Source organism: Sphingomonas sp. UV9 (assembly GCF_004101245.1).
In the GTDB taxonomy this organism is placed as follows: domain Bacteria; phylum Pseudomonadota; class Alphaproteobacteria; order Sphingomonadales; family Sphingomonadaceae; genus Sphingomonas.
The window spans coordinates 1-57,671 of sequence record NZ_SCIN01000001.1; the positions used below are offsets into that span (position 1 = coordinate 1).

At 63.5% G+C, this 57,671-nt stretch carries 27 protein-coding genes, 4 pseudogenes and 1 other annotated feature (1 of these 32 running past the window's edge); of the genes and pseudogenes, 21 read left to right on the forward strand and 10 right to left on the reverse strand.

Features of this window, described 5'->3' with window-relative positions; genetic code table 11:
• The 3 genes and pseudogenes from EQZ23_RS20120 to EQZ23_RS00015 form a co-directional block, all read left to right on the forward strand.
• Positions 1 to 287, forward strand: a pseudogene (locus EQZ23_RS20120) (integrase core domain-containing protein); the annotation flags it as partial.
• 239 nt (positions 288 to 526) lie between these two features.
• Positions 527 to 673, forward strand: a complete 147-nt coding sequence (locus EQZ23_RS19670) for a hypothetical protein (RefSeq protein ID WP_164913333.1) — start codon at positions 527 to 529, stop codon at positions 671 to 673.
• On the forward strand, positions 670 to 1,140 hold the full coding sequence (locus tag EQZ23_RS00015; protein ID WP_128452475.1) for a hypothetical protein: 471 nt from the start codon (positions 670 to 672) through the stop codon (positions 1,138 to 1,140). The genes EQZ23_RS19670 and EQZ23_RS00015 overlap by 4 nt, the downstream gene beginning before the upstream one ends.
• Before the next feature lie 677 nt (positions 1,141 to 1,817).
• Here EQZ23_RS00015 and EQZ23_RS00020 read toward each other — a convergent pair.
• On the reverse strand, positions 1,818 to 2,426 hold the full coding sequence (locus EQZ23_RS00020) for a hypothetical protein (RefSeq protein ID WP_128452476.1): 609 nt from the start codon (positions 2,424 to 2,426) through the stop codon (positions 1,818 to 1,820).
• Positions 2,427 to 2,688: 262 nt separating this feature from the next.
• Here EQZ23_RS00020 and EQZ23_RS00025 point away from each other — a divergent pair, with 262 nt between their 5' ends.
• Entirely contained in the window at positions 2,689 to 3,777 is a 1,089-nt protein-coding gene (locus EQZ23_RS00025) for a DUF5694 domain-containing protein (RefSeq protein ID WP_164913334.1), read from the forward strand.
• 1,207 nt (positions 3,778 to 4,984) lie between these two features.
• Positions 4,985 to 5,446, forward strand: a complete 462-nt coding sequence (locus EQZ23_RS00030) for a VOC family protein (RefSeq protein ID WP_128452477.1) — start codon at positions 4,985 to 4,987, stop codon at positions 5,444 to 5,446.
• 47 nt (positions 5,447 to 5,493) lie between these two features.
• Here EQZ23_RS00030 and EQZ23_RS00035 read toward each other — a convergent pair whose 3' ends face one another.
• Positions 5,494 to 6,861, reverse strand: coding sequence for a S41 family peptidase (locus tag EQZ23_RS00035; protein WP_240663314.1), 1,368 nt, complete (start codon positions 6,859 to 6,861; stop codon positions 5,494 to 5,496).
• A 156-nt stretch (positions 6,862 to 7,017) separates the two neighbouring features.
• A complete protein-coding gene (locus EQZ23_RS00040; protein WP_128452479.1) occupies positions 7,018 to 8,097 on the reverse strand; it encodes a helix-turn-helix domain-containing protein in 1,080 nt (359 codons plus the stop codon).
• Between the two features lie 726 nt (positions 8,098 to 8,823).
• On the opposite strand from EQZ23_RS00040, the gene EQZ23_RS00045 reads away from it, so the two are divergent.
• From EQZ23_RS00045 to EQZ23_RS00060, 4 genes are all read left to right on the forward strand, one after another.
• Positions 8,824 to 10,434 (forward strand): ShlB/FhaC/HecB family hemolysin secretion/activation protein, encoded by a 1,611-nt coding sequence (locus EQZ23_RS00045; RefSeq protein WP_164913337.1) that lies wholly within the window; start codon positions 8,824 to 8,826, stop codon positions 10,432 to 10,434.
• A gap of 2 nt (positions 10,435 to 10,436) precedes the next feature.
• Positions 10,437 to 20,036, forward strand: a complete 9,600-nt coding sequence (locus EQZ23_RS00050) for a hemagglutinin repeat-containing protein (protein WP_128452481.1) — start codon at positions 10,437 to 10,439, stop codon at positions 20,034 to 20,036.
• A gap of 147 nt (positions 20,037 to 20,183) precedes the next feature.
• Positions 20,184 to 20,900, forward strand: a complete 717-nt coding sequence (locus EQZ23_RS00055; RefSeq protein ID WP_128452482.1) for a hypothetical protein — start codon at positions 20,184 to 20,186, stop codon at positions 20,898 to 20,900.
• Between the two features lie 66 nt (positions 20,901 to 20,966).
• On the forward strand, positions 20,967 to 21,263 hold the full coding sequence (locus EQZ23_RS00060; protein WP_164913339.1) for a hypothetical protein: 297 nt from the start codon (positions 20,967 to 20,969) through the stop codon (positions 21,261 to 21,263).
• Positions 21,264 to 22,169: 906 nt separating this feature from the next.
• Here EQZ23_RS00060 and EQZ23_RS00065 read toward each other — a convergent pair.
• Positions 22,170 to 23,243 carry a substrate-binding domain-containing protein gene (locus EQZ23_RS00065; protein ID WP_128452484.1) on the reverse strand — a complete coding sequence of 358 codons (1,074 nt, stop codon included), beginning with the start codon at positions 23,241 to 23,243 and terminating at the stop codon, positions 22,170 to 22,172.
• Between the two features lie 122 nt (positions 23,244 to 23,365).
• Here EQZ23_RS00065 and EQZ23_RS00070 point away from each other — a divergent pair, with 122 nt between their 5' ends.
• From EQZ23_RS00070 to EQZ23_RS00090, 5 genes are all read left to right on the forward strand, one after another.
• On the forward strand, positions 23,366 to 25,408 hold the full coding sequence (locus EQZ23_RS00070) for a TIM-barrel domain-containing protein (RefSeq protein ID WP_128452485.1): 2,043 nt from the start codon (positions 23,366 to 23,368) through the stop codon (positions 25,406 to 25,408).
• Positions 25,409 to 25,534: 126 nt separating this feature from the next.
• Positions 25,535 to 26,857: an MFS transporter gene (locus EQZ23_RS00075; protein WP_240663067.1), complete on the forward strand. Its 1,323-nt coding sequence runs from the start codon at positions 25,535 to 25,537 to the stop codon at positions 26,855 to 26,857.
• A 32-nt stretch (positions 26,858 to 26,889) separates the two neighbouring features.
• Positions 26,890 to 29,643, forward strand: coding sequence for a cellulosome protein (locus EQZ23_RS00080; protein WP_128452487.1), 2,754 nt, complete (start codon positions 26,890 to 26,892; stop codon positions 29,641 to 29,643).
• Positions 29,644 to 29,686: 43 nt separating this feature from the next.
• Positions 29,687 to 32,434, forward strand: a complete 2,748-nt coding sequence (locus EQZ23_RS00085; protein WP_164913340.1) for a TonB-dependent receptor — start codon at positions 29,687 to 29,689, stop codon at positions 32,432 to 32,434.
• 295 nt (positions 32,435 to 32,729) lie between these two features.
• Positions 32,730 to 36,428 carry a family 43 glycosylhydrolase gene (locus EQZ23_RS00090; RefSeq protein WP_128453485.1) on the forward strand — a complete coding sequence of 1,233 codons (3,699 nt, stop codon included), beginning with the start codon at positions 32,730 to 32,732 and terminating at the stop codon, positions 36,426 to 36,428.
• Between the two features lie 238 nt (positions 36,429 to 36,666).
• Here EQZ23_RS00090 and EQZ23_RS00095 read toward each other — a convergent pair whose 3' ends face one another.
• The 3 genes from EQZ23_RS00095 to EQZ23_RS00105 form a co-directional block, all read right to left on the reverse strand.
• Positions 36,667 to 38,313, reverse strand: a complete 1,647-nt coding sequence (locus EQZ23_RS00095) for a glycoside hydrolase (protein WP_240663068.1) — start codon at positions 38,311 to 38,313, stop codon at positions 36,667 to 36,669.
• A gap of 88 nt (positions 38,314 to 38,401) precedes the next feature.
• Positions 38,402 to 40,654 carry a glycoside hydrolase family 127 protein gene (locus EQZ23_RS00100; protein ID WP_164913342.1) on the reverse strand — a complete coding sequence of 751 codons (2,253 nt, stop codon included), beginning with the start codon at positions 40,652 to 40,654 and terminating at the stop codon, positions 38,402 to 38,404.
• Positions 40,655 to 40,774: 120 nt separating this feature from the next.
• Positions 40,775 to 42,091 (reverse strand): sugar MFS transporter, encoded by a 1,317-nt coding sequence (locus EQZ23_RS00105; RefSeq protein WP_206364164.1) that lies wholly within the window; start codon positions 42,089 to 42,091, stop codon positions 40,775 to 40,777.
• A 144-nt stretch (positions 42,092 to 42,235) separates the two neighbouring features.
• On the opposite strand from EQZ23_RS00105, the pseudogene EQZ23_RS00110 reads away from it, so the two are divergent.
• Positions 42,236 to 43,375, forward strand: a pseudogene (locus tag EQZ23_RS00110) (aldose epimerase family protein).
• A 34-nt stretch (positions 43,376 to 43,409) separates the two neighbouring features.
• Positions 43,410 to 45,200 (forward strand): annotated as a pseudogene (locus tag EQZ23_RS00115) (IlvD/Edd family dehydratase); the annotation flags it as partial.
• 33 nt (positions 45,201 to 45,233) lie between these two features.
• On the opposite strand, the gene EQZ23_RS00120 reads toward EQZ23_RS00115, so the two are convergent.
• Complete coding sequence (locus EQZ23_RS00120) at positions 45,234 to 45,962, reverse strand: FadR/GntR family transcriptional regulator (RefSeq protein WP_128452491.1); 729 nt, start codon at positions 45,960 to 45,962, stop codon at positions 45,234 to 45,236.
• Between the two features lie 569 nt (positions 45,963 to 46,531).
• On the opposite strand from EQZ23_RS00120, the gene EQZ23_RS00125 reads away from it, so the two are divergent.
• From EQZ23_RS00125 to EQZ23_RS00135, 3 genes are all read left to right on the forward strand, one after another.
• A complete protein-coding gene (locus EQZ23_RS00125) occupies positions 46,532 to 48,088 on the forward strand; it encodes an alpha-L-arabinofuranosidase C-terminal domain-containing protein (protein ID WP_128452492.1) in 1,557 nt (518 codons plus the stop codon).
• A gap of 80 nt (positions 48,089 to 48,168) precedes the next feature.
• Complete coding sequence (locus EQZ23_RS00130; RefSeq protein ID WP_240663069.1) at positions 48,169 to 49,266, forward strand: glycoside hydrolase family 43 protein; 1,098 nt, start codon at positions 48,169 to 48,171, stop codon at positions 49,264 to 49,266.
• A gap of 44 nt (positions 49,267 to 49,310) precedes the next feature.
• Positions 49,311 to 50,315: an arabinan endo-1,5-alpha-L-arabinosidase gene (locus EQZ23_RS00135; protein WP_128452493.1), complete on the forward strand. Its 1,005-nt coding sequence runs from the start codon at positions 49,311 to 49,313 to the stop codon at positions 50,313 to 50,315.
• A gap of 389 nt (positions 50,316 to 50,704) precedes the next feature.
• Here EQZ23_RS00135 and EQZ23_RS00145 read toward each other — a convergent pair whose 3' ends face one another.
• Positions 50,705 to 51,232 (reverse strand): hypothetical protein, encoded by a 528-nt coding sequence (locus tag EQZ23_RS00145; protein ID WP_128452494.1) that lies wholly within the window; start codon positions 51,230 to 51,232, stop codon positions 50,705 to 50,707.
• A gap of 226 nt (positions 51,233 to 51,458) precedes the next feature.
• Between EQZ23_RS00145 and EQZ23_RS00150 the strand changes: the two genes are divergently transcribed.
• Both EQZ23_RS00150 and EQZ23_RS00155 read left to right on the forward strand, forming a co-directional pair.
• Positions 51,459 to 54,455, forward strand: a complete 2,997-nt coding sequence (locus EQZ23_RS00150) for a TonB-dependent receptor (RefSeq protein ID WP_240663070.1) — start codon at positions 51,459 to 51,461, stop codon at positions 54,453 to 54,455.
• A gap of 74 nt (positions 54,456 to 54,529) precedes the next feature.
• On the forward strand, positions 54,530 to 55,657 hold the full coding sequence (locus EQZ23_RS00155) for a cellulase family glycosylhydrolase (RefSeq protein WP_128452496.1): 1,128 nt from the start codon (positions 54,530 to 54,532) through the stop codon (positions 55,655 to 55,657).
• 1,047 nt (positions 55,658 to 56,704) lie between these two features.
• On the opposite strand, the pseudogene EQZ23_RS00170 reads toward EQZ23_RS00155, so the two are convergent.
• Positions 56,705 to 57,671, reverse strand: a pseudogene (locus tag EQZ23_RS00170) (IS3 family transposase) (it continues 111 nt past the right edge of the window).
• Positions 57,359 to 57,475: a sequence feature (AL1L pseudoknot), on the reverse strand. It overlaps the preceding pseudogene by 117 nt.

Sequence of the window (57,671 nt, forward strand, 5' to 3'; positions counted from 1 at the left end):
GCTGCTACACCGCTCGCAACACACGGGCGTTCGCCCGGGGCATTGGACTGATCCCGCGCACGACCCCAGTCAGCAGTCCTCAATCGAATGGCATGGCTGAGGCGTTCGTTCGCACCCTCAAGCGCGATTATGTCCGCGTGAACCCCTAGCCAGATGCGCAGAGTGTCATCGACCAACTGCCCGGCTGGTTCGCCCATTATAACGAGGTGCATCCGCACCGCGCTTTGCGCTATCGATCACCCCGCGAGTTCATCGCGCAAACCTGCGAGGCCCTGTCAGGCCTTTAGGGGGCAACAACACCTTGTGGGTCTGCCGGAAGCTGTGGGCAGGTGCCTTCGCCCACGATCCCATTGTGAGTCTTAACGCCTCCGATCGGTGCGGCAGTAAGTGGCGGCAAATGTTGGCATGACTGGTATCACCCGGTAAGCAACCGTTGATCCTTACGCTGGCGTCGCTTCCACTGCACGGCATAGCGCTAACATATCTGTTTGCGTACGGCGCGCTCAGTTCCGCCGAGGAGAGGACGATGCGTAACCTATGGGCGATAGCGATGACCGCCAAGCTGACCGGGTTCGACCGCAAGTTCCAATGTTTGATCGACAAGGCTTATGAATACGAACCGATCTCCAGTAAGATTGCGAAGGTCGGCAAGACGGCGGCGGGCGGCAAGTGATCGAGCCGGCTGGGTCGGCGATCGATCGCCTTGTTCCGGAGTTGCAGGCTGGCGGGTTCAAACGCGTGAAATCGTCGAACTATCAGGAGGAATTCAAGCGAGGCGATTTGACGATCGCCTATTCCTGCGGGCGGTACGGAGAGGAGTTCATGTGCTTTGTCACCGACGCCGATCAGTTCCGGTTTCAGATGAGCTCTTACTTGGAGATCGTCGATCCTCCCGCTGCGGCACAATCCCAAGCCCTCGGACGTGAGAGCGATGTCGATCAGCTGGACTTCCACCATACCAATTATGCCGCGATCTCGCATGGTTATTATCTGACGATGCAGGCGCTGCTTTCTCGTTTCCTGAAAAACTGGCCCAGGGGAAAAAGCACCGTCGACGGTGAGGCGAAAGAGCGGATGACGCAACGCGACCAGGAGGTACTCGCGTCCTTCGGTCTGTCGAGAGAACAAACCTACCTCTAGCCGCGGGGCTCACCCGGCAGTCAGCGCTGTCATGCGGCAATGGCAAATCAGCCCTCTACAACGGTTATCGCGGGCATTAATGCATGCCCGAATTTGGTAAACGGGGAAGGACGCGAATGTCCGGCTATGGATCTGGCTGGAAGCCGGAGGGCAGGGCGTGTCCGCCCAATCGCGGACGTTTAGAGGGAATTATGCTGCTCCCTATTGCGGACGGTCATTCATCCGGTATCGTCGCGAAGATGACCGGCAAAGCAGACATTTCGGCTCGGCTAGCGGCGACCTGCTACACGCTCGTCATCATAGCAATGCTATGGTTTACGTTTGCGTTCTTTGGTTTTGAACTTGGGGAAGACGTGGGCGGGTCAATCGTGTTCGCATTGATCGCGCTATCTCCGATCCCCGTCTGCATTCTTTGCTTCCGAAGAGTTTAGCTGCCCTTCCGCTTCCGCCCAATTGTCGCCGTTCACGTCGTCAATTCGCGAGCCCGAAAGCGGCCATTCGTTAAGGGGGGACCATCCCCGTTTTCCCATCTCCGAAGCGCTGTTTCGGGAAAGAGCAATCGGGAACAGATTTTGGGAAAGCGGATGCCTTGAACGGCTTTTGGAGCGATCGTCGGGCCGGCGGTCCCGCTATGGGTTCCCAATCGGGAAAGCCGACCCAAAATACGGCAGCGTGGATTATTTTGACTGTGCCAGGCCTGCGATCATCGCATCGAAGGCTGCAAGGTCATGGCGTTGCCCGGCCGCCCTCCCGACAGGCAGATTAGCCGGCAGACTGAACTGGACGCGGCCGGGCAACACCACGTCGAGCACCGTGTACCATTCGAGTAGTGCGGGACGCAGCCGCGCATGAAGATCAAAATTGCGCCTGCGCCGCCTAGCGTCTGTCATCGCCTGTCGCCGTGCCGTCTCCACATCGGTATCTGCGACGAGATAGCGGTCAGCGAAGCCGATCCGGCCATCGGCGATCGTTTGGCGGGTTGCGGCGAGCTCGAGCGACCAGTCGCGTTCGGACGCCTCACCGATCCGCCATAGGCACCAGACATAATGCAGCTTGAGAGGGTCGGTGTCGCACAGGGCATGGCCTGTCGCACGCTCCACGGCCAAGGCCGCCTGCCATCGATCGATGTTGCGCTCCGCCCAAAATGCAGCCGCGCCTGTTGGATCGGCGACACGATCGGGCGCTCCGGCAATTTTGCCGTTCTCTGGAACGACATGCGAGCCGCCATGCCGGGCGCACCAGGTGCTTTTACCGCTCGCGCTGATACCTTCGACGACAACGATCATGACAGCATCCTATCACCGGATGCGGCGACCGCTGCCAAGCAGTGATGCCCGATTGAGCATCCTCTCGGGAAAGCCCTCGCCGTCTCGCTGGCGGTGCCTTGCGAAAAAGGCGGCCACGGTTCTTCCGCGATCCAGCTAGACACCTGCGTATCGGTGTATTACGACGGCATATCACCATCTGGCATAAGTATGATGGATTTGAGAGAATGGCTCGGTCGTAGGTGCTCAATACACCGGCCGACATACCGGTTTCGGAGGTCGTATGCGTATTGTTTTGGCCGTTGGCATTGCGTTTCTGACCGCTATCTCACCCGCGCAACGGCAGAGCTACCAACCCGTATTTCGGCCCGAAACATTGAAAGTGCCGCCTGCGGGTCATCCTAACGACGTGCTAGTCTTAGGCTCGACCCATCTGTCTGGCGCGTCGCAGGACTTCAAGCCCCCTATGCTTGTTCCGTTGCTCGATCGACTGGCGGCATGGCACCCGACCGCTATTGCGACGGAGGATATGTCCGGCCTCCAATGTGATGCCCTTCGTCGCTACCCCTCCCGTTATGCGGAAACCGTGCAGACTTATTGTGCCGATCCGACAGCAGCAGGCCAGGCGACGGGATTGGATGTACCTGCCGCCAACGCAGAAGCGGAACGGCTTCTTGCCGCTTGGCCGGCCGCGCCGAAGGCGACCGATCGTCGGCATCTCGCCGCCATCTTCATGGCAGCTGGAGAGCGCAACTCTGCGCTGGTCCAGTGGTTGCGGCTGACACAGGCAGAGCGTCACGCTGGCGATGGTCTGAACGATGATCTGGTCGCCGCGCTGACGAAGTTCGGCAACGGGCGGAACGAGTCCACCTTGATCGGCGCCGCACTAGCTGCGCGCTTGGGGCTGGAACGCGTTTGGAGTGTAGACGATCATTCGGCCGATACTGCAGATGGTCCCGATCCGGCTGAGCGGAAGGCGTACGGTGACGCGATTGCCAAAGCGTGGAACAACCCCTCTGCCCACGAACGGCAAATCGATGATGCCCGGCTTGATGCGGGGCTGGCCAAGCCAGACGGCGTATTGACGATGTACCGTGCGCTAAACGCTCCGACCTTGCCAATGCTCGCCTTCCACGCAGATTTTGGTGCCGCGCTCGTTGAGCCATCACCGCAGCAATTCGGCCGAAACTATGTCGGTTATTGGGAAACGCGGAATCTTCGCATGGTTGCAAACATTCGTGACGTGCTGGGGCGTTACCCAGGCACGCGGATGCTCGCCATCGTCGGCGCGTCGCACAAGGGCTACTATGAAGCATACCTAAATCAGATGCACGATGTTCGCTTGGCGGATGCTGAAAACGTTTTGAGATGAATAGACGCGGTTGATTCTATCGGAGGCGATTTATGAATCGTGTAATAATTGTGGCGGCATGTTCCTTAGGCCTGACCGGATGTTTGGCCGGCAATATGGCCCGTAACTTATCTTTGAAGGGAAAACCGCTAGCAAGCCTAGAGCAGCGCTACGGCCAACCCGATTATAAAGAGCCCTTTACAGAAGGAAACAGATACACGTGGAAAGCTACCGATGACCAACATCCCTGCACATTGTTGGTGACGACCGACCGGGCCGAGCGGGTGACGGACGTTAAAATGGTGGGCGATAATAGAGACTGTTATCGCTTCGGAAACATGGCTGTTGGCCCTCACTAAAATTCGGGCGGTCCTGTCTACCGAGGCGAACGAAATTTGACGCCCGCGTTCCCGAAATGCGATCGAGAAACGGGAATTGCGATCAGATAAGCCGAACTCCTCGGTACGATCAGCTAGTCGTAGCGCAGCGACCTCCGCCTTTTTTCATCCGAACGAGGCCGACAATCGCCAAGCCGATTGAAACGCCCATTGCCCCGCCAATCAGATTGTCCGGCACATGCTGGCTCACCAATACCGGCATAAGCACCGCCGGCATGATCGCGGGGACTATGACGAGCGGCAGGTAGCGGGTTCTAGCGTGCTTCATATCTAGCCTCTGGATTTCAGAACTGGCAGCGTCTCACACGGTCGGTTCATCGGCAAGATGCTTCGGTCAGACGATCCTTTTCGGGAACGGGCGGCTGCGTCAGAGACGTCCGCTAACGCCATCTGCCTTCCCGATAGCGGACGGTCCGCAATCCTTCCCATTCACGACATCCATGACGGACGATCATGCACAAAGCGCAGTCAGCGCGGGGATGAACAAATGTCTGAAGTTGGGGAGCGGGGAAGGGGGCACGAATGTCCGCTTGTGGGTCGTGAGGCCCTCCCAACACCCCGCTGTCTGGGAATGCTGAAACATTCCCATAACTCCATCTTCTTTCTGCAATTTCAGGAAAGAGCAATCGGGAACGGATTTTGAGAAAACGGGCCGCAGGGCTTCCATCGATGTGATTGTCGCGGACGCATTCGCAATACGGGTTCCTTCTCGAGACGAAGCTCAAGCGTTAAAGCGTCACCATGAAGATCATGTCCGCCATGCTGTTGGTGTCAGTTGAAGCCGGCGCAGGCCCTAACATCGCAAGCACGGCCAAGTAAGAGTGACGTAAATGACAGACCCCGCAAACGTTATTGCCGTGGACCATACAGGCTTCGCCGTCTCGTCTTTAGATGAAGCCGTTCGCTTCTGGACGGAAGCGCTCGGTTTCACACTTGAGCGGCAATCGGAGATGGGGGGCGATTTCCTGCATCAGGTGACCGGTGTCGATAACCCTAATGTCAAAACGGCGATCGTCAGGGCACCGGACGGCTATGTGGTCGAACTGTTGCAATATTCAAAAGGGCACCAGAACGGTGCGGTGCCCAACAGCGCGGGGGCGATCGGTGCGGCCCACCTGGCTCTGGCCGTAAACGATATCCATGCCGCTATTGCCCGCGTCGAGGCAGCAGGATGGAAGGCGAAAGGTAGTCCGTTGCCGATCGCGGGTGGGCCAAGGAAGGGAACGTTGGTGGCCTACGTTTCAGGCCCCGATCATATCACGATAGAGCTTATGCAGCCGCCAGCCCGTTAATGGGCCGGCGGACGTTTTCCCGCTTCACCATCGGGAAGGCTGATCGTTCAACTTACCACGACGACCGCCCGCATTAACGCGGTATCCCGTTCGGCTTGAATATCGGCAGTCCAGGCCGACACGGTGATGTCGGGCATGATTCCAGCATCCGGTTGCGGCGTCTCAGGCCAATATGCGATCAGAGGCAGATCGACCTCGACGCCTGATGCCGGCAACCTGACGAAGAAAAAGGCTCCGCCGTTAATGCCACGGCGGTTGCCGCCGGTCTGCTCGCCAACCAGCGTTCCCAGCCGCTGGCGCTGTATGAGGCCTGCGAAGCCGAAGGTAGCCGAAGCGTTCTTCGGGCCGACGAGAACGGCGACCTTGCCGGCGAACCGGCGACCCTTGGGCTGAATAGTGTCGATGTCGGCCGCGTCGCCGGGACGGGTCAGAGTGTAAAAGCCGGCCGCGTCAGGACCGATTGCCGACGCTCCCCAGTCCTTGAAGCTGCGATCCCAAGTTTTGAGGTAGGGGGCAAGCCGGTCGGGTATCTTGCGATAGCGTACATGGCGGGAATAGATGTCGGCGGGCAGCGGCGCTTCGATCAGGCGAGCGATGATTGCCGCTCCGCAATCGAGTCCTCCCCCATTGTCACGCACGTCGATGACGATGCCCGAGAGTTGGCGATCGACCGCGGTGTCCAGACTGGCGTCGATGAAGCCCTGCCAATCCCATTTTTCATGGAAGACCGCCCAGGTCGGCATGGTCAGGATGCCGACTTCGCCGCGCAGCTCGAACGTCCAGCCATAGGGGGAACCCTTCAAGGGATGGCGCAACGCCGCGTCGCGCGCTGCGGCCGTCATTAAGGGGCAAGCGATCGTCTCGGCTCTGCCGGCGACCCTCACCACGACACGGGCCGAGGGGCCGGGCGATGGGAACAGCAGCGCCCGCAGCACGTCGAATGTCGGCTCATCGGCATCGCCGGGTATGCCGAGGTCGGCCACCTTGCGCGCATCGTTGCTGCCGTCGGTGCGGGCATAAAAGAGCATCTTCGCCAGCATGTCGCGTGCGCTGATACCGTCGATCGCGACGACCTCGCTTCCGATCGGCAGATGATGCCCGCTGCCGAGATCGGCAGTGACGATCATGCGCCGGTCCAGCCATCTGAAGGCGAACGGTAAGCGATCGGGCTTGCCGAACAGCGCCGACGCGACGGCCGGATTCTGGTTGGCGGGATTAGGAAAGCTGTGACCGCACCGGACGCTTGCGGTAAACGACGACAGCGCAAGGTAGAAGTCTCCCAGCGTATGGGGCGTCGCGGCGAAGCGATCGAGGCGCTGGCGCTGGCGCTGGAAGTTCGCCGGGGTCAGATAGCGATAGAGGCCGGGATGCAAGCTGGCATAGGCGTCGCACAGGATGGCGATATCTGATCGCATCGCCACGGGTGACAGCAGCGTATCGTTCGCCTTGGCGGGAGCGGGCAGAAAGGCGGTTGCGACGAAGCCCGACGCTCGCGTCAGAAGGTGCCGACGATCGAGATGTATCATGGTCTTGCTCCGAGCGGATGTGCCCCGAGCCTATGCCGATGCCGGTCAGGTGTTGCGCTGCAAATCCGGGCGTTCCGCGTCATTTTTGACGGTTGAGACGCGACGATAGGTCGAAGGCGTGACGCCGAACCGCTCCTTGAAGACGCGGTTGAAGGTCGCCTTCGATCCGAAGCCGGCATCGATCGCGAGCGTCAGGATATCGCCATCGGTGCCGTCCCGCAGGCGGGCGGCGACATGCTCGACGCGCAGCCCGTTGATCGCTTCGGCGAACCCCAGCCCCAGCCCCTCGTTGAGGCCGCGGGACAGATAGGCGGTGTTGGTCCCCAGCCTGCGGGACAGCTCGGCAAGATCGAGGTCCGGATCGCGCCACCATCCATGCGCTTCGATCCGGTCCATCCACGCGGCCGCGATCGGCCGCCAGTCGCGCTCGATCGGTTCCACGATCGGGTGCGGTCGGGCGTCCGCCTGCCGCCAGCCCTCGATCGCCATGTAATTGCCGACGACTGCCAGCACGACGTAGAAACCGAACATATCGAAGTAAGAGAGCGGCGCGATTAACGCATCAGCGATCAGGTATCCCGTCCGCACCGTCACAATCGCGGCATAGGCGATCAGCACGGCCCGCACGCGCCTTGCCGCGGCGAGGTTGGATCGGCGCGCCACGAGCCAGCATCGATGCCGGCGCAGCGCACGCAGGGCTGCGACGGCATATCCGACCATTGACGCGAGCAGCAGCGCCGCCAGGATTGGATCAAGCCAGGGGCGTTGCACCTGCCGGTCGAACGCGCCGCGCAGATCGAGCGGCATGCAGAAAGCGACAGCCTGATAAGCGAACTGGGCCACCGGTAACGCGGCGTGCCAACGGGGTATCGGGCGATCGAAGATCAGGCCGTTCAGGTGGACGTAGAGCAATGGCCCGATCGCCAGAGGAACGGCGAACGGCGCGAACGAAAGCCACGGCCATCGATCGTAGAACCCTGCATAGCCGATAGTGAACGGCGTCAGCACGCCGCACAGGACGATCAGCAACGCTCCGAGAGAGCGTCGCGTCATCCCGCCCCGCCCGATGATGGCAGCCGCCAGCACCAGCATCTGTGCCTCGAACAGGCCGAGGATGAGGGACATGGGACCGATGCTCACGTGACCATCAGCCCTGCCCCACCGACAACGTCAATGGGTGATCGAGGTGGACAGGCGCAGGCGTTATGGTTCTCGAAATACGAAGCTGGACGGGTTGCGAGAACGCTGGCCTTTTCTCTTTTTCCAATCCTTTTCGACAACGACGCAATGCCGCGCAATCTCAGCTATCGACGTTTGCATCGCTCAAAGCGGACCGTCTGCAATCCTGCCTCATCACGACATTCGCGAGCGGATAGCTGGGCTTCAAAATCGGTCGTTCCCAAGGATGAACCAGCGTCCGAAGTTGGGAGGCGGGGCAGGGCGCCTGAACGTCCACTTGTGGGTCCTTTCGGAGTTTGCGACCGTACCCTGATGGCGAGCGACGGAGGCATAGGTGAGCTTTCCGACGTAAGCGTTCCGCCAGCCCCGGAGGATAATTTACCGCGCTCCTGCGGAGCGATGGGATATTCCGGCGTGGCAAATGAACGACAGAATAGTTCATTTTGACTGCAGTTTTAGCGCTCGCTGCCCTTGGATAGAATTTTGTTAACTATCTGCGACCAAAAGATTCTGCTTCAGGTCAACAATGATCTTGTAAATTTACGACAATCGAATGTAACGATCGTTGAAATAGTAGGCGGGGCGTAAATGAATACAGGATCGGCCAGGCGGACGACGGGCGGATCTTGTGCTTGGCCCGCCAAATTGGGCGCTGCATTCACCGGCATCGTTTTGCTATCCACCGCCGCGACGGCACAGGTTTCATCGCCCGCCGATCAGGAACAGGCCCGTATCCGCGCGCAGCAGCAGGCGGCTGAACGGGCGGCGCGGGAGGCAGCGCCGGTCGCGACGATCGAGCGGGCTGCGCCAGCGCCGCTGGGGCCTTTCCCGGTGGAGGCCAGCTGCTTCACGGTGCGCGATATCGTCGTCGAGAATGCCGGACGCGCAAAGCTGCGCTGGGTGCCAGGGTTCGCCGCGCAGTATCGCGGGCGGTGCGTCGGGACGGCTGGTCTCGATTACATCATCCGCAGCCTGCAGGGCGCGTTCATCGAGCGTGGTCTGGTGACGACGCGCGCGGGCCTGCCCGAACAGGATCTGGCCAGCGGCACGCTGCGCATCGTCGTGGTGCCAGGCGTCGTCGAGGATATCCGGGTCAACAAGACAGGCAGAACCAAGGCATGGGGCCGTGCGACGCCGGTCGGACGCGGCGACCTGCTCGATCTGCGTGCGCTCGAACAGGGGCTGGAGCAGATGCGCAGCGTTCCCGGTCGAGCCGTCGCGGTCGACATCGTGCCGGGGGATGCGCCGGGCCAGTCGGTTCTCGACGTCGCGGTAGACCAGACGCGGCCGATCGCGGGGTCGCTGTCGATCAACAACTTCGCCGGCGAGCGGGTCGGTCGCTATCAGGGCTCGGCGCAGATTGCCGAACTCGGGCAGCTGGGCTTTTCGGAGGTCATCAGCGCCTATTACAACCGGCGGACGGATTCGCCGGGCGTGCCCGCCGACAGCCGCGGCGTCGGCGGCTCGATCTCGGTGCCGGCCGGGTGGTGGACGTTCAACGCGAGCGGCTCCGCCAATCGCTACAGCCAGACCGTCAACGGTGAAGTCAGCAGCTTCGGGACACGTGGCACGCTCGACCGGGTCGCGATCGGTGCCGAGCGGGTCTTCTACCGCGACCAGACGACCAAGGACGCGATCAGCGTCGGGTTGGCCCGGCGATGGGGGCGCAACTTTATCAACGACGTCGAGATCGGCATCCAGCGGCAGGATCTCACCGATCTCGAAGTGCGGCTGATCGACCGGCGCACGTTCGGCGCTGCGCGCTTCGACGGGTCGGTGGGCGTCCGGTTCGGTCTCGGGATCCTCGGGGCGCAGAAGCAGCCGGACGATCGGCCCGATGCGCTGCCGAGCGCACGCTACCGGATCGTCAGCGCCGACTTCGGACTGTTCGTGCCCTTGGGGCAGGGCTTCATCGCCGGGTACCGTGCGGAGTTTCACGGGCAGGTCAGCGACCGGAATCTGTTCGGCTCGGACCTCATCCAGATCGGCGGCCCCTACACGATCCGCGGCTTGGATACCGACACGGCGGAACTGGGGCGTGACGGCTTCTACCTCCGCCAGGAGCTGGGTGGCAGGATCACCGATGGGTTCCGTCCGTATGTCCTGTTCGACATAGGTGAGGTCCGCAAGGGGACCGGCGCGCGCGGCGGCGCCGGCCTCGGGCTGAGGGCGCGGCGTGGGCCGTTCTTCGTCGACGTCTTCGGGGCGCGTCCGGTGTTCGGGCGCCAGATCCCCAATCGCAACCGCGTTCGGTTCGGCCTTTCCGCCGGTGTAGGATTTTGAGCATGACCAAGCTGACCTTCGCCGTGCTGCGTCGCCGGATGCGTTCGGCCAGCGCGCTGTCTCCGCTAGGCGGCGGCGCCGGGCTCGCCGCACTGTTGCTGGTCGCAACGGTGCCGGCGCGCGGCCAGGACGGCGGTGCGCCTAATCCTGTCGTCCCGGTCCCCGGTGGCCCGACGCATCTCGATTACGGCGCGAACGGCGTGCCGGTGGTCAAAATCGCGACGCCGGACGCCAGAGGGACGAGCTACAACCGCTACCAGGCGTTCAACGTCGATGCGCGCGGCGTGGTGCTCAACAACAGCGACAAGATCGTCCAGAGCCGGCTCGCCGGCTATATCGACGGCAACGCGCAGCTGAAGGCATCGGGCGGGGCGTCGCTGATCGTCAACGAGGTGGTGGCGGCCAATCCGTCTAGCCTGCGCGGCTATATCGAGGTCGCCGGCAAGACCGCCGACCTGGTGCTCGCCAATCCCTACGGCATCGCGTGCAACGGTTGCGGCTTCGTCAACGCGCCGCGCGTGACGCTGGCGGCCGCACAACCCCTGGTCGACGGAGCCGGCGCGCTCAGCGGATTCCGGACGGCGACCGGCACGATCGAGGTGTCCGGCAGCGGGCTCGACGCGACGAACGCGCGGCTCGACCTCTTCGCGCGCGCCGTCTCGATCAACGCCGGCCTGTATGCGGATACCGTGACCGCCAGCGTCGGCGCGGGCGACATCACGCGCGACGGCGACATCGTCGTCGTCGGGCAGCGGACCGCCGCACAGCCGAACCAGCCCGCCTTCGCGCTCGACGTGGCGGCGCTCGGCGGGATGTATGCGCGCTCGATCAAGCTGATCGGCACCGAGCGCGGGCTCGGCGTCAACGTCGCCGGCGATCTCGCCGGGCTCGAACAGGGCGTGACGCTGTCGTTCGACGGCAGGATATCGGTGCCCGGCGCGATCACGGCGAAGACGGCGGTCGCGATCGAGACCGCCGGTGCGCTCGACGTCGCCGGCCAGATCTACGGCGAAGGCACGACGACGTTGAAAGGCGCGAGCCTGGCGGGCAACGGCCTGATCGGCAGTGGTGGCGACCTCACGGTCACGACCGGCGCGCTTAGCAGCGGTGGCACGCTCGCCGCCGGCCTGACCCGTGACGGACGTGTCACGCAGACTGGCACGTTGCGCCTCGATGTCGGCGGCACGGCGGCGCTGACGGGGCGAGTGCTGGCGCGCGACGTTGTGTCGTTGACGGCGGGCACCATCGTCAACCACGGGCTCGCGAGCGGCGGGACGCTGACGCTGCGTACCGCGACGCTCGACAATAGCGGCGGCACGATCGATGCGCGGACGGCGCTCGACGCGCAGGCGGGCGCGGTCGGCAATATCGGCGGCGTGATCCAGTCCGGCGGAGCGCTGGCACTCACCGGCAGCAGCCTGGCGAACGATCGTGGCGCGGTTCTGGCGCTCGGCAGCGATACACTGACGCTGGGCTTCACCGGCGTGATCAGTGGCAGCGGTGGGCAGATCGGCGGCAATGGCGATGTGTCTGTCAGGGCTGGCGCGCTCGGCATCGACGGTGTGGCGGGCAGCATCACGGCGAGCAAGGCGCTCGATCTCAATGTCGACGGCGATTTTACGATCACCGGCAAGGGCCTGGTCGCGGGCGGCGGTGCGATGACGGCCAATGTCCGCGCGCTCGGCGTTGTCGAAGGCGGCTTGCAGGGCGGCAGTGCACTGACCGTGCGCGCAGGCTCGGTCACGATCGGCAGCGGTGGCCAGGTCAGCGGTGGGAGCGTAATCGCCGACACGGTCGGTACGATGACGAACGCCGGCCTGATCGCGAGCGCGGGTCGCGTCGACCTGACCGCGGCCAATCTGGCAAACATCGGCACGATTTCGGGCAAGGGCGGCACGAGCGTTAAGGCTGCGGGCCTTTTCGCGCAGGACGGTCTGGTCGCGTCCGACGGCGCTATCGACATAAATGCAGGAGCATTTACCTCGCGTGGCGGCACGGTCGAAGCAGGGGGCGCGCTCGGCGTCTCGGCCGGATCGGTCGCGCTTGATCGCGCCAGCCTGACCGCGCTCGGGGCGGGCGCACTGACGCTGGCGAGCTGGGGCGCTTTGACGGATTCCGGGTCACGCCTCGGCAGCAACGGCGATGTCGCGATCGGTGCCACGACGCTGGTGTTCACCGATAGCCGGATCACTGCGCTTGGTGCGCTCGCGCTCGACGCGACGGCGGGTGACCTTGCATTCGGCAGCGGCGCGACGATCGAGAATGGCGGCGACCTGACGCTGACCGCGACGGGCACGCTGAGCCACACCGCCGATATCGTCGGCCGCGGACAGAATCTGACGGTGCGCGCGGCGATGATCGACAACCGCGGCTCTGCTATCCTTCATCTCGGCACCGGCACGCTCGCACTGACCGGAACCGGCCCGATCGATAATAGCAACGGTCGGATCGCGACCAATGGTGCGCTGTCGCTGATCGCCGGCACGTTCGCCAACACCAGTGGAACGCTCACCTCCGCGGGCGGGGCCGGGCTGACGATCGACAGCGATCTGGCAAACGAGAATGGCTTGATCGCGGCGGGCAGCGGCCTGACGCTTCGGGCCGGTGCGACCCGCAACGCCGGAGGATCAATCGAAGCCGCCGGCCCGCTGGACGCGCGTCTTACCGCGCTCGACGGCGGCACGCTGGTCGCGACCGGTTCGACGGGAACGCTGACGCTCGACGTCCGCGATGCGATCAGCGGTTCGGTCCTGGTCGGCGCCACCACCGATGGCACCGTCACCGCGAGTTCGCTCAACCTTGCCAGCGGGTCGCGACTGACGGCGGGCGGGATGCTGACGGTCGGCGCGCGCGACGGGGACATCGCGCTGGCGGGAGGCACGCTCGATGCGGCGAAACTCAAGCTGACCGCCGCGCGCGCGATCCTTACGGGCAGTGGCGGGCTGATCCAGTCGACCGGCGCGACGACGATCGCGGCGGACTCGCTGACCACGACCGGCGCCCGCGTCGTGGCGGGCGGCACGCTCGACGTGACCGCGAGCACGCTGGATAATCGCAACGGCTTGCTGGCGTCCGGCGTCAATGGCGCGACCTTTACCGTCAACACGCTGGCCAACGATCGCGGCACGCTCGGCGGCGACGGATCGGTCGTCGTGACGGCGACGAGCGTCGACAATGGCGCGGGTACGCTTGCGGCAGGCGGCGATTTGACGCTGTCGATAGCAAGCCTGGCAAACGCGACCGGAGGACAGATCTGGGCGGACCGCGATGCGCGGGTGACTGCAGCGGGGACGCTCGCCAACCGCGGCAGCATCGCCGCCGCACGCGACCTGACCGTCAAGGCTGGCGCACTCGACGGCGGTAGCGGGGCTGGCGCTGGCACGCTCGCCGGCGGCCGACTGCTCGACATCAACTCGGGCGGCGGCACGTTCGGTCGGCTCGTCGCACCGACCGCGCTGGCGCTTGGAATAGCAGGCGATCTGACCAACGCTGCCGGCGAGACGATCGCGACGCCGGGCGCGCTGACGCTGAACATCGGGGGCAGCTTCACCAACGCGGGAACGGTGCAGGGCGGTACTGCGATTGGCATCGCGACGGGGGGATCGATCGCCAACCAGGCCAGCGGCACGATCGTCGCGCCGACGCTGACGCTGACTGCGGGCACGACGTTCGAGAACCAGGGGCTCCTAAACGGCGGGGCTGTGTCGGCGACCGCCGCACAGATCGCCAATGGCGGCGCGATCTTCGGCGACAGCGTCGCGCTGTCCGGTACGGGCGGCATCGTCAACGCGGGCGACAGCGCGGTGATCGCCACCCGGGGCGGACTCCTGTCGCTTTCGAGCGGCGGCGATATCGTCAACCGCGATGGCGCACTGCTCTACAGCCTCGGCAATCTAGTCGTTACCGGTATCGGTGGCACCGGGCGTGCGGGCTCGTTGCAGAACCTCTCCTCCGACATTCAGGCACAAGGCGACATCGTGATCGCCGCGACCCGTCTGCTTAACGATCGTAGCGTGTTTACCACCGAAGAGGCGCTCGTCTCCAGTCAGGACGTCCGGACGATCGACAACCGCAATCGGCGCAACAGGACCATAACCCAGTATCTGGAGACGATTACCGACACGAAAATCCTTGCCGACAGCGGGCAAGCGCGGATCATCGGCACCAACGTCACGATTGATGCCGACAGCGTCACCAACCGCCTGTCCACGATCAGCGCTGCAGGAAACCTCGGGGTCGGCGCCGCGGCCGTGACCAACACCGCGTTCACTGGGTACTACACCACCAAGCAGGACGGCGTGATCCTAGGCCAGACGCGCAGCTGCCCCTTCTTGATCGGGTGCGGCGATTGGCGGACGCGAACGACGACGCCGCTCAATACCGTCGATGCGCAGGCGACTTTCACGACCCCCTCGACGATCACCGCGGGGGGCACGCTGACGATCGATGCCGTCACGATCGACAACCTCGTCCTGACCTCGGACGGCAGCACCGCCGACATCTTCGCCGCGAGCGCGGGGCCCGGCGCCGTCACGGCCGGTGGCGCCGTCGCAGCCGTGACCCCGGGCGCGGTCGTCGGACCCGGCAGTGCGCCCGGCGTGATCGCCGGCACCGCAATCGATCCGACCTTCGGGTTCGCGGTGAAACCACCGACCGATCGCGCGAGCGGTGGGGCCGGTAGCGCGACGCTGGATCTGGGCGGACTGTTCCAGTTCGCGGGGGCGAGTTCGCAGGTGCTGGTCCAGGCGGATCCCCGGTTCAACAACTACGACACCTTCCTGTCGAGCGACTATTTCCTCGACAAGCTCGGCTATGATCCGTCGCGCGTGCAGCGCCGGCTCGGCGACGGGCTTTATGAGCAGCAACTAATCGCGAACCAGCTCGTCGCGCTGGTCGGCGCGCAGCGACTGGTCGGCTATGGCGACAACCAAGGCCAGTATCGCTCGCTGCTCGATGCGGGCGCCACCTTCGCAAAGACATACAATCTAGCGCTCGGCGTGTCCCTGTCGCCGACGCAGATGGCGACGCTGACCAGCGACATCGTGCTGCTCGTGGAAACCACCGTGCAGACCCCGTCGGGGCCGCAGACGGTGCTCGCGCCGCGCGTATACCTGACCAAGGCGGCGGCCGGCGATCTCACCAGCGGCGGCGCGATCATCGCCGGGCGCGATATCCAGTTGCGCGCATCGGACTCGCTGACCAATGCGGGCGTCATCCGTGCTAGCGCCAGTGGCACGCTGGTCGGCGGCACGATCGTCAACAGCGGTCGGCTCGATCTAGGCAACCGCGGTATCGTCTCGGCGATCGGCGACCTGATCGATCGGGGTGGTGCGATAACCGGTGGCGACCTGACGCTGGCGGCGGGCCGCGATCTGACGCTCGTCCCGGTCACGACGACGCGCACCGTCGCAACGCGCTATTATGCCGGGCGTTCGGACCAGCAGGTCTCGTTGACGACGACGACCACCAACCGCGGCAGCGATATCGCGGCGACCGGGAACCTCGATCTGCTCGCGGGACGTACGCTGTCGGTCACCGGCGCGAGCGTCGCGGCGGGCGGCAATCTGGCCGCCTCTGCCGGCCAGACCATAGCGATCGGTAGCGCGACCGACAGTGGCACATCGTTTGCGGTCGGCCGCGAAGGCAAGACGCTGTTCACGCAAACCCAGACCGAACGCAGCAATGTCCTGTCGGATCTGCGCGCGGGCGGCAACGTCACCTTGGCGACGCCAGGCGCGCTCGCGGTGAACGGCGGCACGGTCACCGCAGGCCGCGCGCTTGCCGTCGACGCGGGGAGCATCGGCGTGACCGGTGTGATCGACAGCACCCAGTTGCAGCGCGACACGCAGAAGACCTCCGGCGGCTTCCTGTCGTCGACCAAGACCACCACGGCCTATAACGGCACCGATCAGAGCGTCGTCGCCTCGACGCTGTCGGGCGACACGGTCGCGCTGCGCAGCACCGGCGACACGCGGATCGTCGGTTCCAACGTGGTCGCGGACAACGGCGTATCGATCGCCGCGGGTGGTGCGATCGATGTCGGCACGCTGACCGCGACCGATACTGAGGCGCAGTCGACGCGCGTCAAGAAGAGCGGACTGTCGATCGGTGGCGGCGGGCTGTTCCTCGGCGTCTCCAAGAACCGCAACGACGTGAACACAACCAGCATCACCAACACCGGCTCGCTGATCGGATCGACCGCGGGCGACGTTACGCTCGACGCCGGTCGCGCGCTGACCGTGACCGGCAGCCAGGTGACCGGCACCGGTCTGACCCGACTGACGGGCGAGAGCGTCGCGATCCGCAATGCGACCGACGTGACGACCACCGACACGCTCAACAAGTCGTCGAGCATAGGCATCAGCGTCGGCGCGCAGAGCCCCGTGCTCAGCGGGTTGCAGGGCGTGCGCGACTCCGGCCGCATCCTTGGCAACGCCAATACGAACGCGCGGACCAGCGCGGTGGCCGGACTCGCAGGCGGACTGGCCGCCTACAACGCAGCGGATGCGCTCAAGGGCGGCGTCACCAATCTCGCGGCGGTCGGCGTCAGCTTCGGCGTGTCGAGCAGCAAGGCGACCTCGAACACGCGCGACGAAACCAATGTCGCGAGCCGGATCGCCGGCAACGACGTGGCGATCGCGGCACGCGGCGCCGGTGCAGCCTCGACGATCGCGCTGCAGGGCAGTGAGGTCACCGCGGCGCGCAACCTGTCGCTGACCGCGCCGCGTGCGATCACGCTCACGTCAGGCTCCGAGACCGACACGCTTGAGCAACAGAACAAGTCCTCCGGTTTCTCGGTCGGCGTCCAGCTCGGCCTGTCCGGTGGCGTCACCCCGAACGCGTCGTTCAATGCAGGCAAGGGGAGCGCGAGCGGCACCGACGTGCGCCACGTGGAAAGCGTCCTCAGCGCCGGCAACGCGGTCTCGATCGCGACACCCGACGCGCTCACGCTGCGCGGCGCGCAGGTGATCGGCAACCGTGTCGACGTGAACGTGGGTTCGCTCGCGATCGTCAGCGAGCAGGACCGTGCAACCTACGCCGAGCGTCAGCGTAGTCTGGGGCTGTCGGTCAGTCCCGGCACCGTCGCGGGCAACCTGACCTCTGGCCGCCAGACCGGTGACTTCGCCAGCGTGCGCGAACAGTCGGGCATCTATGCGGGGCAAGGTGGCCACGGCATCACCGTGGCCGGGAACACCAACCTTGTCGGCGGCGTGATCGCGAGCGACGCGGCAGCGGCACAGAATCGGCTCACGACGGGCACGCTGACCGCCAGCGATCTGGCCAACCGCGAACAATACAAAGCGAGCTCGCTCACCATCGGTGGCGGCATCGGCGGCGTCGGCAAGAACGCGAACGGCGAGGCGAAGGCGCCCGGTACACCGGGAAGCGCCTTGCCGGGCATTCGCACGGGGATCGGCACGATCAGCGCGACGCCACCAGTCGCGTTGGGGGCATCGGGCAAGCAGTCCGGCACCACCTATTCGGCGATAGCGGTGGGCACGATCGATATCACCTCCGGCGACACCGCCAGCCGCGCCATGGCAGCGACGATCGGGCGTGACACGACAGGCGCCAATGCCGGTGCATTGACCCAGCAATACGACGCGAACAAACGCGAGGAGATCGCGTTGGGCTTCGCCGCCGCAACGCAGCTCGCAAACCAGACCGGCACCTTCTTCGCCAATCGGGCAAGGGAACAGCAACAGGCCGAGAGTAAAGCAATAGCCGAAGGCGTCGTTCGCGATCCAGACGGCTCCCCCGCGCGCGATGATCAAGGCCGCTTGATCGCACTGAACCCCCTCTCGCAGCGATATGTGGATGAAGCGTCAGCATTGCGCCAATCTTTCGGTGCGGGCAGCGCTGTTAGGATTGTAGCGACGGCGATCAACGGAGCGGCCGGCGCGAACGTCACCGGCAGTTTATCGGGCCTGATCCAGAACGCTGCGGTGAACACGGTTCAGAGTTTGACCGTATCGCAAGTCAAGACGATTGCGGACACCTTGATCGACGTCAACGGGCGCCCGACTGGGGCAAGCGAAGGAGTACGCGCGGCACTACAAGCCGTAACGGCCTGCGCGGGAGCTGGAGTTGGCGGAACAAGCAGTTGCACTGGTGCCGCCGTGGGGGCGGGCTCTAGCGTCGTCCTCAACTACGTCCTGACCGAGTTTCTAGACCCCAAGACTTCAACCGGTTCTGCTCGTGCCTTGGAGGACCAAGAAGCTCGGAAGAATCTTGTGACAACGATGGTTTCAGGAATTGCTGCTGGGGCTGGAGTCGACCTTAACTCCGCAAACGTCGCGGCTCAGATCGAGACCGAAAACAACGACCTCAAGATTGGTAAGGTCATCATCCCAACCGCGGATACAGGTGGGTTAACAGTTGCGCAGACCCGGGAGGAGATCGCACGGCTTCACGAGAAGTCGAAACTTACGAACGTCGAGCGCGTGCTATTAGGAAGCCTGGAGGATCGATACGATCTTCTGATCAAGACCTATGGTAGCGAGGCCGAAGCACAACGGCAGGTCAACATAGACGGAGCTTTGAAGAAGGCTGGCGCCGGCGATGTCGCCTTTGCTGGCGGTGCTGCTGGACTTAAATCATATCTAGAGCAGGGCGGCACGCTTGATCAGCTCGGCGCAGATAGGCGGCTTTACGTCCGGACTAGTGTCACTACATTCGTCCAAGAACTGACACTGTCGGACTTACAGAAGGCCGAGCTACTAAGCAATTTCTCCTCCGGCAAGACGTCCGCTGCGGATACGCTTAAGGCTGGGCTCAAGCAGGTCCTTGGCCCGGTTGGGTATGCAGTTAGCGATTTCTCGTCTGACAGGCTGGATCAGATCGAAGATATTCAGACTCTTCTGAATCTGCTGCCTCAGAGTAGAGGCGCACAGGTCCTGAACATCGCCGCAGGCATTGGTTCGACAGCGTATGCACAGGGGGTGCAGGATAAGATCGTCGGCGCCGCATCTGCGGCTGAAGACGCGGCAATCACGGCGGTCATCGCAGAGCGCAACCGTGTTGCGCCACTCGCGCCGGGAGAATTTCGTACCGAAACTATCGGCGGAAGAACCGTATTTACAAACAAGCCAGCATTGGCCGAGCCTAAAGCTGGTGCTGGCTATCAATCTGCCCGTCCCGAGCATCAGGCGGGATATGAAGGCGAAGTCCGGCTGGGTCAGGCCGTCCAGGCATTGCCGGATCAATATGTCGTCAGCTATGCGAACAGCGCGGGCACGCATGGTGCCGACGTCGTCTCGGTGGATGCTAGGGGCAATGTATATCTTTGGGATAACAAGGTTCGGAACTCTGCTAGCGGCGTTCCCAAGACGACCATTCAAGATACTCCGACCTTCGCCACAGACTCGTCCGCTCAAGGTAACGCGATTGATCTTGCTTCGAGGGAAATCAGGAGCAGTGGCTTGCCTGATACTATTAAGGCCGCCGCACTGGAAAATTTGAGGTCTGGGAATTTCTTTGGTCGCACTGTGGGTGATGGTACAGGCGCAAGAAACTCCGCTTTGCAAGTTTACGTAAACGGACAGGCTCGTGATGAAGGTCGCATATCTATTAGGCCCACTAAATTTCCTAGGAACAAATGATCAGTGTCGATAATAAACTTTGATCCGTCTGCCAGTCAGCGCCTTCTCGGCGAGAGGGAGCATGGGCTTAGGAGCGTTATCACTCAGGTTGACGATTTGAATCGCCAGTCGGATGGGCAGCCTCGCATGGTATGGAACTGGGCGAGAATGGGTCACGCCATGGTCGTCGAGGGGATCATTGCCGGTTCAGACCACGACTTGATCGTTGCCGCTCGCCGCGCAACCGATCATCTTGCCCAATATAGTCTGGACGCCGAACAATGGCGGGGCTGGATCGAGATCGTGCCTGAGGAAGACTATCTGAAGCGGGGGCGGCAGCATCAGATTGATCACCCCGATAGGCCGAGAGCGTTCATAGCACCCAATCTGGTACTGCTCCACAATCATTGGCTGGACACCGGAGCGGTCGATCGGGTTCAGGTTGATCACATGTTCTCACAGCCGATGGCCGTTCCGGCCGTGCAAGGCGTGATGGGCGAGCATGAGATCATGCCTCTGTCAGCATGGCCGCAGATCCAGGCGTTGGGCGATCTGCCCGATCCTGGGGGCAACCGGCGTCCAAAGGATGCCGGACACCGGATTGGCCAGATGCTGGCCGCAGACCCTGCGCAACTGCACGATCCGAAGTCGCCGGTCCGTAAGAAGGCTAGAACTTATATGCGTCAATCGATGTCGCGGCGATGGCTCGCGGGTGGCTTGGCCGTGGAGGCAATGAACTGGTTGCAGACGTTTGAATGGCGCGAGGGCGAAAGCGGCTTGTCACCGATCGAGACGATGCTTCGTGCCTACGCTTACATGCCGGAAGTCGATCCGCCGGCAAATATTGCGGTAGAAGTGGAAAGGCTGAGAAAGCTGGTGGTCTGATCGGTCAACCTGTCGCGCCGACCTCGCCTCGCCGGCAGCGCCGTTTCGATCGCCGCCCCCGACGCCGTGGAATTGCGCGACATACAGGTGATCGGCAACCGGGTCGACGTCCAAGCGGGTTCGCTCGCGATCATTAACGAACCGGACCGCTCGACTTATGTCGAACGGTATCGCAGCTTGGGCCTGTCCATCAGTCCCGGTAGCATTGCCGGCAACCTCGACTTCAGCCGCCAGACCGGCAACTTCGCCAGCGTGCGCGAGCAGTCGGGTATTTACGCCCGCCAATGCGGCTACGGTATCGCGGGAGCGGGCAACACCAACCTCGTTGGCGGGCACTACTGGCTCAATTGCACCAATTGTTAGTGCAGGGCGAGTAAGCAGCGCGGATGCCAACGACCAGAAACGCGATAGCTAGGCGCTACTTGCCGACCATTCTCGATGCTGGCGTCGGCTCGCCAATCACTGGGTCAAAGCCGAAGACGATCGCGTAAGATCCAGTCGGAGAACGTCAGCGTTTGGCGCTCGATCCAGTCGTTCGCTATCGCCTTATCAATCGGCCAAATCAACACGAGGGACGCGGCTTCAAACCGCCGTCCGAGAAGCCGTCGAACCCTGGGAGGAGATCTACCACATCTTGGTGAGGCACATCACCAGCCCAGCGGGGAAGCCTATCGCGAGCATCCGCAGTGGCGGGCGGATTCGAGCTACGCCTCGCTCGCAAAGCGCGTTGCGGATTGTCTTTCGGGCGAAGCTAGGCATGTTCTGAAAACCAGCCCTTTCTACGTCTGCTTACCACCGTTGAATGCTGAAAGCGGACCGCCCGTTATCCACCATCGGTGACCCTTCAAAGCAGACAGCCTCCCTTAAACCGGCCGTTAGTCAAAAATGAACAGGCGTCCGGTTTTGGGGAGCTGTGAGGGTGCAATGAATGTCGATTTTTGGGTCCCATTCTATTTGCCCTTGGAGCTGGGTGAAGCTTGGTTTTCGCAAAGCGATAGCTCAAAACGGGCTAGTGACTAGCGGCAGCGGGTCGCCGATACCGAGCCCGAATGTTTGCCCATCGGCAACATCCCGCCTGCCGAAGCCGAAGATCAATATTATGCTGCCGCGGACAACATCGATATGGCAGCATGACTCACAACCCAAGGCCTCCGGCAGACCCGGAGCGGTTCAAACCGTCTCGCCTATCGCACACGGAGTGCGATAGGCGAGACGGCCCGTGAAAATTTGCTTATGGGGCATCCCATCGTGCAACAGCGCCTGATTATTTCAACCCGGTAAGAACGATTCCAGCGTTCCATCAGCCTGATTTATTGGCGCGCCTTCGCACAAATGGCTGTCGCCGATACGCATCTGCATGGGCCATCGTCGCTGAACACATGACGCGTCGTCATTGGCGCGAGATGCTATCGTATCGAAGATGCCATGTGCCAGCGCAAGGCCGAGCTCGTCCAGCGCCAACGTGAAACATGTGAGCGCGGGCGAGAGGACGCGGACGGTCGGATTGTCACGCAATCCAATGACGGCAATGTCGATGCCCGGCTCCAGCCCCATGCCACGCAGAGCACGATACGCCCCCACCGGCGCAGTTTCGCCCATCAACAGCAAGGCGGACGGCCGGTCCTGGAGCAGCATCAGCTGGCGCGCGGTAGCCTCACCGTCATTTTCGTCGGTGTCACCGTGATGGACGAGCGCGGGATCGAACGCGATGCCGGCGGTCGCCAACGCCTGGCGGTAGCAATCGGCGACGATACGACTGTTGTTGATCAGCAGGGGGGGCGCGACCAAGCCGATGCGGCGATGTCCTGCCTTGGCCAACATGGCCACGGCACGGGCGACGACGCTTTCGAAGTCGAGATCGATCCATGCAAACGGGCGGGTTGTGGACGAGCGACCCAACGTGACAAAGGGTATCTTGCGGTCGAGCAGAAAATCGATCCGCTCGTCTTCATATCGGGTTGCGGAGAGCAGCCAGGCATCGACCGTCCCCCGCGCCACGTGTCGGCGCAGGAAAGTGAGGCCGTCCTCGCCCTTGTGGGCCAGCAGTACGATCAGGTCGAGGCCGTGCTCGGCGAGGCCACCTTGCACGCCCTCCAGCAGCGCCATGAAGAACGGATCGCCATGAACGGCGCTGTCATGCTCCAATGTCAGCATGAAACCCACCGTGCCGGTCCGCCCGATACGCAGCGTTCGGCCCGATTGATTGGGCGTGTAACCCAGCTCGGTCGCGGCCTCGATCACCCGCTGACGGGTCGTGGCGCTGACGTCCTTACGGTCGTTCAGCGCGCGTGACACTGTTCCGATCGAGAGGCCCAGGTGACTGGCGAGATCGCGAATGTCCATCGTTCCTGATCGCTGCACCGGGAGGGCAACGCAAGCGGATTGACAGTTCGCTCCAGCTACGTAAAAAGACCGGAAACGTTTACGGTGAGGTGCGATAGCATCCGCTTTGAGGGGATGGACGCTTGGATACGCTTGTTCTGGAACCGTGCGCGATCGGCTGGTCGTACAATGGCGACTGGCTGAGGATCGAGGCCTATGGGCCTCATGGCTTGCGTCTGCGGGCGTCCAATCGCCCGCCGCGCGAAGCTTCGGCGGGCGCGCTGCTCGCCGTCGCTCCGGTCGCTCCGGTCGTCAGCCGTGATGGTGCCGTCGCGCGGATCGTGAACGGCGAAATCACCGCGGAAGTCGACCTTCAAGGGCGGGTCCGCTTTTTGGGTGTCGACGGGCGCGTGTTGCTCGAGGAAAAGTGGCGGCAGCGCGATACCGTGACCAAATTCTGGACGGTCGGCGCGCAGGAAGTACGCAGGATCAGTGCACTCGGGATCGCCGGTCGTGAATTCAAACCGCTGCGCGGCGATGCTTCACAGATTACCGTCCGGTTCGAGGCAAAGCCGGGTGAGCGGCTGTTCGGGATGGGGCAGTATCAGCAGCCCAACCTCGATCTTGCCGGCTGCGTACTGGAGCTCGCGCAGCGCAATTCGCAGGCCAGCGTGCCGTTCGTCGTGTCGAGCCACGGCTATGGTTTTCTGTGGAACATCCCTGCGGTGGGCGAGGTCAGTTTTGCCACCAATGGCGCGTGCTGGAAGGCGCACGCCGCCCGCGAAATCGATTATTGGATCACGGCCGCCGCCACGCCGGCTGCGATCCTGCGCAATTATGCCCGCGTCACCGGCACCGTGCCGATGATGCCCGACTATGCGCTTGGTCTGTGGCAGAGCAAGCTGCGCTATCGCACGCAGGACGAACTGCTCGAGGTGGCGCGCGACTATCATCGCCGCGGCATTCCGCTGGCCGTGATCGTCGCCGATTTCTTTCACTGGCCGGTCCAGGGTGACTGGCGTTTCGATCCGCGCGAATGGCCCGATCCCGCCGCGATGACCGCCGAATTGCAGGCGATGGGCACGCAATTGCTCGTGTCGATCTGGCCGACCGTCGATCCGCGGTCCGAGAATTACGCCGAGATGGCGGAGAAGGGGTATCTGGTGCGTGCCAATCGCGGCATCGATATCCAGCAGGAATTTCTCGGCAACACGCGGTTCATCGATACGACGCATCCGGGCGCGCGTGCGCTGCTGTGGGATCGGGCGAAGCGCAACTACCGAGACCTCGGCGTGAAGCTGTTCTGGCTCGACGAGGCGGAACCAGAATACAGCGCCTATGATTTCGACAATTACCGCTACCATGCCGGCGATGTGCTGGAGATCGGCAACGCCTATCCGCTGCATTATGCGCAGGCGTTCCACGACGGTCTGCGCGATGAGGGTGAAACCGAGATCGTCAGCCTGATCCGCTGCGCCTGGGCGGGGAGTCAGCGCTACGGAGCGCTGGTCTGGTCGGGCGATATCCACAGCTCGTTCGAGGCGATGCGCAACCAGTTGAGCGCGGGGCTCAACATCGGCATGGCGGGCATAGCTTGGTGGACGACCGACATCGGCGGCTTCCATGGCGGTCATGTCGATGATCCGGCATTCCGCGAGCTGATGGTCCGTTGGTTCGAGTGGGCGGTGTTCACGCCGGTGCTGCGCATGCATGGCCATCGCGATCCGATCACGCCGCCCGCCGAGCCGTTTCGCGACGGTGTCGCGCAATGCGATACCGGCGCGGGCAACGAACTGTGGAGCTTCGGCGAGGACGCCTATGGCATTCTGCGGCGGTACGCCGCGTTGCGCGAACGGCTGCGGCCCTATGTCGCGACGCTGATGACCGCAGCGCACGAACACGGCGATCCGCTGATGCGGCCGATGTTCTTCGACTATCCCGGCGATCCGCGCTGCTGGCAGATCGACGACCAGTATATGTTCGGTCCCGACCTGCTCGTCGCGCCGATCCTGGCCGCCGGGCTGCGCGAGCGTGACGTCTACCTGCCCGCCGGCAGCTGGATCGACGGCTGGACCGGTGCGGCAATGATTGGTGGCAGCGTCCACCGCTGCGGTGCGCCGATCGATCGTATCCCGGTCTTCATCCGAGCCGGCGCGGCGGTTGCAGGCGCATTCACCGACGACTGACGCGGGCATGATCGACACGTACGCGGAAAGCGGCGGGACAAGAAGAGGGTGAGCGACATGGCGGCGATAGCGCAACAAGGCGATGCAGGCAGGGTAGGCGGACATTCCAGCGCTTCGGGGGAGCGCGTGCCCTTCTTCGAGAAAGTTTGTTATGGTCTGGGCGACGCCGGCGGCACGATCGTCACCGGGCTGATCGCCAACTTCCTTACCTTCTATTACACCGACGTCTTCGGCCTTGCGCCGGGTATCGTCGGCATCCTGTTCCTGTCATTGCGCGTGTTCGACGCCATATCCGATCCGCTGATCGGCATGATGGCGGATCGCACCAACACCCGCTGGGGCAAGTTCCGTCCCTATCTGTTGTGGACCGCGGTGCCGGTCGGTCTCAGCTGTTTCCTGACCTTCCAGTCGCCCGATCTCGGGTATGACGGCAAGGTCGCCTATGCGGCCGCGACCTACTTCCTGCTCGCGCTGTCCTATTCGGTCAACAACGTGCCCTACTGCGCGCTCATCACGCGCATGACCGACAGCGCACGCGAAGGTGTCGCCTGCCAGTCGGTGCGGTTCGCGCTGGTCGCGATCGCGTCGTTCGTCGTTTCGGTCGGGCTGCCGATCATGGTCCGTCATTTCGGCGGCACCGACATCGCGCGCGGCTATCGCGACGGGGTCGCGATCCTCAGCCTCGCCGCGGTGGCGATGTTCCTGATCTGCTTCCTGTTCGTCCGCGAACGCGTCCCCGTGACGGGCGCCGAGGAGGCACCGCTGCGGGTCGCCATCGCCAACACGCTGAAGAACGACCAGCTGCGCCTGACCTTCGTCATGACGCTGCTGCTGATCGGTATCTTCAATACCAAGGGCGGAGCTGCGCTCTACTTCATCACCTATGTTCTGGGCGGCGACGCGACCTATCAGGCGCTGTTCTTCGGCGTTGCGACTGCGGGCGGTTTCCTCGGCTCGATCGTCGTCCAGCTGTTCACGCGCCGCTTCGACGTGAAGACGGTGTACGTCTGGGTCAATCTGATCCTGGTCGCCGGTCATGCCGCCGCCTTCTTCGTACCCGGCGACTATCCGACGGCGTGGCTGGTGCTGGTCGGGCTATGCTGCATCGTGCTGGGCTGCACCTTGCCGCTGCACTTCACGCTGATCCAGCTCGCCGATCAATATGGCGAATGGAAGCTCGGCATGCGCTCGTCGGGGATGAGCTTCGCGTTCAACCAGTTTTTCGTGAAGCTTGCCTGGGCGCTCGCCGGCGCACTCATCAGCGGCGTGCTGGTGATCGTGTCGTACAGGGCGGGTGCGGGCAACCAGACGCCGCTGTCGCTCGCTGGTATCCGGTTGCTCTCCACGATCATCCCCGGTGTCATGCATCTGGCGCTTGCGCTCACCGCGAGCCGCCTGATCCTGAACCGCGCGACGATCGACCGCATGACGGCGGGCCGCGTCGCATGATCCCTCTTACCGACCACGCGGAGTCCCGACTTATGCGCCACATCCCCGAGACGCTCCTGCGCCGTGACCTCCTGCCCGGCAACCTCGTGGTCGCCGCGCTGCTCTGCTCCAGCGCGCTGCCCGTCGCAGCGCAGCAGGCGCCCGACCCGCTGGTGGCGGAACGACCGGGGGGCGAGACGCTCCAGGTCGATCTGGGCAGCGACACCGGCGCGTTCCATGGCGGCGCATCGGGGTCGCTCTACGGGCTGTACGACGCACGCCTGCCGCATCCCAATCTGGTCGAGGGTATCGGCCTGCGCACCGTTTCGACCAAGGCGCAGGACGGGCCGCAGCATCCCGGCGCCGACGCGCTGGAGGTGTCGACGCTGCTCACCGACGCATCGGGTGGGGACACCTATATCTACATGACCGATATCACCCGCGAATTCCCGTACAACTGGAAGACCGGCGACTGCGGCCAGTCGGTAACCGCCTATATCGAGAAGCTCCGCGAGCAGGTCGAGCAGGTTCGCGGCCTGTCGCCGCGGTACCGCGACCGGATCGTCTTCGCGCCGTTCAACGAGCCCGACGGCAACATGTTCGCCGATGGTCCCAAAAGCTGCGACGGGGTCAGCTGGCTGAAGAAGCCCGCCGTGTTCTTCGACGCCTGGGACCGCTCCGTCCGGATGATCCGCGAGACGTTGCCGGGCGCGCGCATCGCCGGACCCAACACCAGCATCCTGTTCGATCAGGTCGAAGGCTTCATGAAGCATGCGATCCAGGCCGATACGGTGCCGGACGTCGTCACGTGGCACGAACTCAGCAATCCCGCCACCGTCCGCACCAGCGTGCGCCGCTATCGTGGCTGGGAGGATTCGATGTTCGCCGGCACGCGGTGGCAGGGGCGGCATCTGCCGATCAACATCAACGAATATGCCTATAACTACCACACCTCGGTGCCCGGCCAGATGGTCCAGTGGATCGCCGCGATCGAGGATTCGAAGGTCGATGCCGACATCGCCTATTGGAATATCGACGGCAATCTGAGCGACTCCGCGGTACAGGCCAATCGGGGCAACGGCCAGTGGTGGCTGCTCAACAGCTATGCCACGATGAGCGGGCACAGCCTGTCGGTCACGCCGCCGCATCCCGACGAGAGCTATACGTTGCAAGGACTTGCGACACTCGACCCGGCGCGGCGCCAGATGCGGCTGCTGTTCGGCGGCAAGGCGGGCGCGGCGAAAATCGTACTGAACCGGGTACCCGCCCTGTTCGGCGCAACCGCGGGCGTCCGCGTACGAGAGATCGGCTGGACCGGCCAACTCGGCGATGCGGCACCGCCGACGGTGCTCGCCGAACGCGTCGTGCCGGTGCGCGACGGCATGGTCGTGCTGAACTTTGGTGGCACCGACTGGCCTGCGCTGCGCGAGGAAGCTGCGTATGAACTGGTGCTCGTCCCCGGTGCGGGTGCCGCGCGCGCGCCGGTCGTCGATCTGCCGTGGCGGCAGGATTACGAGGCGGAGCAAGCGCAGCGCAAAGGCACGGGGCTGAAGGCCCGCGGGCCGGAGGGGTCGCCCAAGGCGGTCGATCGCTTCTACACCTCCGGTGGCTATTCGGTAGAGGGGTTCGCGACCGGCGCCGATGCCGCGCTCGACTTCGCGGTCGATGCGCCGCGCGACGGCCGCTACGACCTGCGCGTGCTTGCCAGCACCTTCAACAAGGACCCGCTGGCAAGCGGGCAGGGGCCGACCAACGTCTTCCTGCGGGTCGATGGCAAGGCGGCGGGCGAGACCGAACTGTTCCTGCCGCTCGGCTACAAGCCTTCGGTGCTCGACCATGTCGATACGTCCATTTCCCTGACCCGAGGGCGACATGTGGTGACGCTGGCGACGCGCAGCCTCGACGGCCGGCGTGCAACGCAGGGCAATGCCCTGGTCGATCGCATCACGCTGGCGCTGCCCGATCCGGTGCGGGTACAGCTGTACGCGGCGCAAGACGCGATGCTGACGCGCAAGGGCGTTGCAACGCAACCGGGCGGCGCCGTCACGCTGGGGCGGGGCGATACCGCGAGCTTCTGGGTCTATGCCGCACAGGACGGGCCCGCGCGCCTGATACTGGAGCATAGTGGCAAGGGCACCACCGCGCTGCGGGTGAATGGTCAGACGACCGCGACTGGCGCCGCCTTCCTGCTCGGCGGGATCAACAAGGTAACGGTTGCCGGCGTGACCGGTGCTACGACCGTGCAGCGCCTGCGTGTCGTGCCAGCCTCCAACACGCGCGCGCGCCGGTACGAGGCGGAGGCCGCACAAGTGGCCGGCACCGCGCGCATCGCCGCGGCCTCGCTGGCGAACGGCGGCCGTGCGGTGTTCGACATCGGTGGCGCGCCGGGCAATGGTAACACGTTGACCTTCCCGGCGGTGACGGTGGCGCGAGCGGGCGATTACGCGCTGACCATCCGCTATTCGAACGACGAACAGTCGAAAGCGACGCATTACAATCCCGATCCGCTTGCCCGGATCGCCCGCATCTCGGTCAACGGCGCCGCGCCGCTGTTGGCGACGTTCCCGAACAGCTTCCACACCAATAACTGGTGGGAGATGACGGTGCCGGTGACGCTGCGCGCTGGCACCAACACGATCCGCTTTGCCGGTGAGGAACAGCCGAATTGGGATCGCAAGACCTATGCGTCGCAGGTCTGGCGCGACGTGCTGCTCCGCTCACGCTTCGCACCCAATATCGATGCCATCACGATCACGCCGATGGCCGAAACCGTCAGCCGCAAGGGTAACGACCCGCTCGGGCAATGACCCGCGAGCATCGACAAAAACGATAAATCTGGGGAGAGGTATTATGAAACATCCAATGGTCGCGCGCCTGCTGTTGTCCACCGTCGCGGTGGTGGCACTCGCACCCGTCGCGCCCGCGCTTGCCCAGAATCAGCCGCAGGACACCACCAGTCCGACCACGCCGCCGGCCGCCGTCGAGCCCGCCGGTGCGGGCGCCGAGATTGTCGTTACCGGCATTCGCCAGAGCCTGAGCAGCGCCCAGAACATCAAGCGGAATTCGGATGCGATCGTCGATGCGCTGGTCGCCGAGGATATCGGCAAGTTTCCCGACAACAACGCGTCCGAAGCCATCGCTCGCATCACCGGCGTGCAGGTGACGCGGTACGCGGACGAGGCGAACGGGGTGCTGATCCGCGGCCTGCCGAACGTACAGACCACCGTGCAGGGCCGCGAGATCTTCACCGCGGACGGTCGTTCGGTGGCGATCCAGGATTTTCCCGCGCAGGCAGTCGCGCGCGTCGATGTGTTCAAGGCGGTGACCGCGCAGAATCTGGAAGGCGGCATCGCCGGCCTGATCGACGTCGGCCTGCGCCGCCCGTTCGATTTCAAGGGCTTCGAGTTCGCCGGCGCCGCGCGCGCGGTCTATAATTCGGAATCGCGCAAGGTCGATCCGATCGGCAGCGTGCTCATCAGTGATCGGTGGCATACCGGTATCGGCGAGATCGGCGCTCTGCTCAATGCGTCCTTCACCCAGACCCGGTACCTGAACTCGATCCGCTACCAGGGCTTTCAGGACACCGTTCCTGCCGCGCAACAGGTGCTACCAGCCTCGGTCGGGCGCAACTTCACCTTCCCGCAGGATATCGGCCTGTTCTACCAGCGCGGCAATCGTCAGCGTCCTTCGATCAACGGCTCGCTGCAATGGCAGCCCGCCAGCAACCTGACGGTCTATGCCGACGGGCTGTGGCAGGCCTATCGCAACAAGACCGCCAACGACTTTTTCGGCATCCCGATCCAGTCGAGCACCACCGGTGGCAATCCGCCGCCCGTCCGCAACGCCGTGCTCAGCAAGGACGGCACCACGCTCGACTCCTTCGACATGGATCTCGGCGTCGTCAACGGTCCGACCAAGCAAGCCGGGCGGGGCAAGACCGACACGTTCCAGGGCGCGCTCGGCGCCCGTTGGGAAACCGGAAACGCGGTCTTCACCACGGATCTGGCGTATACGAAGTCGATCGTCGACAACACCTATTATGAATTCCAGACACAGCTCGCCAGTCCGCTGACGGTCGCCGTGCAGTTGAATGCCGAGCGCGGCGTGGACTTCGTCCCGAGCGGGGTCGATTTCGCCGATCCGGCCAGCTACATCTTCCGCGGTCTCTACGAAAACCGACAGCGTTCGACCGGCGATCAATGGCAGTGGCAGGGCAACCTCGATCTCGATACCGGATCGACGTTGTTACCAAAGTTCAAGTTCGGCCTGCGCTATGCCGATCGCAAGGCCAACTCGAGCTACGGCGACCGCTACGCCGGACTATCCAGCCTGGGCGATCCGATCACCCGCGTGCCGGGCGTGTCCGACGGCGCGATCATCGAGGCGGGGTTCCATGGTGACGACGTGCAGCAATTCCGGTCGTGGTTCGCTCCGAACGCCAATATCCTGAACGATCGCATCAACGATGTCCGCGACTATATCCGGCAGGCACTGGTCCGCGCCAACGCCGATGCGACGACCCGGCAGGCGTGGGCATCCGAACGTCCCGCACTCAATCCGCTCAATGCCTTTTCGGCGCGCGAACAGGTGTTCAGCGGCTATGCGCAGCTGGACTATGCGTTCGACATCGGCATTCCGGTGGATGGCGTGATCGGGACGCGCATGGTCATCACGCGCAACACGCTGGCGGGTACCAATTCTTTGCCCGGCGCGAACGGCACGACGATATTGGCGCCGATCGCGTCGTCGCAGCAATATGTCGACGTCCTGCCCAACATCAGCGCTCAGGTGCATTTCACCGACAAGCTGAAGCTCCGCCTGTCCCGCACCGAGGCGCTGACCCGCCCCGGGTTCAACCAGATCAATCCGACACTGACCGTCCAGCAGGGGACGGTCGGTGGCAACCTTTCCTATACGGGTAACGGCGGCAATCCCGACCTTCAGCCGATCCGCTCGAACAATTACAACGCGTCGCTGGAATATTATTTCTCACGCACCGGATCGGTGTCGGTCGCCGGTTTCTATCGGGAGATCCAGGGCTTCATCAATTCGCTGCCCCAGACCGTGAACATAGCGCCGTTCGGCAATATTCTCGTCTACCGCCCGTCGAATTCGAGTTCGGGCAAGATCAAGGGTATCGAGGCCGCCGCCACCACGTTCTTTGACTTCCTGCCCGGACCGTTGCGCGGTCTCGGTATGCAGGCCAACTTCACCTATATCGACGGCGAGCAGATCGTGCCCGCGGCCGCCAATTTTGCCGGTGGCCGCAATACGTTGCCGGGCGTTTCGAAATACAGCTTCAACGTGATCGGCCTGTACGAACTGGGTCCTTCAAGCATCCGGCTGGCATATAATTACCGTAGTGCCAATGTAGATGGCTTCGGTGCTCCCGGTGTATTCACCACGGTCTATTCGGATGCGGTAGGTCGCCTCGATCTGTCGGCGAGCTACAACGTTAACGACAACGTCACCCTGACCGTGGATGCCACGAACCTGCTCCGGACGCCCTACCATAGCTATGTGAAGTCGCGCGAATATCCTCGCGATGTTCGCTGGGAGGCAAGCCTGCTGTCCGCCGGGGTGCGCTTCCGCTTCTAGGTCAACTACAGCGCGAAAGAGTTTGGTGACCAGCAATAGTCTGACATAAGCCATCGTGCACATCGGCAGGAAGACCTGCAAAGGAGAATAGATGCGGCAGGGCCTGACCTCAGCGGCGATGGTTGTCTTGATCGTAAACATCGGGCCATTGGTCGCGCAGGCATCGCATCCCTCTGGCGCAGCGTCGTCCGTCGGTGGGCAGGCTGGCCCCGCGAAAGGGCGCACCGACGATCGGCCGCTCCGCGTTGCAGACGGCACGGTCGCGATCCCGAATGTGGGCGGCGGGGTCTCGTCGATGCTCGAAACGCGACCGGCCGCGCATCCACCGACGGTAGGTGTCGCGGCCGATACTGCCGCTGCGGTCGACGCCGTCGTTCGCGCGATCCGGGCCGACCCCGTCTGGAAAGAGCCAATCCGCGGCAACGTCGCACTCCCCGATACCGGGGCGGAACTCGACGGCGTGGCGACGGTGGCCGGATTGGAGACGGTCAAGATACGGTGGCGTTCATCGAACGGCTCGGCCGTATCGGATGCGGACCGGCGTAACGGGAAAGACGTGATCCGAAAGGGCACCGTGACACGCGGTGCGGCAAACGCGCGTGTCAGGCTCGAGGCAATCGTCACTGCAGAGGGATCGTCGCCGGTCACCGTGCCGATTGATCTCACCGTCGCAGCCGCGTCCGCATCGGGCAAAGGCGCGAAGGAGGCCTATCTCTTCGTCTATTTCACGGGGGACTCCGTCGATGGCGAAAAGCTGCGGTTCGCCATATCGGACGGCAACACCGCGTTGCAGTGGAAGGACCTCAACCACGCGAAGCCGGTGTTGGAATCGACATTCGGTACGCGCGGGCTGCGCGATCCCTTCATCATGCGCTCGGCGGAAGGAGATCGATTTTTCCTTCTGGCAACCGATCTTTCGACGGGGCGTACCGGGTGGGGAGGGGCCACCGACCGAGGCAGCAGCTATCTCGAAATATGGGAATCCACCGATCTGGTGCACTGGGGCGAGCAACGCCACGTCAAGGTAAGCGCACCCAAGGCGGGTATGACGTGGGCGCCCGAGGCGAGCTACGATCCGACGATCGGCGCGTACGTGGTGTATTGGACGTCGACCATGTTCAAGGATGCTGCCCGGACCAAGGCTGATGGCAACGGACCGCAGATCCTCATGTCGACGACCCGCGATTTCCGCAGTTTCACCGCACCCGTACCGTGGCTGAAGGCCGCCGACGTTCCCGGCCTCGTCCGAAACAAGGGAATGATCGACGCGACGGTGTTGAAGGACGGCAACGACTATTTCCGCTTCGTCAAAGGGACACAGGCACAGGGCTGCGCATCCGCCGACATCCTCGGCCAGCGCGCGACATCGCTGCGAGCGGCCGGCACCTCAGGCGAATGGTCCGTGATAGCGCGCTGCATCGGGCGGACAGCCGGCACGCCCGAAGTCGAAGGGCCGAGCGCATTCGTCGCGAATCCGGGCGATACTGGCGGATTTCGCTATTATGTGTGGGTCGATAACTACGGCGGCGTCGGCTATATTCCGCTCGGGACGAACTCTCTTTCCGGCGATGTCCGCTGGACGTACCCGAAGACATTTCAGCTGCCGGCCTCGCCCCGCCACGGCTCCGTACTCTCGATCACGGCAAGCGAGCGCGAAGCCCTTGCCGCTCGATGGGGCGTTTCCGATGTGCCCTCCAAGCTCTCCCCGGCATCAGCGATGTCTGAAGACGATGCATCGCGAATGATGGGCGAGGCATGGGTCGTTCCGTCCGTCGTGGCATCCGGCACCAGGTTGCCGGCCCCGGCCGGCGCGCACGTCGTCTGGGCCTCGGACACACCGGGCCTGCGTGACGATGTCCTGACCAACGACGGCGCAGAACCGGTAACGATGCACCTGACCGGGACCATCGTGCAGCCCGCAGGCGGATCGATCGTGAAGCGCTTCAAGGTGCGAATACTCGGGCGCGATATGCGACGCCTGTACGCCTATGCACGGACGCCCACGAGCGCGCACGACGCCAATCAGCCCGTTATTGCGCGCAGCGTGCATCTCGCGCTCGGGGGCGATGGAACTGCGCCGATACCGCTCAACGATAATTATGGCGTAATCTTCGCCAACGGCGAGCACACCGGCGTCGATCACGTGGCGCTGCACGGTATCGTCGATCCGTCCCCGTTCTATTTTGCCGATGGAAGCCTTGGCGTCATCGGGACGCGCGTGCAGATGACAGCCACCGCGGATTCTTCGCAAACGTCCGCCGCCCTCGTCTTCAAGGCCGATCCCGTGACACCCGGGAATTTCATCGAGTTGGGCTTGGTCGATCTGCAGACGACGGGCGGGGTCGTCAAACCCATGGCGGTGTGGGACTCGTCGGCCCGCCGCTACGTCGTGGCGTGGAGGGATCGCGCCAGCGACGCGCGCTGGACGACGGTCGAGGATCTCGCGCGGACGCAAAAGGTCGTCACGTCATTCCATCCTGGAGACGGTGGCCGCGTTTCGCGGGTAGTTTCGACCGGTAACGTGGGCTCGACACGGTCAGGTCTCGTCGCGACGGTCTTCGAGCATGCAGCGGACAGCGCGCGTGCTTACCTTCCCGGCGCCGAGACTGCGATCAGTCTTCCCGTCAGCGGCGAGACCGCGAACGTCCTCACGCATCGGTTCGGCCGCATCGGCAACACGGCCGCGACGGTGGATGCACAAACGATCGTCGCAGGTGATATCGGTGCGGCGAAGCGCGCCCGCGTACGGCTGACGTACTCGGACGGATCGACCGCAACGCGTGGTGTCGACTGGGATGCCAACGACCTTCGGGGTCTCGCTAAGGCTCGCAGTGGCACGCATGCGATCCGGGGAACCGTACGCCTGCCGGTCTACCCGTCGATCTTCGCGTATAATCGGGCGGATCCGACCATTTTTCGCTACGATCATGCCGGCATCAGGCGATATCTGTTCATCGCCACCGACGATACCAACAACGACAATGTCGGATCGGTTCATCTGCCCTTGCGCATGGCCGACAGCATCGCCGCGCTGGCCGATGCCAATGGCGGCAGGAAGCTCGAGGTGGACCTTCTCAATCGCACCACGAGAAAGGACCGCACCGTAGAAGGGCGGGTGATCGCCGGCTGCTATTGGGCACCGGAACTGCACGAGATCGGCGGCCGGCTCAGCATCTTGTTCGCGCCGTGCTTCAATCCAGCCGACGACCAGTCGAGCGAGCGGGGCGATTGGTCCACCGTCGAGGCGCATGTGATGCAGCTTCGGGAAGGTGGAAATCCCGCCAATCCTGCCGACTGGTCTAAACCCGCCGCCGTCCGCAAACTGGATGGCGCACCGCTTGGTCGGGCGGCATTTCCAAAGAACATCAGTCTGGATATGTCCTATTTCGAGGCGGGTGGACAAGGCTATTATACCTGGTCGCAGCGATATCTACCCGCGTCGGCGACGCTCGGAGATCCGTTGACCTGGATCGCCAAAGTCGATCCCGCTCATCCCGCGCGTCTGACGTCGGAACCAAGGCCCATCATCGTTCCCGATCTCTCGTTCGAGGAGAATCTGGCCGAAGGCGCTTTTGCCACCCTCCACGACGGACGCGTGACGCTGGCCTATTCAAGTTCGGGTGTCAGCCCGACCTATGTCGTCGGCGGGGTATGGGCCGACGCGCATGCCGATCTCACCGACATCGACGCTTGGCACAAATACGGCGCGCCGCTTCAAAAGAGCGTGCCGATGCCGCCGGACGTTACGGATTATCGTGCCTATGAACAGGGGCCGGGACATGGCGCGTTTACCACCGATCCGGACGGCACCATGCTGTATGTGTACCATAGCTGGGGCGACGGCGTGGGCGGCAATGGTCGCGACACACGCGTACGCCGTGTTCATTGGGCCACGAGCGGCCGGCCGATCCTCGACATGACGGCCGACGAAGAGGTCGCACCGCAAAATCGAACCGTCACCATGATGGTCACGGTCAAAACTGCACACGAATGAAAGTCTCTCGGAAACGAAACGGATCGTGGTTCCGGTGCTACAACCGTGCTTGTCGCAGCGGGGCCGATGAACGCCGCGGCGGCGGATCGGCCCGTAGCTTTTTCTATCGGGCTGTTCGACAAGGGCGCATTGCCGATCTTCTGGATGGATTTGTCGTTTGATACAGGTCGCGACGATGGCGTGGACGTCCAGAGCGGCACGGCAATGAGCCGACGTCGTCAACCGCCTGCAAGACTGGTCAGCGTTCGCCGTTGCAAGATGCTGTCCCGACTGTCCGAGTGAGTATCACAGTCGCGATCGCGCGTTGCGGTACGGTTGTACCCGGGATGCAGCCGGCAATATGGTTCGCGTCGGTGACGATCATTTGCGTATGCCAGCCCCGCGGGAGGACTAGCGCGCGGGGGTTCAGCCCACCATTGACATGGACCAGCACCATCGTCCTCCCGTCGGGAGAGATTGCGCCCGCCGTGTCGAGATCGTCGACGGAGACCAAACGGTAGCCCGGTTTGATGTAACGGCTGAACTGCGCCATCGCCCAATATTTGCGCGTGAGATAAATCTGATGACGATCGGTGGCGCGCGAACGTAGGTCGGTTTTGACCAGCCCCCAGTTCGATCCGGCGCCGGACGGCGCCGTGGTTTCGACCGCCTGCCAGAAGATCCAGGCGGCGGGTTCCAGCCGCTTCAAGTCGAGCACAACATGCTCTGCGAATGCGAGCGCGGACGGCATGCCTTCGAGATCCTGCGGGTCTTTGTCGAGCGGCGTATCGTTCTCGCTCATCCACAGCCTGATCCCCGAAGCACGTGCGATGTCGCGCACCCCGGTCTGGTTGACCGTGCCGTAGCTGTGGACGTTCAGCTGTCCGATTCGCGCGCGCGTTGCAGCAGGATAGGCAGCCCAATCTTGCAGGAAAAGATGCGAGTTGGTCTCGTCGGGGGCGGCGATTGCCGTCGAGAGACCGCGTGCTTTCAGCGCCGCGTCCGTCGCGTCGATCATCGTGGCCTGGCGCGCGGGGGACCAATGCGATCCTTCCTGTGTGTTCTTCTCGAACCAATAGTCCGTGTTGGGCTCGTTGACGGGTGACAGCGTACGGAACGTGATTCGGTGACGATGCTGGAGCTCGTCGACGACGCGCGCGAGATAGTCGGCGAAGGGCCGCTCGTATCCGGGACGAAGATTGTCGGTGGTGCCCTTTTCGGCGCCGGAGACCCGACCCGAAACGGTCATGAACCAGGGGGGCGAATTGGAGAAGGCCTCGAATATCGGCGTGCGCACGCGTCGACGAACCGCGTCGAGCCACCAGCGCTGGCGCGCGTCCTGCGACCAGTCCCACATCGCGTCGTTGTCCGCGCGCCACCAGTCACGCCCGGTCGTGTTTGCCGGCTGCCGCCAAAAGCCGGGAACCGCGGCCCCCGGGCGGAGATAGGGCGGCGTGCCGGTGGCGTTACCGCCGCCGATATTATACCGCGCGATCGTCCAGCCAAGCCCGCCCTCACCGTAGAACAGGTCGGCAAGTCGCGCGCGATCAGGTTCGGGCCAGCCGCCGGTGACGTCGGCGAACCAGGCAAGCGCGGTGCCCCAGCCTTCGAAGACGGTGGACGGCCGCTCGACCGATGGGCGGATCGTGATTGATACCGTCCGTTCCTGCGCTGCGGCCGACGCTGCTAGGCTTAGGGCGGTCAGCGATAGTATCAGGCGCCTCACGCCGCGCACCGAGGCAGCCAGATACAGACGGCCGGACACCAGATTGGCGATCGCGTGCCGCCTGCGCTGCTGCAGCGCGAATGGCGCGGCGTCGTTCGCGTATCGACTATCTTCTGCTGCGACCACGGGCGTCCCTTCCGGATGCGTCCAAGTCGCGGCGGCGCTGTAGGTAGTCGGCACACTAGGTCCTTCCGGTGTTATTGTTCGATGCTATGCCCTGCTGGCAAAGCCCGACTCTAGCGATCGTCGGCCCGGCTCCGCGCCACGATCATGCGGTAGATAATGCGCCCGCGGCGGCACCGGCGCTCAACATCCGGACTTCGTAAATGTCCACGTCGCCGCGCCGAACCGAAAAGTCGATCTTCGTCGTTCCCTTGCCCTGCTCGCCGGTTCCCGCGATCGGATAATCGACGACGACGAAGCGGTCTTCGCCTGGTCCTTTGCGAGCGTCCACGGCAAGCGGCGTGCCATCGACACGTATCGCGATTTCACGATTGTCGACGTCACCGCCCCAGTAGACGACTTGGAGGACCGCCGGACCGGGTCTGCGCCGCAGCGTCAGGCTCATGGTCTGACCGGCCCGCAGCTTGCGTGCCGAACGGCCATGGAGCTGGACCGTCTCGCTCCTGGTCGCGCTGAAGCCATGGTCGCGTTCGGGCTGCATTTCGCCCAGGTAGGCGATGTCGACGGTGCGTCGCGCAAGACTTTGCCGTTCCGCCTGCGCGCGGACATATCCATCCTTTGCGGCAGCCCAGCCGGCGGTGGTGAAGGTCGGGAGGTAGACCGCGGTCCGCCGATCATATTGCGCGAAGAATGGCGTGAATTCGAGCATGTCGCCAAGCGACGATCGGGCGGTGAATCGATGCTCTCCCGCTTGTGGGTGCAGCGCAGCTGAGGCAAGGCCATCGACGACCAGCGCTGGTCCAAGGCCGTCGAAGGGCTGCGAAGCCGGGCCGAGATCGGCGGCCAGCACCAGTGGGCCGTGCGTGAATGCGATCATCCGCGGATCGTCGGGCGTCGGTTCCGCACGCAACCGCATCGGCATCGCCAGGCGGAGCCGGTCGCCCGGCGTCCAAGTCCGATCGATCACGGCATAGCCGTTGCGGAGCGTCGGTTGCAGCGGCTGGCCATTGAGCGTCAGCGTCGCGCCGACCGACCATTCGGGAATGCGCAATGCGATTGCCTGGCTGGAGCGCGGTGCGCGGCGTACCGTCAAGGTTGCAGCGCCCTCCATCGGCATCGCCGTGTCAAGATCGCAGGCCAGCATGCGATCGGGCCAATCGAGCGCGCTCGGGATATAGAGATTGACGTACAGCGTGTCCGCATCGCTCCAGAAGATCGAGTCGGCATGCTTGGCATGGCTCTCCATCCCCGAACCGACGCAGCACCAGAAGCTTTCTTCCGCGGTCGAATAACTGCGCCGTGCCCCTGCTGAAAGCGGCATGAAGTACACGAACTGGCCGGTGTCGGGTCGCTGATGCGCGAGGATGTGGTTGAGCTGGACACGCTCGTAATAGTCGAACCAGTGCGCATCGGGTTGCCAGGCATAAAGGTGGCGCGTCAACTTCAGCATGTTGTAGCTGTTGCAGGCCTCGCACGTCGCCTCGGTCACGCGTTTCGACAGTGCGTCCGGCGCGCCAAAATGCTCGCGTTCGGAATTGCCGCCGATCACGTAGCTATGATGGTGCGTCACGCGATCGTGAAAGAAGCGCCCCGCGGTCGCCTTGCCGGGATCGCCTGTGAGTTCGTATAGCCGGGCGAGGCCGATCACCTTCGGGATCTGCGTGTTGGCGTGCAACCCCTCCAGACGGTCGTGTTCTGCGGTCAGCGGATCGAGCACCGCCTTGTGCCGGATCTTTTCGGCCATGCGGAGCCAGCGGGTATCGCCCGTCAGCGCATAGGTCTCGGCGTAACTCTCGTTCAATCCGCCATGTTCGGCGCGCAGTACCTGTTGCATCTGCGCATCGGTCAGCGGTTCGAGCACGCCGGCGAGGTATCCTGCCAGGGCGAGCATGATCGGCAAGGCGCGGGGGTTCGCGGCGAGGACGTGCGCGTCGAGCAGGCCGGCGTGCACCTTGTGCCACGTGTAGAGTGGTACCCAGCCGCCGTTGAGATCGAACCCGCCGGTACGGATGTCGCCCCGGCGAACCTCCTCGAAGACGATTTTGCCGTCTATCGTCGTGCCATCGCGATCGACGGTGGTGCCGCCAAGATAGCCGTCGCCGTGCGCGGCCTGGATACGCGCCATTTCGGCTAGAGCATGGTCGAGGGTCGCGGCGACGTCACGGTCACCGGTATTGGCGACGACCAGCGCGCAAGCCGACAGCCAATGACCGAGCGAATGTCCAGCAATGCCCTGCGCCTCCCAACCGGTGTAGGCCGGTTTCGGCGCAGGCAGCGTTGCAGACACATAGAAGTTATGCAGCAGCCGCTCGGGATCGAGCGCCAGCAGGTAGCGGCGGTTGGCTGCGAACGCATCCGCGAACCGAGACGGCTTAAGCCTGACATAGCGTGCGGGCACGGCCGCGACTTTGCCTGCTCGGTTGCTCCCGGACAGGGCAGGGGTCGTTGCACGTGCGGATCCGGGAAGGACAAGAGCGCTCGCCCCTGCCAGCAGTTCGCGTCGGGTCGCTTGCATCGCTCAGCCTTTCGCCGCTTGATCGGGTAGCGGATCGGTGACCTTCGAGCCCCACACCGCGTAGAACAGGATGTAGAGTTCGCAGACCGCGGTGAGCAGGAACGAGATCTGCAGCCCGTAGGTGTCGGCGAGCCAGCCCTGGACGATCACCAGCGCACCACCGGCGATCGCCATGATCAGCAGACCCGAGCCCTCCTCGGTCAGTGGCCCGAGACCGCGGATGCCGAGCGTGAAGATCGTCGGGAACATGATCGAGTGGAACAGCCCGACCGAGATCAGCGCCCACATCGCGACATGGCCGGTGGTGAAGGTCGCGACCAGCATCACGACGAACGCGCCGATGCTCGCCACCGCCAGCACGCGCTCGGCGGGGATGGTGCGCATCACGACGCTGCCGATCAGCCGGCCGACCATCATCCCGCCCCACAGGACGAACAAATAATGCGAGGCCTGCTCGTGCGTCAGGTTGCCGATCTGCGGCTGGCTGACGAAGTTGATGAACAGGTTGGCGACACCGATCTCGGCGATCAGGTAGATGAAGATCGCCGGGATGCCGAGCACGAGGTTGCGGTGCGACCAGAGCGACAGGCCCTTGCGGTCAGCCTTCGCAGAGCGCTGCGTCGCGGCCCCCATCGCCGGCAGCGGGAAACGCGCGATCACGACCGCAAGAACGACCAGCACGGCCGCGACGATCAGATAGGGCAGCACCACCGACTGGGCATCGGCAAGCCGCTCCGCCGGGGTCAGCACCGCGGTCGAGCCGGCGACAGCCGTGCCCGAGGTCGAACGCCCGAGGATCAGATAACCGCCGAACAAAGGCGCGAGCGTGGCCCCCGCCGAGTTGAACGCCTGCACCAGGTTGAGCCGCGCCGACGCGGTCTCGGGCGGGCCGACGACCGCGACATACGGGTTCGCCGCGACCTGCAACAAGGTGATGCCGCTGGCGATCACGAACAGCGCGACCAGCGTCACGCCGTAGCTCGGCAGCCGCGCGGCCGGCACCATCATCAGCGCGCCGACCGCCATCAGGCCGAGCCCGAACACCATCGCGCGCTGATAGCCGACCCGCTCGATCAGCTTGGCCGACGGGATCGAGGCGAAGAAATAGGCGATGAACCACACGCTCTCGATCAGCGTCGTCTGCGTATAGCTGAGGTCGAACACGCTGCGCAGGTGCGGCAGCAGCGTGTTGTTGATGACCGTGATGAAGCCCCACATGAAGAACAGGCTGGCGAGTAGTGTGAGCGCGGAGCGATAACTCGGTGCCCCGGCCCCATGCACGACATCTGCCTCATCGGGCCTTCGCGTCAGTATCGGCATCACCATATCGGTTTATCCTCCTGCCGTGTCGGCGACCGCCTCGACAGTCTTTCACCGCATGGCTTGCCCGTAATTGAATTGTCAGACTATATAGCCAAATAAGGCGCGTCAACGGCGCCACCGCAATTGAGGATGGGAGCCGGGATGCGCGCAACTGGAACAGCAATCGTCGTAACCGCCCTGCTGGCCGCGTTGTCCGCGCAGGCGGCGAACGCGGCAGACGCCAAGCGCGCGCCCTTCGGCAAACTTCCCGATGGCACCGCGATCGAGGCGGTGACCCTGTCGGGCAGTAACGGCGTCAGCGCCCGGATCATGACGCTGGGCGCGACGCTCCAGGCGTTCAACGCGCCGGATCGTAGCGGCAGGACCGCCGACATCACGCTCGGCTATGACGATGCCGCAAGCTACGTCACTGCGCCGAACTTCTGGGGCCAGACGATCGGCCGCTAAGCCAACCGCATCGCCGACGGCAGCTTCACGCTGGACGGCAAGACGTATCAACTGCCGCTCAACGACAAGATCAACACGCTGCACGGCGGCACGACCGGGTTCGACAAGCACGTGTGGAAGATCGTCTCTGTCGCGGACGGCGCACAGGCCAAGGTCGTGATGGCGCTGACCAGTCCGGCAGGCGATCAGGGCTATTTAGGGACATTGTCCGTAAAGGTCACCTACGCGCTTGACGACAAGGGCGCTGCCGATCGACTTCGATGCGACGACCGACGCGCTGACGATCGTTAACCTGACCAACCACGCGCTGTTCGATCTCGTCGGCGAGGGCTCGGCGACCGGGATCTACGGCCAGCGGCTGACGATCCCAGCGCGCCGCTTCACGCCCGTCACCGCGACCTTGATCCCGACCGGCGAACTGAAGCCCGTTGCCGGCACGGTCTTCGACTTCACGAAGGGCCGCGCGCTGTCCGACGGGATCCGCGACGGCCGCGATCCGCAGATCGTCATCGGCCATGGCTGGGATCACAACTTCGTTCTCGACAAGGGGTCGACCGCAGAGCCGGGGCTCGCCGCCCGTGTCGAGGATCCGGCCTCGGGGCGTGTCCTCGAGGTGCTGACCACAGAACCCGGCGTGCAATTCTATTCGGGCAATTTCCTGGACGGCACGCTGGTCGGCAAGTCAGGCCTGTCTACCGGATGGGTGACGGCCTTGCGCTGGAGCCGCAGAAATTACCCGACACGCCAAACCAACCCGCCTTCGCGTCGGCACGCGTCGATCCCTTCAAGCCCTATCACCACCGCATGATTTACCGCGTTTCCGTCGCCCGCTGAAACCGACCCCAGAAAGCCCCTTTCGATGACCGACATGCCCAGGCTCCCCCAGCCGCTTAGAAGCCGTGCGTGGTTCGACAACCCCGAGAATATCGACATGACGGCGCTCTATCTCAAGCGCTATCTGAACTTCGGGTTGAGCCTGGAGGAACTGCGCTCGGGCAAGCCGATCATCGGTATCGCGCAGACCGGCAGCGACCTGAGCCCCTGCAACCGCCACCACCTCGTGCTGGCCGAACGCCTGCGCGAGGGCATCCGTGAAGCGGGCGGCATCGCGCTCGAATTCCCGGTCCACCCGATCCAGGAAACCGGCAAGCGCCCGACCGCCGGGCTCGACCGCAACCTCGCCTATCTGGCGCTGGTCGAGGTGCTCTACGGCTATCCGCTCGACGGTGTCGTGCTGACGATCGGCTGCGACAAGACGACGCCTGCGTGTTTGATGGCGGCGGCGACCGTCAACATCCCGGCGATCGCGCTGTCGGTGGGGCCGATGCTCAACGGCTGGCACAAGGGCCAGCGCACGGGCTCTGGCACGATCGTGTGGAAGGCGCGCGAGCAGCTCGCGACCGGCGCGATCGACGATGAGGGTTTCATCAAGCTCGTCGCCTCGTCCGCGCCATCGACCGGCTATTGCAACACGATGGGCACCGCGACGACGATGAACAGACTGGCCGAGGCGCTCGGCATGCAGCTGCCCGGATCGGCCGCGATCCCCGCGCCGTACCGCGATCGCCAGGAGGTCGCGTACAAGACCGGCAAGCGGATCGTCGACATGGTCGCCGAGGACCTGAAGCCCTCCGACATCCTCACCAAGGAGGCCTTCCACAACGCGATCGTCGTCAATTCGGCGATCGGCGGCTCGACCAACGCGCCGATCCATCTGGCCGCGATCGCGCGCCATATCGGCGTCGACCTGCCGATCGACGATTGGCAGACGCACGGCCACAAGGTGCCGCTGATGGTCAATCTCCAGCCCGCGGGCGAGTATCTCGGCGAGGATTATTATCATGCCGGCGGCGTCCCCGCGGTGGTCGCCGAGCTGATGAAGCAGGGCCTGATCCACGAGGACGCGATGACCGCGAACGGCAAGTCGATCGGCGACAATTGCCGGACCGCGACGATCGAGGACGAACGCGTCATCCGTCCGTTCGCGACGCCGTTGCTGGAGGATGCCGGCCTCATCGTGCTCCGCGGCAACCTGTTCGACAGCGCCATCATGAAGACCAGCGTGATCAGCCCCGAGTTTCGCGCACGCTATCTGTCCAACCCGCACGATCCCGAGGCGTTCGAGGACCCCGCCGTCGTGTTCGACGGGCCGGAGGATTATCACCACCGGATCGATGATCCGTCGCTCGGCATCACCACCGATACGTTGCTGTTCATGCGCGGCGCCGGGCCGATCGGCTATCCGGGTGCCGCGGAGGTCGTGAACATGCGCCCGCCCGCATATCTGATCCGCGAAGGTGTCCACGCCCTGCCCTGCATCGGCGACGGCCGCCAGTCCGGCACCTCCGGCTCGCCGTCGATCCTCAACGCCAGCCCCGAAGCCGCCGCGATGGGCGGCCTCGCACTGATCCGCACCGGCGACCGCGTTCGCATCGATCTCGGCAAGGGATCGGCCAACGTGCTGATCGCCGACGAAGATCTCGCCGAACGCCGCCGCGCGCTGACCGAGGCGGGCGGCTATGCCTATCCGCGCTCGCAGACGCCGTGGCAGGAAATCCAGCGCGCCACCGTCGGCCAGATGGAGACCGGTGCGATCCTCGAAGGCGCCGAGAAGTATCAGCGGATCGCCCAGACGATGGGCCTCCCGCGCGACAATCATTGGGCACAGGCGAGGGGGGGTATCCGCCTTCGTTTATGGGGTAACCCGGCGCGCTTCGATGCCCATCGCATATTCGGTGTCGATTTGGGCTTGATGGATCAGCGCCCGCGTGGCGTCGCGGGCGCCGATCGCGTCGCTATTGGCGATCGCCTCGAACAACGCGCGATGTTCCGGCAACGGGTCGCGCGGGTGTTTTTCATGTCGATATTTGAAAAACGTCGTCCAGCGCACGGCGGCGGCGATGCTCGCCGACAGGCTCACCAGAAGTTCGTTCTCGGTCGCCTGCAGGATCAGGGCATGGAACTGGTAATCCGCCGAACGGCCCAATTCGCTGGTCAGACCATGCTGTGCCATCGTTTCGAGGGCATGGCCCATTCCCGACAATTGCCGCGCAGTACGGCCAGTCGCCGCGAGTTCCGCCGCGGCAGGCTCGACGATTAGGCGTAACTGAAACAGGCTTCGGACGAACGGTAGCGGTGGCTCACCATCGAACATCCATCCGAGCATCTCCGGATCGAGCAAATTCCAATCGTGTCGCTCGCGGACTTTCGTGCCGATTTTCGGCCGACTTTCGACAAGTCCTTTGGCTGAGAGCATGCGGAGCGCTTCACGGATGACGCTGCGCGACACACCAAAACTCTCGGCTAGATCGATTTCTCCCGGTAACAGGCTGCCCGGCTGATGCCGACCGGTGACGATCGCAACACCGATACGCTGGGCCAGCTTGACGTGCGCCGGACGACCTCGTTTCTCAGCAATCATCACCTCTCCACATTCGAGCGAGACTTACGCAGAGCACAAGGTGTGACGCAAGCGCGAGGCGCCCCCGAAAACGTTCCCGAACACTTGCACAATCGAAATCGCTTGGTATTGTCCGACAAAATTCGGAACATGCCGTGATTTCGAAGAAGGGGAGTGTCGTTGCGCCGACTGTCGATCTTGCCTGGCGTAGTTGAGACGGCGTTAGAGGCCACGGTATCCGTGCAGGCAAAGCTGCCCGCCGGTGCGCCCGGAGTTCCGTCCAAGATGCGCTGCAAAGAGTCGCCTGGTATCAATATGTCGCTGGGGAGGTTTCCGACGCTGGAAGACCTCCGCGCCGATCAAGCGATGGTGGGCGTGATCGCCGCACACTCTCATGATTGCCTGTCCGCGCACGAAAACGCCAACAAGGTCGACGTCCGCCGGCAGACAGTGTCGGGCCCGATCGGCAAGCCGCTTCCGAGATACCGTACGACGCGCGCAATGAGCATGTCGCCTTGCGTCCACCCCGATTTACCGGCGACGAAGCCACCCCTGACAAGGCGCGCCCGGCGCGCAACGGAGATCGAACAATGCGTATGATGTTCAGCGCGATCGCGCTCGTCCTGTCCAGCCCTGCGCTGGCCCAGCAGGCCCCTCCGGTCGACGGGGCGCCGGCGACAATAACGGTGCACGGCGACAAGCCGGCGCCGAAATTTGACAAGAGGATCTTCGGTCAGTTCGCAGAGCATCTCGGCACGGGCATCTATGGCGGCATCTGGGTCGGCAAGGGCAGCCGTATTCCCAACATCAACGGGTACCGCACCGACGTCCTCGACGCACTGAAGGCAATCCGCACGCCGGTGATCCGCTGGCCGGGCGGGTGTTTTGCCGATGAATATCATTGGCGCGAGGGCATTGGTGCACCTGCCAAGCGCGAGGTGAAGATCAACACGAACTGGGGCGGCGTGACCGAGGACAATGCGGTCGGCACCCATGAGTTCATGAACTATTCCGAGATGGTCGGTGCCGAGCCGTACGTCTCGGGCAACGTCGGCAACGGCGCGCCGAGCGAGATGGCGGAGTGGGTCGAGTACATGACCTCCCCGACCGGCTCCACACTCGCGAAGGAGCGCGCGTCAAATGGTCGCAAAGCACCCTGGAAGCTGCCGATGTTCGGTATCGGCAACGAGCTATGGGGCTGCGGCGGCAATATGCGCCCGGAATATGCAGCCGATGTCACCAGGCGGTATTCGACGTTCGTCAAGATGCCCGAGGGCCAGCGCGTGATGAAGATCGCCAGCGGCGCCAACGCGGATGATTATAACTGGACCGATGTGATGATGCGCGATGCCGGCGCGCAGTTCGATGGCATCGGTGTTCATTACTACACTATCCCCTACGACTGGGCGAAAAAGGGTGCGGCAACCGGCTTCGACGAGGATCAGTGGGCGCGGACGCTCGCCAAGACCGTCAAGATGGACGATTACATCACCGAACACGCAAAGCGCATGGACAAATACGATCCGGGCAAGCGCGTCGCGTTGCTCGTCGACGAATGGGGCACTTGGTACGATCAGGAACCGGGCAGCCATCCCGGCTTCCTCTATCAGCAGAACTCGCTGCGCGATGCGCTGGTCACCAGCCTGAACTTCGACATCTTCGCCCGCCACACCGACCGCCTGCGCGGCGCGAACATCGCGCAGATGGTCAACGTGCTGCAGGCGATGATGTTGACCGACGGCAACCGGATGGTGCGCACGCCGACCTATTGGGTATTCGATCTGTACAAGGACTATCAGGACGGCGTCGTTCTACCGGTCGACGTGCAGTCGCGTTGGTACAACAAGAACCAGTGGACGCTGAAGGCGGTCAGCGCGAGCGCGGTGCGCGGCGTCGATGGTGCCGTGCATATGGGCCTGACCAACGTCGATCCCAATCAGCCTGCGACGGTGTCGGTGAAGCTCGATGGCGTGACGGGCGCAGGTATCACGGGCCGCATCCTGACGGCCTCGGCGATCGACGCGCACAACACGTTCGATGCCCCCGATGTCGTCAAACCTGCGGCCTTCAACGGCGCGACGCTGGCGAACGGGACGCTGACGGTGACGCTGCCGGCCAAGTCGGTCGTGATGCTCGACATCCGATGATGCATGGTGGCTATTCCGTTCGTCCCGGCGGTGTCCGCGCATTGATAACGCACCTGTCGAGCGCCGTCGTGGCATGCGGCTTGGCAAGCGCGGTCGCGTTGGGCGTCGCATCGTCAGGGGCTGCACGCCCGGTGGTCCAGCAAAAGGCCGATCGGCAACTGACCATCGTCCCTCGATTGGTCTCGGCACACGGGACAGCCACGGTCGGCAAGCGGTCCGCCTATCTGATGGTCTATTTCAAGGACGATACGCATTCGATCTATTTCGCGACGTCGCGCGACGGGTTTGCCTTCACCGACGTGAATGGCGGTCGACCGATACTCGCAGGCCGGTCGATCGCGGATCAGAAGGGGGTTCGTGATCCTCACATAATGCGGGGTCCAGACGGCGCCTTCTACATGGCGATGACCGACCTGCACATATTCGGCCAGCGGGAGGGCCTGCGGACGACGGAATGGGAACGCCCCGAAAAGGAATACGGCTGGGGCAACAACCGCAACATCCTGCTGATGAAGAGCGTCGACCTGCTCCACTGGACAATGGCGAAGGTCGACGTGTCGCGCCTCTTCCCGGCGTACAAGGACGCTGGCAACGCATGGGCGCCCGAGACGATCTACGACCCGACCACGCGCCGCATGATGGTCTATTTCACGACACGGATCGGCAACGGCCCCAATTTCATGGTCGCGTCGCAGGCCAACGACGCTTTCACGACCTTGACGACGGCGCCCAGAAAGATCCTCGATTATCCGCGCTCGGCGGTGAACACGATCGATGCCGACATCACGCTGGTCGGCGGCAAGTACCGGATGTTCTATGTCGCGCATGAAAAACCCGGCAGCATCCGCCAGGCGGTGTCCACCCGGGTCGACCGTGGGTATGTCTATGACGCCCGCAAGATCGATCCGGAGACGGTGGCCGCCGAAGCCCCCAATCTGTGGCGCAGGCACGGCACCAATACGTGGGTGCTGATGTACGACGTCTTCGGGGTGGCGCCCAACAACATGGGGTTCGCGGAGACGACCGATTTCGTGACGTTCCGGAATATCGGGCGGTTCAACGATCCGGGTTCGCCGATGAAGGCGACGAACTTCGTCCAGCCCAAGCACGGGGCGGTGATGGCCGTCACGCCACAGGAAGTGGAGCGTCTCGAACGATATTTCGGCGGACGTCGATGACTCGGTCTGGCCGAGCGTCGATGTTGCCCGTGATTGCTCGGCGTATGAGCGGTGTATGCGGCTTTGTCGTCGCGGCGCTTTTTCTTGCGAGCGCGGCACCGCTACCCGCATCGCTCAACGACCGGCTGTCGGGCGACATCGTGCCGGCGCATGATCCGGTGCTGATCCGCGAGGGCGACAGCTATTATTCCTATTCGACGGGCCAGGGTAATCGGTTGCCGATCCTGGCGCGCACCTCGCGCGATCTCGTCGCCTGGAGGGCGCTGCCGGGCCCGATCGCCGCGATCCCGGCCTGGGCGCTTGCGGCGGTGCCGGGTGCGAAGGATATCTGGGCGCCCGATATCTCCTACGCGAATGGGCGTTACCGGCTATATTATTCGGTCTCGACGTTCGGCAAACAGCGGTCGGTGATCGGACTGCTGACAAGCCCTACGCTTGATCCGGCCAAGCCCGGCTATGGCTGGCGCGACGATGGGCTAGTGATCGCGTCCAAGGACGGGGACGATTACAATGCGATCGACCCCAATGTCGCGCGCGACCGGCAGGGTGGGCAGTGGCTGGCGCTGGGAAGCTATTGGACCGGCCTGAAGCTCGCCAGGCTTGATCCCGCTACCGGCAAACTTGCCGTACCGTCCGCGCCGCTGATCCCGATCGCCCGCCGCGCACCCGGACCCAACACAGCGATCGAGGCGTCGTTCATCGTCGATCATGGCGGCTGGTACTGGCTGATCGCGTCGTTCGATCATTGCTGCCGGGGGGCCAAGAGCGACTATCACCTCGTGATCGGACGATCGCGCGCGATCACCGGGCCCTATGTCGACCGCGCCGGCGTGGCGATGGGCGACGGCGGCGGGACGGTTTTGCTGCAGGCCGATGCGGCCGGCAAGGACCGCTTCCGTGGGCCCGGCCATGCCGGCTTCCTGCACGACCGCGATGGTCGCGATTACCTGATCTACCACGCCTATGACCGCGACAGGCGCGGCGCACCGACCCTCCGTCTGGCACGGATGCGCTGGTCGCGGGACGGGTGGCCGGTGGTCGATCGCTGAAGGACGATGCCGATGACTATCCTTACCCGCCCGCGGCTTTGTCGCCGGCGCGGCTACCGCCAGCCTCGCGCACCCGCTGCTGGCGCGGCGGTTCCGTGACGAGACGATCGTCAATCCGCTGATCCGCCAGCACGCCGATGCGCAGATCGCCCTTCAGGCTGATGGACTCTACACGTTTCGGCGTCGGTCCCCGCCTACGACCGTGTCATCCTGCGGCGTGCGACGACCATCGCCAGGCTTGCCATCGCGCCGGAGACGGTGCTGTGGCGCCGGCCCGCATACGCCAACATGGCCGGCCACGTCTGGGCACTCCACGCGCGCGACTACGACGCGATCACCGGCGACCCACTATACGATCCGAACCGCCATCCGCGTGTCCAGCGCTTCCGCTATCGATCTGACGGTGTCGCGGGTTTGGCGGTGGGAGGGACCGACTGTTTCGCCAGGACGGCAGGATCGCTTGCCAAGGCGTGGAGATAGGCGTGACGCTCCGCCGTGCCGAGGCGGAGTCGACCTAATCGCCGGTTCTGCTCGCTGGTGAGCATGAACCGACGATAGCCAAGCCGTGTAAGGCACAGTTCGGTCTCGGTCAGCATCGCGGCCTGGGCCTCGGCCAGCTTCTTGGCAGGCCGTAGCCGTCGCGCCATCAGCGCCTGCTCCAATGCAGCATCGGGGCCGATGACCGGTACGTTGAGATTTCGCTCGGTAAATTGCTCGGCCGCGACAATGGCTTGCGTTGCTGGCTCCTTGGAAATGTCGGCATTGGCGCCAAGCCTGCCGCATTCGACCGCGTCGGCGCGGTACTGCACGAGGGAAACCCCGGCCCGGCCCCAACTGATCGGTGCCGCGTGTGCCGAAGCCGGAATTGCGACTGCAAGAATTGCCAAAACCCAAAGCCTGATCGCCATCGAAGACATGCAACGTCATCCTTTCGAAACGGCGGCGAGTGCCACCGGACCCGGCACAGCACCAGCTTTTCGGCATTTGCCCCACAATTGGAATTGAGCAAATTCCAATTCGCAATGGAAGCGCCTCAAGATATTCGATCGGAATGCCTTGACCCAAATCTCTAAGTCAGACAAATGCGAACCGACGGTGAGTCCTACGGTAACAGCTGGACCGCTTGCATTGGGAGAGGGGAACATGATGAAGCGCTTCGCACTGTTGGTTTCGGCGGCACCATTCGCATTGATGACGACGGCGGCTTGGGGGCAGGGTGCAACGGTCGCGGAGCAGCGACAGGCAGCCGTTCCGGATGCATCGCTGGAAGCGCAGGCCCCGGTCGCGCAGGAGCGCGCTACCAACGCTGCAAAAGGCAAGAGCCCCGGAACCGAGGCGACCGAAAACCTGGCCGCGGCCGACGATGGCGGGCAGTCCGCCGCTACCTTGGCACCGACCGCTTCGACGGATGACATCGTCGTCACCGGGTATCGCGCAAGTCTTGGCAGCGCGCAGTCGATCAAGCGAAATTCGGATGCGATCCTCGATGCGGTCGTCGCGCAGGATATCGGCAAGCTGCCCGACAATACCGCGGCTGAATCGATCGCTCGCATTACTGGCGTCCAGGTCAACCGGTCCAGTGACGAAGTAAGCCAGGTCATCGTGCGCGGCCTTCCAGACGTTGCCACGACGTTCAACGGTCGTGACATCTTCACCGCCGAGGGACGACGATCGCAGCTTCAGGACTTTCCCGCAGGCGCACTTGCCGGTTTGGAAGTCTACAAATCGGGTACGGCCGATCTGCTGGAACCGGGTCTCGCCGGCCTGATCAACGTGCGCTCGCGTCGCCCGTTCGACTTTACCGAAAAGTTCGTCGTCGCAGGCGGCATACGTGGCACCTACAACGACCAGAGCAAAAAATACGACCCGTTAGGCAACATTCTGCTCAGCGCACGTGCGGACACCGGGATCGGTGAAGTCGGCGTGCTGATCAATGGCTCCTACGCCCAGTCGCAATACCGAAACGCGGTGCGCTTCGCGAGCGGCAACGTTCCGACGACGATACCCGACAACGTTACGGTAAGCCCAACCTCGGTCGGACGTACATTCCGCATTCCGGAACGTATCGGTGTCTACAACGACAGCGGAAAACGCTGGCGGCCGGCGGTCAACGCCAGCGCGCAGTGGCGACCGGCGGCAAACCTCGAATTCTATTATGACTTCCTGTATCAGGGGTATCGTGGTCGTGGCGCCAACGACGAGTTCGAAGCATCGCTGCTCAACAGCAGCGCCGTGTTGTCGAACGTCGTCCTGCGCGAGGGGAAGCCGGATCAGGTCCAGACGCTGACCAAGACCGGCGGCGAACGCGGGCAGTCGTATCGCAGCACCAACAACAACAATACCGATACCTACCAGGCGGCCGGCGGATTCAAGTGGGACATCGGCCGCGCGCATATATCGAGCGATCTCGCCTATACCCGCAGCCGTTACACCTCGAACGAATATAGCTTCGACATGGCGCAAACCACTGCGCCGACCATGGACGTTGATTTCTTCGTCGACGGCGGCACCGCGTTCAGCCTCCCCGGTTACGCGCGCGACGATCCTGCAAACTACAAATGGCGCGGCTATTTTGAGAGTGTTTACCGGGTGAAGGGCGCTGGCTGGCAATGGCGTGGCGACGTAGACCTGGACACCGACGTCTCCCTGTTTCCCAAGCTGCAATTCGGCGCACGGTTCACGGATCGTGACGCCTCGCTGGAGCGTGGAAACCGATATGCGTACACCGAGAACCTGAACATCCCGTTGGCTGGCACGCCCGCAGGCGCGCTCGAACTCACGCAAGACGCTTTTCGTGGAGACACGCAGGGCTGGACGAGTTGGCTGATGCCGACCCGTGCCGGGATCGAGGGCAATGCCGCCGCGCTGCGCCAATTCTCGCTTGTGCAGCTTCAGAAGCTCGTCGCAGCCAATCCGACCGACGGCGGGTATCGCGATTCCCTCCGCCTGTTTTCGACCGCGAACGTACAGCTCGATCCGTTGCAGGCTTTCCTCGCGAAGGAACAGACATACGCCTTTTATGGCCAGGCCAAATATGAATTCAATATCGGCTCGGTTGGGGTGGATGGTCTGCTAGGCGTTCGCGTCGTCAACACGGTCGGCAGATACAGCGGTCAAGGGACGGTGCCCGTCGTGGTCAATGGCGTCATTCAGAAAGACGCCAGTGGTAACGTCGTGACAGCATCCCAGCCGATCACGACCAATGCGAATTATGTCGACATCCTGCCAAATGCGAGCTTGCGAATTCGTCCCAACGACAAGCTGCAAATCCGCTTCGCATTCACCGAAACGCGCACCAAGCCGGAGTTCGGCGCGCTCAATCCAGCGGTCACGCTGACACCGAATGTCTCGCCGACCGTGAATGCCGACGGCACGCCAGTCACGATCCTCGGCGATCCGCGCTTTCCCGCCAATCTTCAGGGGCGTCCGAATTACTACGGGAACGGCGGCAATCCGAACCTCGTCCCTCTGACATCGAAGAATTACGATGCGACGATCGAGTATTATTTCTCCAAAAACGCATCGCTGACCGCGTCCTTCTTCTATCGCGACCTCTTCGGCTTCCTGTCGGGTTACACCCAGCGCTTTCAGGATCCGCTCTACGGGCTGATCGAGGTAAATGCGCAAGCCAATGCCGGGGCGGGCAAGATAAAAGGTATCGAGGTCGGTGGACAGACGTTCCTCGACTTCCTCCCGGGGTTGTTCAGCGGCTTTGGTATCCAGGGTAACGTGACCTATCTCGACGGGAGTCAGCGGTTCCCGATCGATTTCAGCCCCGCAAATACGACACCACCGTTTGTCGGCATTCCAGGACTGTCGAAGTGGAGCTACAATGCGGCGCTGTTCTACGAGAAGGGCAAGATATCGACCCGACTGTCGTATAACGGTCGGTCCAGATACCTGAATGGCAACCAGATCGTTGACGGTGTGTATTTCGGCGAAGGAACGGAAAACGTCACCCGCCTCGATTACTCCTTCAATTACACGCCGATAAAGGCCATCACGCTGACCTTCGACGCGTCAAATATACTTGCGAAGCCGTTTCGGAATTACGCGCAATATGGCGACGATCGGTCGTATCCGCGCGATGTTCGTGACGAGGGACGATATTATGGTCTGGGCGCGCGGTTCCGTTTTTAGCTAGCGCGATGCGGCGGATGGTCGGACACCATTCGCCGCAATTCCGCCGATCACGCCACCGCGGGAGTCCAACCATGCGCTTCGTCCTACATTGCTTGGCCATCTCGAGTGCACTTGCGTGGCCGGCGGTCGCCGATGCCCGCGATCTCTGGACGAAACAGGCCGCCAACGCCTGGTACGCCCGCCAGCCCAGGCCGGTCGGCGCGAACTACGTGCCGGCAAACGCGATCAATCAACTTGAGATGTGGCAGGGTGCGACGTTCGATACGGCCACGATCGACAAGGAATTGGGGTGGGCCGAGGGGCTTGGCATGAACACAATGCGCGTGTTCATCCATGACCTGCTCTGGGACGACGATCCGGAGGGTTTGAAGCAAAGAATGGACGCGTTCCTGGCGATTGCCGCGCGCCATCATATCCGGCCGGTGTTCGTGCTCTTCGATAGCTGCTGGGATCCCAACCCGGTTTCCGGGCCGCAGCGTCCGCCGATACCCGGCGTGCACAATTCGGGGTGGGTGCAAGGACCCGGTGCAACACGGCTGGCGGATCGAGCAAGCCATGCGAAGCTCCTTGCCTATGTGAAGGACGTCGTCGGTCGCTTCGCAAAAGACGATCGCGTGTTGGCGTGGGACGTATGGAACGAACCAAATAACGAGGGTGGCGGTAATTATGCGCCAACGCCGGGTAAGAAGGCGCTGGTCGCCGCGTTGATCGCGCAGGCGTTCACGGCGGCCCGTTCAGTCGATCCGCAGCAGCCGCTGACCAGCGGGCTATGGACTGGCGATCACTGGGACGAGGCGAAAACGCTCGATCCCGTCGAGCGTATTCAGGTCGCTAATTCGGACGTGATGAGCTTCCACGACTATAGCTGGCCCGAAAAGTTTGAGGAACGGGCACGACAGATGCTGAGCTATGGCCGTCCGGTTTTTTGTACCGAGTATATGGCGCGTGGGGCGGGTTCGACCTTCGACGGGGCGCTCCCGATCGGCAAGCGGCTGAATATCGGCATGATCAACTGGGGTTTCGTCGACGGCAAGACCCAGACGCGGCTACCTTGGGACAGCTGGAAGAAGCCCTATACCTACGAAGAGCCTCCGGTGTGGTTTCACGACGTTTTACGCTCCGACGGCACGCCCTATCGTGCTGCCGAGGCCGCGCTCATTCGCTCGCTGACAAGGCCAGTCATCAACGGGCAGCGTTGAGGTCGGCAGTAAAACTGCTGGGCACTATCAGATCAAATGCACCGATCGTTAGGGTAGGGCGTCAGGGCACCTCGATGCCCAGCCCGGGCAAGCTTGCGAATTTGATCCTTCAATCCGTAGCCCGAGGTGATCCGGCTTATCGTGCTGATGTAGGCGCGATTTTACCTTCGCTGCGCGAGGCCGAGGGCCTGCGGTTCGAACGCGGGACCGACAAATGCCATGAGACGGTGTGTCATGGGCGTAACAGGTTCGGTCCGATATTCGTCAGCGACATCCTTTGTCAGCGGGTAAGCCGGATGCGCTGCTTCTGGCACTGGGATTGGCATCTCGACGGGATATAGGTGAAACTGAATGGCGAGATAGCGTAGCTGAGGGGAGCCGTCGATCAGATGGCGAAATCCTCGAAAGCTACATAACCGGGGCCGGTGACAAGGGCGCTGCCTCACCCTAATGAAGACGGCATTGAAGCGAGACGGCTTGCCAAACGTCGTCGCCGCGAACGGTCTGCGTCCCTGCAGTGCAGCGCTGGAAGAGCTAAAGAAACGCCGATCATCATAAGATGGGTCGCTAGGCGAACAACCGCGCGGAAAACGCGCACCTGCCATGCCGAAGGCGAGAGCGAGCGATGCAGCGGTTCCGGCGGATGAAGATGCTAAACCCTCTGGATCTCTCGCGACTGTGTCGGAGGTGTGCCTCGTACCGCGGTCGAGCGTGATCCAATCTCGGCGAAGTCGCTACCTTGCAGGCTTGCTCGCTGCCGAGCCGATCTCGGAAGCTTCGCGAATAGCCGGTTCATCCAGAATCGGACGTTCACAGCCGATTGCCCGAACGACGGCTTTGTCCCAAAGCTCGCCATTCCAGCGCCGCTACAGGGGCGATCGCGAACCGATGAGTGAGTGTCCGGAGTTGGAAAGCGCAAGAAGGGCGCTGAGCGTCCATGAATGGGTCTCCGCGTTTAAAGTTGGACACTCTCAAAGCCGCACTATGGTGTCGCCGATTAGTCGGAACTGAACCGCTCCGGGTCTGCCGGAGGCCTTGGGTTGTGAGTCATGCTGCCATATCGATGTTGTCCGCGGTAGCATAATATTGATCTTCGGCTTCGGCAGGCGGGATGTTGCCGATGGGCTCCAGCAGCCGACGATGGTTGAACCAGTAGACCCATTCGAGCGTGGCGTACTCGACGGCTTCGAAGCTGCGCCAGGGTCCGCGCCTGTTCGAGCGCATCCAGGACCAAGCTGGCGTGCGGCGTCCTGCTGGCGCGCCAGCCTACGATCCGTCTGGCGTAGGTATCGATGACGAAGCCTGTCCTGAGCTTGTCGAAGGGGCGACGTAGACGAACCCTGCCCAGGTCGCGACATAGGTGAAGTCCGCCACCCAAAGCCTGTTCGGCGCTGGCGCGAAGAACTGGCGGTTGACGTGATCGCGCGGGCACGGCGCTGCCTTGTCGCTGATGGTCGTACGCACCGGCTTGCCCCGGATTACGCCTGCCAAGCCCATCTCATGCATCAGCCGTTCGACGGTGCAACGGGCGATTGCGAAGCCCTCCCGCATCATCTGCCGCCATACCTTCCGCACGCCGTAGACCGCAAAGTTCTCCGCGAACACGCGAGCGATCTCGGGCTTGAGGATCATATCCTCACGCGCCCGTGCCGACAGACGCGATGGATCCTGTCGCTGCGCGACGTGCTCATAGTAGGTGGATGGGGCGATCGGCAGGACACGGCAGATCGGCTCGACCCCATAAGCATCGCGGTGATCGTCAATGAAAGCGATCATCTCCGGAACGGGCGGTCGAGCTCCGCCTGCGCGAAATATGCCGATGCCCCTTCGGCGGGCTCAGGACAGGCTTGCGCAGAATCTCGTTGGCTTGCCGCAGTTCACGGACCTCGCGCTCCAGCGCCTTCACCTTGTCCACCACCTCGGTCGGGACAGCACCGCGCTTGCCGATATCGACCTCGGCCTTCTTCACCCACTCATGTAGCGTCTGTGGAACGCAGCCGATCTTCTCGGCAAT

Excerpts from the sequence above, each read along its gene's own strand:
- EQZ23_RS00090 (WP_128453485.1), top strand. The coding sequence starts at position 32,730 with ATGCTCGAAACGCGACCGGCCGCGCATCCACCGACGGTAGGTGTCGCG.
- EQZ23_RS00105 (WP_206364164.1), bottom strand. The coding sequence starts at position 42,091 with ATGCCGATACTGACGCGAAGGCCCGATGAGGCAGATGTCGTGCATGGG.
- EQZ23_RS00145 (WP_128452494.1), bottom strand. The coding sequence starts at position 51,232 with ATGTCTTCGATGGCGATCAGGCTTTGGGTTTTGGCAATTCTTGCAGTC.
- EQZ23_RS00135 (WP_128452493.1), top strand. The coding sequence starts at position 49,311 with ATGAGCGGTGTATGCGGCTTTGTCGTCGCGGCGCTTTTTCTTGCGAGC.
- EQZ23_RS00040 (WP_128452479.1), bottom strand. The coding sequence starts at position 8,097 with ATGTCCCTCATCCTCGGCCTGTTCGAGGCACAGATGCTGGTGCTGGCG.
- EQZ23_RS00020 (WP_128452476.1), bottom strand. The coding sequence starts at position 2,426 with ATGATCGTTGTCGTCGAAGGTATCAGCGCGAGCGGTAAAAGCACCTGG.
- EQZ23_RS00125 (WP_128452492.1), top strand. The coding sequence starts at position 46,532 with ATGCGTATGATGTTCAGCGCGATCGCGCTCGTCCTGTCCAGCCCTGCG.
- EQZ23_RS00085 (WP_164913340.1), top strand. The coding sequence starts at position 29,687 with ATGAAACATCCAATGGTCGCGCGCCTGCTGTTGTCCACCGTCGCGGTG.
- EQZ23_RS00030 (WP_128452477.1), top strand. The coding sequence starts at position 4,985 with ATGACAGACCCCGCAAACGTTATTGCCGTGGACCATACAGGCTTCGCC.
- EQZ23_RS00150 (WP_240663070.1), top strand. The coding sequence starts at position 51,459 with ATGATGAAGCGCTTCGCACTGTTGGTTTCGGCGGCACCATTCGCATTG.
- EQZ23_RS00035 (WP_240663314.1), bottom strand. The coding sequence starts at position 6,861 with ATGCGATCAGATATCGCCATCCTGTGCGACGCCTATGCCAGCTTGCAT.
- EQZ23_RS00025 (WP_164913334.1), top strand. The coding sequence starts at position 2,689 with ATGCGTATTGTTTTGGCCGTTGGCATTGCGTTTCTGACCGCTATCTCA.
- EQZ23_RS00120 (WP_128452491.1), bottom strand. The coding sequence starts at position 45,962 with ATGATTGCTGAGAAACGAGGTCGTCCGGCGCACGTCAAGCTGGCCCAG.
- EQZ23_RS00065 (WP_128452484.1), bottom strand. The coding sequence starts at position 23,243 with ATGGACATTCGCGATCTCGCCAGTCACCTGGGCCTCTCGATCGGAACA.
- EQZ23_RS00080 (WP_128452487.1), top strand. The coding sequence starts at position 26,890 with ATGCGCCACATCCCCGAGACGCTCCTGCGCCGTGACCTCCTGCCCGGC.
- EQZ23_RS19670 (WP_164913333.1), top strand. The coding sequence starts at position 527 with ATGCGTAACCTATGGGCGATAGCGATGACCGCCAAGCTGACCGGGTTC.
- EQZ23_RS00055 (WP_128452482.1), top strand. The coding sequence starts at position 20,184 with ATGGGTCACGCCATGGTCGTCGAGGGGATCATTGCCGGTTCAGACCAC.
- EQZ23_RS00050 (WP_128452481.1), top strand. The coding sequence starts at position 10,437 with ATGACCAAGCTGACCTTCGCCGTGCTGCGTCGCCGGATGCGTTCGGCC.
- EQZ23_RS00155 (WP_128452496.1), top strand. The coding sequence starts at position 54,530 with ATGCGCTTCGTCCTACATTGCTTGGCCATCTCGAGTGCACTTGCGTGG.